This is a genomic window from uncultured Ilumatobacter sp. (assembly GCF_963980585.1).
Classification (GTDB): domain Bacteria; phylum Actinomycetota; class Acidimicrobiia; order Acidimicrobiales; family Ilumatobacteraceae; genus Ilumatobacter_A.
In genome coordinates, this window is sequence record NZ_CAXCAM010000027.1 from 1 (window position 1) to 48,059 (window position 48,059).

Annotated in this window: 42 protein-coding genes and 2 pseudogenes; 20 read left to right on the plus strand and 24 right to left on the minus strand. The window is 64.6% G+C overall.

Annotated elements, in window-relative coordinates:
* Positions 1-695 (plus strand): annotated as a pseudogene (locus ACH2DW_RS09910) (monooxygenase); the annotation flags it as partial.
* Between the two features lie 3 nt (positions 696-698).
* Here ACH2DW_RS09910 and ACH2DW_RS09915 read toward each other — a convergent pair.
* The 3 genes from ACH2DW_RS09915 to ACH2DW_RS09925 are packed head-to-tail and all read right to left on the minus strand — an operon-like array spanning position 699 to position 3,664.
* Positions 699-1,580: an alpha/beta fold hydrolase gene (locus ACH2DW_RS09915; RefSeq protein WP_394929583.1), complete on the minus strand. Its 882-nt coding sequence runs from the start codon at positions 1,578-1,580 to the stop codon at positions 699-701.
* A 38-nt stretch (positions 1,581-1,618) separates the two neighbouring features.
* Positions 1,619-2,920: a lanthionine synthetase LanC family protein gene (locus tag ACH2DW_RS09920; RefSeq protein WP_394929584.1), complete on the minus strand. Its 1,302-nt coding sequence runs from the start codon at positions 2,918-2,920 to the stop codon at positions 1,619-1,621.
* Between the two features lie 51 nt (positions 2,921-2,971).
* Entirely contained in the window at positions 2,972-3,664 is a 693-nt protein-coding gene (locus ACH2DW_RS09925) for a nitroreductase (RefSeq protein ID WP_394929585.1), read from the minus strand.
* An 81-nt stretch (positions 3,665-3,745) separates the two neighbouring features.
* Here ACH2DW_RS09925 and ACH2DW_RS09930 point away from each other — a divergent pair, with 81 nt between their 5' ends.
* Together ACH2DW_RS09930 and ACH2DW_RS09935 are read left to right on the plus strand one after the other, a co-directional pair.
* Positions 3,746-4,186 (plus strand): SRPBCC family protein, encoded by a 441-nt coding sequence (locus tag ACH2DW_RS09930; protein WP_394929586.1) that lies wholly within the window; start codon positions 3,746-3,748, stop codon positions 4,184-4,186.
* Between the two features lie 63 nt (positions 4,187-4,249).
* The gene (locus ACH2DW_RS09935; protein ID WP_394929587.1) at positions 4,250-6,517 is read left to right on the plus strand and encodes a xanthine dehydrogenase family protein molybdopterin-binding subunit; all 2,268 of its coding nucleotides are present in this window, start codon (positions 4,250-4,252) and stop codon (positions 6,515-6,517) included.
* Positions 6,518-6,520: 3 nt separating this feature from the next.
* Here ACH2DW_RS09935 and ACH2DW_RS09940 read toward each other — a convergent pair whose 3' ends face one another.
* From ACH2DW_RS09940 to ACH2DW_RS09980, 9 genes are all read right to left on the minus strand, one after another.
* On the minus strand, positions 6,521-7,264 hold the full coding sequence (locus ACH2DW_RS09940) for a hypothetical protein (RefSeq protein WP_394929588.1): 744 nt from the start codon (positions 7,262-7,264) through the stop codon (positions 6,521-6,523).
* A 95-nt stretch (positions 7,265-7,359) separates the two neighbouring features.
* Complete coding sequence (locus tag ACH2DW_RS09945) at positions 7,360-7,740, minus strand: nuclear transport factor 2 family protein (RefSeq protein ID WP_394929589.1); 381 nt, start codon at positions 7,738-7,740, stop codon at positions 7,360-7,362.
* Positions 7,737-8,876 (minus strand): MFS transporter, encoded by a 1,140-nt coding sequence (locus tag ACH2DW_RS09950; protein ID WP_394929590.1) that lies wholly within the window; start codon positions 8,874-8,876, stop codon positions 7,737-7,739. Before ACH2DW_RS09950 ends, ACH2DW_RS09945 begins: the two co-directional genes overlap by 4 nt.
* A 35-nt stretch (positions 8,877-8,911) precedes the next feature.
* Positions 8,912-9,358: a GatB/YqeY domain-containing protein gene (locus ACH2DW_RS09955; RefSeq protein ID WP_394929591.1), complete on the minus strand. Its 447-nt coding sequence runs from the start codon at positions 9,356-9,358 to the stop codon at positions 8,912-8,914.
* Between the two features lie 95 nt (positions 9,359-9,453).
* Entirely contained in the window at positions 9,454-10,293 is an 840-nt protein-coding gene (locus ACH2DW_RS09960) for a lysophospholipid acyltransferase family protein (RefSeq protein ID WP_394929592.1), read from the minus strand.
* 126 nt (positions 10,294-10,419) lie between these two features.
* Positions 10,420-11,505 carry a prenyltransferase gene (locus tag ACH2DW_RS09965; RefSeq protein WP_394929593.1) on the minus strand — a complete coding sequence of 362 codons (1,086 nt, stop codon included), beginning with the start codon at positions 11,503-11,505 and terminating at the stop codon, positions 10,420-10,422.
* Positions 11,502-12,272, minus strand: a complete 771-nt coding sequence (locus ACH2DW_RS09970) for a class I SAM-dependent methyltransferase (protein ID WP_394929594.1) — start codon at positions 12,270-12,272, stop codon at positions 11,502-11,504. Before ACH2DW_RS09970 ends, ACH2DW_RS09965 begins: the two co-directional genes overlap by 4 nt.
* A 13-nt stretch (positions 12,273-12,285) precedes the next feature.
* The gene (locus ACH2DW_RS09975) at positions 12,286-13,596 is read right to left on the minus strand and encodes a glycosyltransferase family 4 protein (protein WP_394929595.1); all 1,311 of its coding nucleotides are present in this window, start codon (positions 13,594-13,596) and stop codon (positions 12,286-12,288) included.
* 116 nt (positions 13,597-13,712) lie between these two features.
* Positions 13,713-14,579, minus strand: a complete 867-nt coding sequence (locus tag ACH2DW_RS09980; RefSeq protein ID WP_394929596.1) for an aldose epimerase — start codon at positions 14,577-14,579, stop codon at positions 13,713-13,715.
* Positions 14,580-14,612: 33 nt separating this feature from the next.
* Here ACH2DW_RS09980 and dtd point away from each other — a divergent pair, with 33 nt between their 5' ends.
* Positions 14,613-15,083, plus strand: a complete 471-nt coding sequence (gene dtd / locus ACH2DW_RS09985) for a D-aminoacyl-tRNA deacylase (protein ID WP_394929597.1) — start codon at positions 14,613-14,615, stop codon at positions 15,081-15,083.
* Between the two features lie 73 nt (positions 15,084-15,156).
* On the opposite strand, the gene ACH2DW_RS09990 is transcribed toward dtd, so the two are convergent.
* The 6 genes from ACH2DW_RS09990 to hemG all read right to left on the minus strand — a co-directional run bounded on the left by ACH2DW_RS09990 (position 15,157) and on the right by hemG (position 23,341).
* Positions 15,157-16,980: an acyl-CoA dehydrogenase gene (locus ACH2DW_RS09990; protein WP_394929598.1), complete on the minus strand. Its 1,824-nt coding sequence runs from the start codon at positions 16,978-16,980 to the stop codon at positions 15,157-15,159.
* Positions 16,981-17,047: 67 nt separating this feature from the next.
* A complete protein-coding gene (locus ACH2DW_RS09995) occupies positions 17,048-17,629 on the minus strand; it encodes a carboxymuconolactone decarboxylase family protein (protein ID WP_394929599.1) in 582 nt (193 codons plus the stop codon).
* Between the two features lie 53 nt (positions 17,630-17,682).
* The gene (locus ACH2DW_RS10000; protein ID WP_394929600.1) at positions 17,683-19,299 is read right to left on the minus strand and encodes an alpha/beta hydrolase; all 1,617 of its coding nucleotides are present in this window, start codon (positions 19,297-19,299) and stop codon (positions 17,683-17,685) included.
* A gap of 274 nt (positions 19,300-19,573) precedes the next feature.
* A complete protein-coding gene (gene lnt, locus ACH2DW_RS10005; RefSeq protein WP_394929601.1) occupies positions 19,574-21,226 on the minus strand; it encodes an apolipoprotein N-acyltransferase in 1,653 nt (550 codons plus the stop codon).
* Positions 21,223-21,960: a sortase gene (locus ACH2DW_RS10010; RefSeq protein WP_394929602.1), complete on the minus strand. Its 738-nt coding sequence runs from the start codon at positions 21,958-21,960 to the stop codon at positions 21,223-21,225. Before ACH2DW_RS10010 ends, lnt begins: the two co-directional genes overlap by 4 nt.
* A gap of 7 nt (positions 21,961-21,967) precedes the next feature.
* Positions 21,968-23,341, minus strand: a complete 1,374-nt coding sequence (gene hemG, locus ACH2DW_RS10015) for a protoporphyrinogen oxidase (RefSeq protein ID WP_394929603.1) — start codon at positions 23,339-23,341, stop codon at positions 21,968-21,970.
* Positions 23,342-23,423: 82 nt separating this feature from the next.
* On the opposite strand from hemG, the gene ACH2DW_RS10020 reads away from it, so the two are divergent.
* Both ACH2DW_RS10020 and ACH2DW_RS10025 read left to right on the plus strand, forming a co-directional pair.
* Positions 23,424-24,044: an isochorismatase family protein gene (locus ACH2DW_RS10020; protein WP_394929604.1), complete on the plus strand. Its 621-nt coding sequence runs from the start codon at positions 23,424-23,426 to the stop codon at positions 24,042-24,044.
* Between the two features lie 26 nt (positions 24,045-24,070).
* On the plus strand, positions 24,071-24,925 hold the full coding sequence (locus ACH2DW_RS10025; protein ID WP_394929605.1) for a dimethylarginine dimethylaminohydrolase family protein: 855 nt from the start codon (positions 24,071-24,073) through the stop codon (positions 24,923-24,925).
* A gap of 10 nt (positions 24,926-24,935) precedes the next feature.
* Here ACH2DW_RS10025 and hemH read toward each other — a convergent pair whose 3' ends face one another.
* Together hemH and hemE are read right to left on the minus strand one after the other, a co-directional pair.
* Positions 24,936-25,877, minus strand: a complete 942-nt coding sequence (hemH, locus tag ACH2DW_RS10030; protein ID WP_394929606.1) for a ferrochelatase — start codon at positions 25,875-25,877, stop codon at positions 24,936-24,938.
* 27 nt (positions 25,878-25,904) lie between these two features.
* The gene (gene hemE, locus ACH2DW_RS10035) at positions 25,905-26,942 is read right to left on the minus strand and encodes a uroporphyrinogen decarboxylase (RefSeq protein WP_394929607.1); all 1,038 of its coding nucleotides are present in this window, start codon (positions 26,940-26,942) and stop codon (positions 25,905-25,907) included.
* Between the two features lie 53 nt (positions 26,943-26,995).
* Here hemE and ACH2DW_RS10040 point away from each other — a divergent pair, with 53 nt between their 5' ends.
* Entirely contained in the window at positions 26,996-29,200 is a 2,205-nt protein-coding gene (locus ACH2DW_RS10040) for a HelD family protein (protein WP_394929608.1), read from the plus strand.
* A gap of 68 nt (positions 29,201-29,268) precedes the next feature.
* Here ACH2DW_RS10040 and ACH2DW_RS10045 read toward each other — a convergent pair whose 3' ends face one another.
* A complete protein-coding gene (locus tag ACH2DW_RS10045) occupies positions 29,269-30,009 on the minus strand; it encodes an enoyl-CoA hydratase-related protein (protein WP_394929609.1) in 741 nt (246 codons plus the stop codon).
* A 79-nt stretch (positions 30,010-30,088) separates the two neighbouring features.
* Between ACH2DW_RS10045 and ACH2DW_RS10050 the strand changes: the two genes are divergently transcribed.
* The 3 genes from ACH2DW_RS10050 (at position 30,089) to ACH2DW_RS10060 (ending at position 32,608) form a co-directional block, all read left to right on the plus strand.
* Positions 30,089-30,388 (plus strand): hypothetical protein, encoded by a 300-nt coding sequence (locus ACH2DW_RS10050; protein ID WP_394929610.1) that lies wholly within the window; start codon positions 30,089-30,091, stop codon positions 30,386-30,388.
* Positions 30,389-30,453: 65 nt separating this feature from the next.
* Positions 30,454-31,041 carry a TetR/AcrR family transcriptional regulator gene (locus tag ACH2DW_RS10055; RefSeq protein ID WP_394929611.1) on the plus strand — a complete coding sequence of 196 codons (588 nt, stop codon included), beginning with the start codon at positions 30,454-30,456 and terminating at the stop codon, positions 31,039-31,041.
* Between the two features lie 196 nt (positions 31,042-31,237).
* Positions 31,238-32,608 (plus strand): carotenoid oxygenase family protein, encoded by a 1,371-nt coding sequence (locus tag ACH2DW_RS10060; RefSeq protein WP_394929612.1) that lies wholly within the window; start codon positions 31,238-31,240, stop codon positions 32,606-32,608.
* A gap of 24 nt (positions 32,609-32,632) precedes the next feature.
* On the opposite strand, the gene ACH2DW_RS10065 is transcribed toward ACH2DW_RS10060, so the two are convergent.
* From ACH2DW_RS10065 to ACH2DW_RS10075, 3 genes and pseudogenes are all read right to left on the minus strand, one after another.
* The gene (locus ACH2DW_RS10065) at positions 32,633-37,204 is read right to left on the minus strand and encodes a DEAD/DEAH box helicase (RefSeq protein WP_394929613.1); all 4,572 of its coding nucleotides are present in this window, start codon (positions 37,202-37,204) and stop codon (positions 32,633-32,635) included.
* Positions 37,205-37,359: 155 nt separating this feature from the next.
* A complete protein-coding gene (locus ACH2DW_RS10070) occupies positions 37,360-38,100 on the minus strand; it encodes an ATP-binding cassette domain-containing protein (protein ID WP_394929624.1) in 741 nt (246 codons plus the stop codon).
* A 357-nt stretch (positions 38,101-38,457) separates the two neighbouring features.
* A pseudogene (locus ACH2DW_RS10075) lies at positions 38,458-39,009 on the minus strand (ATP-binding cassette domain-containing protein); the annotation flags it as partial.
* A gap of 200 nt (positions 39,010-39,209) precedes the next feature.
* On the opposite strand from ACH2DW_RS10075, the gene ACH2DW_RS10080 reads away from it, so the two are divergent.
* The 10 genes from ACH2DW_RS10080 to ACH2DW_RS10125 all read left to right on the plus strand — a co-directional run bounded on the left by ACH2DW_RS10080 (position 39,210) and on the right by ACH2DW_RS10125 (position 48,019).
* A complete protein-coding gene (locus ACH2DW_RS10080; RefSeq protein WP_394929614.1) occupies positions 39,210-40,922 on the plus strand; it encodes a DEAD/DEAH box helicase in 1,713 nt (570 codons plus the stop codon).
* A 194-nt stretch (positions 40,923-41,116) separates the two neighbouring features.
* The gene (locus tag ACH2DW_RS10085) at positions 41,117-41,779 is read left to right on the plus strand and encodes an iron dependent repressor, metal binding and dimerization domain protein (protein WP_394929615.1); all 663 of its coding nucleotides are present in this window, start codon (positions 41,117-41,119) and stop codon (positions 41,777-41,779) included.
* Positions 41,779-42,267, plus strand: coding sequence for a hypothetical protein (locus ACH2DW_RS10090; RefSeq protein WP_394929616.1), 489 nt, complete (start codon positions 41,779-41,781; stop codon positions 42,265-42,267). Before ACH2DW_RS10085 ends, ACH2DW_RS10090 begins: the two co-directional genes overlap by 1 nt.
* Positions 42,268-42,298: 31 nt before the next feature.
* Positions 42,299-43,066 carry a heme ABC exporter ATP-binding protein CcmA gene (ccmA, locus tag ACH2DW_RS10095; RefSeq protein ID WP_394929617.1) on the plus strand — a complete coding sequence of 256 codons (768 nt, stop codon included), beginning with the start codon at positions 42,299-42,301 and terminating at the stop codon, positions 43,064-43,066.
* Positions 43,063-43,758, plus strand: a complete 696-nt coding sequence (locus ACH2DW_RS10100) for a heme exporter protein CcmB (protein ID WP_394929618.1) — start codon at positions 43,063-43,065, stop codon at positions 43,756-43,758. The genes ccmA and ACH2DW_RS10100 overlap by 4 nt, the downstream gene beginning before the upstream one ends.
* Before the next feature lie 84 nt (positions 43,759-43,842).
* Positions 43,843-44,688, plus strand: coding sequence for a cytochrome c biogenesis protein CcsA (gene ccsA / locus ACH2DW_RS10105; RefSeq protein WP_394929619.1), 846 nt, complete (start codon positions 43,843-43,845; stop codon positions 44,686-44,688).
* The gene (locus ACH2DW_RS10110; RefSeq protein ID WP_394929620.1) at positions 44,688-44,822 is read left to right on the plus strand and encodes a hypothetical protein; all 135 of its coding nucleotides are present in this window, start codon (positions 44,688-44,690) and stop codon (positions 44,820-44,822) included. The genes ccsA and ACH2DW_RS10110 overlap by 1 nt, the downstream gene beginning before the upstream one ends.
* Complete coding sequence (locus tag ACH2DW_RS10115) at positions 44,822-45,349, plus strand: cytochrome c maturation protein CcmE (protein ID WP_394929621.1); 528 nt, start codon at positions 44,822-44,824, stop codon at positions 45,347-45,349. Before ACH2DW_RS10110 ends, ACH2DW_RS10115 begins: the two co-directional genes overlap by 1 nt.
* A 40-nt stretch (positions 45,350-45,389) precedes the next feature.
* Positions 45,390-47,414, plus strand: coding sequence for a heme lyase CcmF/NrfE family subunit (locus ACH2DW_RS10120; RefSeq protein ID WP_394929622.1), 2,025 nt, complete (start codon positions 45,390-45,392; stop codon positions 47,412-47,414).
* Positions 47,411-48,019, plus strand: a complete 609-nt coding sequence (locus ACH2DW_RS10125) for a TlpA family protein disulfide reductase (protein ID WP_394929623.1) — start codon at positions 47,411-47,413, stop codon at positions 48,017-48,019. Before ACH2DW_RS10120 ends, ACH2DW_RS10125 begins: the two co-directional genes overlap by 4 nt.
* Positions 48,020-48,059 lie beyond the last annotated feature (40 nt).

Here is a 48,059-nt window from a genome sequence, read left to right on the forward strand (position 1 = left end):
ATGACCCAAACGTGGCCGAGTCGCTCAAGCCGTATTACCGCCAGTTCTGCAAGCGGCCGTGCTTCCATGACGAATACCTGCCGACGTTCAATCGGCCGAACGTGCATTTGGTCGACACCGAGGGCAAGGGCGTCGACCGCTTCACCGAGACGGGGTTGGTCGCGAACGGCGAGCACTACGAACTTGACTGCATCATCTTCGCTACCGGTTTCGAAGTCGGCACGACGTATACCCGACGTTCCGGATATGACATTGTCGGGCGCGGCGGGCAGGTGCTCAGCGACAAGTGGGCTGACGGTCTGCGCACGTTGCACGGTCTCCAGACTGAGGGGTTCCCAAACGCGTTCTTCCTCGGTTTCACGCAAGGCGCGGTGACCGTCAATGTGCCGCAGACGCTCAATGAGCAGGCGGTGCACGTCACGTACTTGCTTGACCAGGTGCGGTCTCAGGGTGGGACGCAGGTCGAGGCCACGAAGGAAGGCGAAGACGCGTGGGTCGCTGAGATGCATGCCAAAGCCCGCATGGGGTCACGCTTCCGGGCGGAGTGCACGCCCGGCTACTACAACAACGAGGGCGCGGCGGAGAACCCGAATGGTTTTTTCAGTGCCAGCTACGGCGGGGGCCCGGTGAAGTTCTTCGAGATGATGACGCAGTGGCGTGAGTCCGGCGACCTCGACGGTTGCGAGATCACCTGATCTTCACTGGATGTCGGCGCGAATGGCGGTGCCGAAGATGGCGTCTGCCAGCTGCGACCAGTACACGTCGGGAATGTCGTGGCCCATTTGACCAAACACCACGAGGTCGGCGCCAGGAATGGCAGCAGCGGTTGCTTCGCCGCCCGACAGTGTGATGAGCGAATCCTCGCGGCCATGGACCACGAGGGTTGGAACCTTGACGGCTCCGAGCCGCTCGGTGCGGTCGCCGGTGGCGGCGATGGCCGCGATCTGGAACGCCGATCCGGCCGGGTGGAAGCAGCGGTCGTACGCCTCAATGGCGCGTCCTCGTGCTTCGGTCTCGTCGAAGAGGGGTCCGCAGATGATGCGCGATGTCGTGATGTTGGCCTCGATCGCTCCGTTTCGGTCGGTCGGCGGTGGAGTGAGCAATGCGCCGAGCGCCGCCGCGTCTGGTTGGCCCACATCGGAGGCACCGGTGGTTGACATGATGCTGGTCAACGACAGCACTCGCTCGGGGTGCTCGATCGCCATCATTTGCACGATCATCCCGCCCATCGATGCCCCGACGATGTGCGCCGCTGAGATGCCGAGCGCATCGAGCAGGCCGACTGCGGCGGCGGCCATTGTCGTGAGGGTGTACGGCGCTTCGACCGGCTCGCCGGCCATTGACTGCACGTAGAGCGCCATCACATCCGGGGGGTCCCCGGCAGTCTTGGTCGACAGTCCGACATCGCGGTTGTCGAACCGGATCACGCGGAAACCGCGCTCGAGCAGTTCGGAGATGAACCCCGTGCTCCACAGGGTCATCTGTGCACCGAGACCCATCACCAACAGCAACGGTGGCGCATCGTCGGGGCCGAAGCTCTCGTAACAGATGTCGATGTCGTTCACAGTGGTCGTGGGCATCGCAGGATCATGGCGCCCAGTGCGCTGAGTTACTCGGTTCAGTTCGTGAAAGGGACGTCAGGGAGGGGGATTTTCGCGACGTCGACCTCGTCGTTGGTGGCAAGGTGCAGCAGGAAGCTGCCGATGCCTGCAGCGCCCTGCATGTAGCCGGTCTGCGACTCGACGAAGTCGGGGCGGCTGCGATGCTCGGCCTGCTCCCACCAGCGCCTACTGCCATCGACGGTGCTTCTCTCGATGATGACCGCAGCGATCCGCCGGGCCACGTCGAGGTACGCAGGATTGCCGGTGGACCGGTGCAGCCACAGTGCGTAATCACCGATGCCCGCATCACCGCAGCACTGCCCGAAGTTGTTCCACAACCCCGTGCTGCGCGACTCGGGTGCGCCGGTTGCAAGCAGGCCGCGCATGTTCGTGTGCAGCCACTCAAGCCAGTGATCGTCGCCAGTGATCTCGTGCAACAGATACATCAGTCGGCCAGTGCCGGGTGGGCCATGACACACCCCGAGGTAGTACAGCCCCGGATTCTGGTCGGTATGGCACACGAGATGGCCGCCAGCATTGTCAACCGTGTGCGCTTCGACGTACCCAGCTGCAGCGATCGCCACGTCGAGATAGCGCTGCTCGCCTGTCGCACGGTGCAGATCGGCGAGGAAGTAGGCGACGCCAGCAGCACCGTGTGCGAAGTTCGGCGCGTCGAACGGGAAGGGCATGTCGGCCATCATCAGCCAGTTCGGGCCGCCCTCGCCATCGACCGACATCTCGATCAAACGGTCAGCGGTCTTGATGGCCCATTCGAGGGCATGGGGATCGAGCGCGTTGCGGTGGGCGTAGAGAAACCCGATGCCGGCGCCTGCTGCGCCGATACTGAGGTCGAGTACTTCGCGTTCGCCGGTGATGCCCGTGATGTCCGAGAACGGAATCGGCTCGATCCAACCAATGCCGGAACCGAGCTGCTGGGATTGGTCAGCCATCTTGCGAACCAGCCCGGCAGCAGCGTCTCGAAACTTGCCCTGCGCGCTTGCCTTCGCCAGCTCGTTGAGGACGAACAGGTCGCCCGGCAGACCGCTGTAGATCGCCACCGAGACGTCACCATCGTCGAGTGACGCAAGGATCTCGTTACCGCCGCTGATTGCCGTGTCGAGATAGTGCTGCTCGCCGGTGGCGCGATGGAGCTCAAGATAGAAGAGCACGACGCCTGCGCTGCCGTGATACAGCGTGTGCCGGCTGGGCCCTCCGCCGGGAACTCGCGACCAGGTTGGACCGGCCGCGCCGTCGACCTGACACGACGCAATGAATGCCTCGACTTCGAGTGCCTGCTGCAAGATGTCCTGATCGGCCATGAACGGAAACTACCGATTGGTCGTGAGGGTGCTGCCAGTGGCAGCGCTGCCTCAGTCGTCGAAGCCGACGAAGTTGACGACGTCGTCGTTTGCGGCGCGACGCGAGACCACGTCGTTTGCGACGAAGTCGGTGTTGGGGTACCCCATCGCAACGCACGTCATGATGACTTCGTCTTCCGGGATGTTGGCATGCTCGCGAACGACGCTCGACTGCATGATGCCTTGGCCGTTGATGACGCAACCGAGACCTTTTGAGGTTGCGGCGAGCACGAGCCCGTAGGTCGCGGCGCCGCAGTCAAAGTGAGCGACCGTGTCGTCGGCCAACGCGCGGTCGATCGTGACGACCACTGAAACCGGAGCGTCGAACTGGCGGAAGCCACGCATCACCCAGTCTTGGCGGCGGGCCTTGTCGTCGCGTTCGATGCCCATTGCTTCAAAGAGCTGAATCGCGATCTCGACCTGGCGATCGCGGTGCACGCCTTGGTATCCGTGATCGGCCATTTTGATCTCGCGATCCACTGCAGCTCCGGCCATCATGCGCTCGGTGTTGCCTTCCCGAATGAGTTCGAGTGGTGCACCGGTGACCGCATGAAAGTTCCACGGCTGCGTGTTCATCGATGACGGTGCCCGCTTGGCAATTTCGATGATCTCCGCCATCAGCTGCTGGGGAATCGGGTCGGGCTTGTAGCCGCGGATACTCCGTCGCGTCGCGACGAGGGTTTCAAAATCGAGGGTCTGCGTCATGCACCGATTCTGCTCGGTGCGGAGCGCTCGGAGCGATTCGACGGTTTCGACGTCCGAGGGGCGGCGGGTACCGTGGCGGCCATGGCTGAACAAATGGTGTCCGTGACCCGAGAGATCAAGGCATCTCCGGAGGTGATCTTCGACCTGCTCGCCGATCCGGCACGTCACGCTGACTTTGATGGCTCGGGCATGCTGCAGCAAGTTCGTGGCGACTCAGGCCGACTTGAACTCGACTCGAAGTTCGGGATGGACATGAAAATGGGGCCGTTGCCATATCGCATCTCAAGCAAGGTCGTCGAGTTCGACGAGGGCACGCTGATCGCATGGGCGCACAGGGGCAAGCACCGCTGGCGCTACGAGCTCGAGTCCATCGACGGTGGGGCTGCCACCAAGGTGACCGAGACGTTCGACTGGTCGACCGCAGTGATCCCGAAGGCGATCGAACTGGCGGGCTATCCCAAGAAGCATCCGGTCGCAATGGAAGCGACACTCGAACGACTCGCAGCGCTCGTCGAGAAGTAAGCCGTCGGGCCGCCCAGCCCTGGGTGAAGACAGGCGCCGCGATGGCGATTACGTTCGGTCCCTATGAGCATCCTTGGGACGCGTGTTGTCCGCAAAGAAGACCCTGATCTCCTGACGGTCGGCGGCAAGTACGTCGACGACCTTGCGCCAGGTAACGCGCTCCACGCGACCTTTGTTCGGGCGTCGGTCGCGCATGCCGAGATCGTCAACATCGACGTCAGCGACGCACTCGAACTTGATGGCGTCGTCGCGGTGTTCACTGCTGCCGATCTTGGCCTTGAGCCACAGTCGCCGGGTATGCCGATGCTCAACCAGGTGATGACTCGCACCTGGCTTGCGTCCGACCGCATGCGATATGTCGGCGAACCGCTTGCAGTCATCCTCTCCACTTCGGCATCGGTCGGCGCCGATGCAGCGGACCTTGTGGTGGTCGAGGATGAACCGCTGCCGGTCGTGGTGACCGCGCGTGATGCGGTGCGCGACGAGACGCTGCTCTTCCCTGAGGCCGGCACGAATGTCACCTTTGCGCATCCGTCGTCGTCGGGCGACGACTTCTTCGAGGGGTGCGACGTCACCGTCGATCTCACGTTCCGCAACCAACGACTGGCGCCCTGTCCGCTCGAACCGCGTGCCACCGTCGCGGTGTGGTCGACGGGCGACGATGGTCGTCCCTTCCTCACCCAGTGGGCGACCACGCAGGGGGCGCACGGCACGCGTGACACGCTTGCCGCAGCGACCGGTGTCGACGCCGATCAGGTCCGCGTGATCTGTCCCGACGTTGGTGGTGGCTTCGGCGCGAAGAATGGCGGGTACCCCGAAGACATCATCGTGTCGCTCGTCGCGCGAATGCTTGATCGGCCCGTGCGCTGGGCTGAGACACGGTGGGAGAGCATGCTCGGCCTCGTCCACGGCCGAGGCTGCGAGTTCGACGCATCGGTCGGCGGGACGCGCGATGGGCGGATCACTCACTACCGCGTCCACGAGACCCAAGACGGCGGGGCGTATCCGCTCGTCGGGGCGGTACTGCCGTTCATCACGCGGCAAATGGCGACCGGTGTCTACGACATTGCCAACGTCGACTATTCATTTCAGTCTGCGGTCACCAACACCGTGCCGATGGGCGCCTATCGCGGTGCCGGTCGCCCCGAAGCAGCGCACGCGATCGAGCGGATGGTCGACCGCTTCGCTGCCGAGATCGACATGGACCCCGCTGAGGTGCGCCGCAGAAACTTCATTGCCCCCAGCGACTTTCCCTTCACCACGCCGATGGGTGCCTCGATGGACTCGGGTGAGTACGCAACGGCACTCGACGCGGTCCTCGACGCGGCCGACTATGGCGCCCTACGCGCGGAACAACAGCGTCGGCGCACCGACCCGTCGGCACCACTCCTCGGCCTCGGCTGGGCCGCGTATGTGGAAATCGCCAATCCGATGGCCAACTCTGAATATGGCAGCGTGGAGATTCAACCCGACGGGTCAGCGATTGTGCTCACCGGATCGTCGTCGCACGGGCAAGGCCATCACACCGCATTCGCACAGCTGACCGCCGAGCTGACGGGTATCGACATCGACCGAATCGAGGTCCGTCACGGCGACACCGCCGAGGTGCCACGCGGTGGGGGCACCGGCGGTTCGAAGTCGCTCCAGGCCGGGGGGAGCGCGGTGTGGCAGGCAACCGAGGCCGTGGTTGAGCGCGCCAAAGCAATCGCTGCGGAGTTGCTTGAGGCCGACGCGGCCGACATCGTGCTCGACACCGACACCGGGTTGTTCTCGGTCGCCGGGACACCGGCCATCGGCAAGTCGTGGAGCGACATCGCAGGTCACGAAGCCGAAACGACCGACGTGATGTTGCGTGCCGAGATCGACTTCCAGCCGCCTGGTGCGACCTTTCCGTTCGGTGTCCATCTCTCGGTGGTCGAGGTCGACAAGGACACCGGGAATGTCACGATCAGCCGACACATCGCGTGCGACGATGCCGGCACCATGGTCAACCCACTGCTCGTCGAAGGACAGGTGCACGGTGGCGTCGCGTCGGGGATTGCACAGGCGCTGATGGAGGAGTTCGTCTACAACGAAGACGGCAACCCGCAGACTGCCAACCTGGCCGAGTACGCGCTCGTCTCGGCTGCCGAGCTCCCGATGTTCGAACGGATCCCGCAAGAGACGCCGACCCCGCGCAACCCGCTCGGCGCGAAGGGCATCGGTGAATCCGGCACGATCGGTGCAACACCGGCGGTGCAGAACGCTGTGATCGATGCGCTCGCCCACCTTGGTGTGCAGCACATCGACATTCCGGCCACCGCCGAGCGGGTGTGGCGCGCGATGAACTGAGCGTCAGCCCCCGACGTCCTCGGCAAGCTGCACGATGGCTTCGTGCTCGTACGTCGCGACGGGCTGGCCGTCTGCGCTGATACGAACGTCGAGGATCGCCCGCTCGCCGGCACGAGAGTCAAATCGATCGACGACGACTGCGGTTGCTTCGAGCGTTGCGCCGAATCGGGCGACCCCGTGATGTAGGAGATGACTGCGGACGTGAATCCACGAACCGGTCACGATCTGTTCGTGGAAGAACTGGTTGGCGATGCGCATCCACGTCACTGGATGGAGGATCTGGTCGTCGGAGTAGATCGGGAGATCGTCACCGGCCCGTGTCGCGTACGTTGCCCACGACTCGTCGGCGACGAACTCGATCGGGACGAGCTGCTCGCCCACGCCGGTGCAGCGCTCGGGCGGGCTGCCCACGCGAGCCACGGTGCACGCTGAGCGCGTCACTCCGTCGACCTGCGCTTCGACCGTCCCGCTGTTGCGTCCAGCGGCAGTCGGGACGTAGTTGACGAGGTCGTGGTCGAAAATGGGAGAGCGGAATCGAACGTGCGCGCCGCCTCCACGCAACCAGTCGGGGCCCCACGCTGCTGCGGGGACGTGCGTCATGTAGGCGTAGACGGTGACGCCTGCAACGAGCGCAGACGGGAAGCCGGCAGCTCGCGCTCCGGCGTCGGTGTGGATGGCATTGTCCGCATGTTCGGGCAGGTTGACAGCGGGTGCCGACCAGGCGGCGAGTTCGGTGGCATCGCTCATCCGGTCAGTATGGACCGACGCGTGTCGTCAACTCGATGCCGGGAGCGATGCGCATCAAGGAGCGGACAGCCAGCGGAGGGTCCGGTGTGGTCCAATCATCGGTTCATCACAGGCGACCCGTGGTGAGTGACGAGCTTCCACTCACCTTCGTGGTCGCGGACGAACAGGTTCGTGGCGGCGATGGTTCCGGCACCGTTGGCGTCGACGAGGTTCTCGTCGAGCGTCACCCAGGCAATGTCGCCCTTGGTCGAGATCGACTCGTTGGTCAAGATGAACTGGCTCTGGCCGGGACCCCGGAAGATGCCGACCCATGACTGCAGTACGTCGTCCCAGCCACGCAGGATCGGCCAGCCGGGATGCACACAGACGACACGATCGCTGTGCTCCCAGATCGCTGTCATGGCCTCGATATCGCGCGTCTCATGCGCGATGTAGAACGACTGATTCGCTGCGCTGACCCGATCGATGTCCGTCATGCGAGACGCGCTCCGATCACTGGCAGGGTCCGTCGATCGACATACAGCAGTGCCAGTGACGCTGTTCCCATGATTCCGGCGGCGCAGAAGCCGAGGGCAACGCTTGAACCGTGCGAAATCAAGGCACCACCGAGCAGGGGACCAAACACGCGGCCCAGTGCCATCACGGCTTGCGCGTCGCCTGCGCGCTCAGCGGGATACGCCGACCGAGATGCGAGCAGTCCGAACACCGCCGGTGTCGCCATAAAGAAGACAAACCCCCACGCCACCAGCCCAAACCCGAACAGCCACTGGTTGCGGACGCTGGCGAGCAGGATGGCCATCAGTGCTGTGCAGAAGTACCAGAAACCTGCCGGGCCTCGGTTGCCGCGCCATCTGGCCGCCGGGATGGCCACCAGTGAGTTGCAGCTGAACAGGATCGACACGGTGAACGGGTCGAGGCCGTTCAGCTCGGTGCCGATCGCCGCGGCGAAGATGAACACTGATGAGCCGCCGAGCGTGATGAAGGTGAGGGCGATCAGAATGACCCGGGCGGCGCGAGTCGGTGCATGCCGGTCACGGCGGCCTTGGCGTTCGGTGCGCGGGACGGTGCGCGGGACTTTGTGCGCGAACAGCAGGGGAGTCGCGGTCACCGCTGCCAGCACGACGAAGAGCCAATCGATCCCGATGGACTGGATCAGCGCCGACACCGCAGGAGCGGTGATGACACCGACCAGCGGGCCGATCACCGCAACATCGCCGGTCTTTTCTGCATCACCGAACGCGGCTTGCCACCCGAACCATGCGGCCAACCCCAGCGACAGGCCGCTGAGCAATCGTGCGCCCGAGAGCGCCAGCAGCGTCGGCGCAATTGCCGACAGCAGGTTTGCCGCGCAGCCGAGCAGTGCGCCGCCGATGAACACCGCTCGGATCGGTGTCAGGTAGCGGCCGCCCAGGAAGGAAGCGACGACGAACCCCAACAGCTGTGTTGTCGAGATCCAGCCAACCGTCCCGATCGATACGTCGCGCTGTTCTGCGACCCCGGCGAGGAGGAACGGCGTCGAGACGAACACGACGGTGCTCGAGGCAATGGCGACCAGGAGCGCTGGTGCAACCGAGGGTCGTAGCGCCGAGAGCAGCCTGACGGGAACCTGCATTCAGCTGGTCTCCGGCGAGCGAGCGTGTGGCGATGTCACGCGAGGCGTGACTTGACCAGGTCGGCGACGCGGCGACCATCGGCGCGCCCGGCAACCTCGGCGTTGATTGCCTTCATGGCCCGACCCATGTCGGCCTTCTCAACGAACCCGTTTGCTTGCATGACGTCGGCGACGATTGACTCGAGCTGTTCGTCGGTCATCGCTGCAGGGAGGTATCCCTCGATGATTTCCTGCTCGGACCGCTCGGCAGCAGCGCGATCAGCGGCGTTGCCGGCATCGAAGGCTTCAGCAGCATCGATACGCCGCTTGACCTGCGCCTTGAGCACCGCCATCACACCATCGTCGTCGAGTTCCTTCGCCGTGTCACCGGAGACCTGTGCTTCTTGCACCGCAGCGATGATCGAGCGCAACGTCCGCTGGCGGACCGAGTCGCGAGCCTTCGTGGCAACGTTGAGGTCGGTTCGGATCTGCTCGATCAACATGAACACCATTGTGGCCGAGCGGCGAGCGGTTCGGGTGATTGGTTGTGCGACGGGGCCGAGCTGATTGCCAGATTGACCGTCGATGAACGGCAGGCTCAGTCGCTGTCGCGTGTACTTCCGCTGCGCGCTGCGTCGGCGGCTTCAGCGGCCGCTGCCTCGGCCTCGCCGATGACTGGCGGAACGTAGCCGTGCTCGTCGCGGAGGTCCTGGCGTCCCTGCTCGATGGCGGCTCGGACCTTCTCGCGCAGCTCGGGCAGATCGTTCTCGGTCAGCCCCTCTGTTGGAATCGGTTCGAGCACGCGGACCTCCGCCCGAGCGCGTCCGAGGCGCCAGTCGCTCTTGCGCAGGCAGTCGCGGGTGCCATGCACCGCCATCGGAAGGATCGGGTGTTGCCCTTCGATCGCGAGCTTGAACGCTCCCGCCCGAAACTTGCGCATCTCGCCTGTCCGCGAGCGGGTGCCCTCAGGGAAAATCATGACCGACACGTTCGTGTCGAGGCGCTCACGTGCTTGATCGAGAGCCGCTCGCCCTGATGTGGTGTCGCCACGTTCGAGCGGGATGTCTCGTGCCAGCCGCATCATCCAGCCGAGTACTGGGATCCTCATGATCTCGGCCTTGGACAGCCACTTGAACTCTGTCGGCAGGTGCGAGATGAGCAGGATGTCGACGAAACTCTCGTGGTTCGCGACGGCCACGTAGGGGCGCCGCATGTCGTCGGGAAGCGAGCCGGACGTCGAGAACTTCCAGAGCGGACTCAACGCGGAGTGAATTGGCGTGAGCTTGCGGAACACATAGCCGGCGGCGTACGCGCCCTTGTCAAACGGCATCGTCACCAACCGGACGACGGCGACGATCGGCGTGAATATCAGCACCAGCGCTCCGAGCACCAGCCAGCTCCAGATGCTGAGCACCGATCGGACCACCTTCGATTCCATCTCGCCGAGCATAGGCAAGCCGTCGTAGATGGCCCTTGGTGGGACGTCACTCAGTGACGTCTGCTCTCCCGACCCCGCCGTTAACGGGCTCGCCGCGGTGGCTGGGCGCTGGGGCGGATTGGAGCGCTACGAGAGAAAAGGTGTGCGCTCGACGAAGAGGTCGGCGGCCTGCGTGGTCTGCGTGATTGCGTCGACGGCGAGGATCACTGCGGCAGCGGTATAGGACGTGTGTTCATCGAACGGGAACAGCACGCGGCCCTCGTCGCCGCCATGCACGATGCCGGTCCAGTACGCACCAGCGGTTGCAGCATCCGGCGTTGCGGTCAGCGGTGCGCCCGACGGCGACATGTTGCGGTGTGGCTGTGTCCATCGGAGCAGATCGGTTGCCGTCGTCATGTCGCCGAGGGTGGCGTAGGCGATCGCGCACTCGGCGGTCTCAGATGCGGTGATCCAAGGCTCGTCGTCGACGCATCGAACGCCCAGTCCCTCCATCACGAAGCGGTCCCACCCGTCGGCCATCCGGGCCTTGGCGTGTGCGCCGGTGAGGGCGCTGGTCAGCACGGGGTAATACCAGTCCATTGCCCACCGATCTTTCGGCTGGAAGGCGTGGGGCTGGGTGCGGATGACCTCGCACATCGTTGCTGCAGCTCGGCTCCAGTCAGGTCGCGGCTCGCCGAGTGCCTCGCCGATGTGTGAGCCGCAGCGCAGCGCGTGCTGGATGCTGGCCGTTCCAGTCAGTAGGGCGTAGTCCCACGGTTGTCCGTCGGGTTCAACGGCCCACAGTGGAACACCGTCATCGCGGCGCAGCGACATGACGAAGTCCAGTGCCCGAACAACGGTGGGCCACATGTTCTCTGCGAATCCGCGATCCCACGTACTGCGCCAGTGGTGCCACACGCCCGTGGCGATGTAGGCGCACACGTTCGAGTCGAGTTTGGCATCCTCGACCGACCCGTCGGGCCGGTAGTAGGCGTGCCAGCTGCCGTCGTCGCGTTGGATTTCAGCAAGCCACTCGTAGGCATGCTCCGCCTCTTTGTGCAGACCGGCCACGTCGAGTGCCATTGCGGATTCGATGTGGTTCCATGGATCGCTGTGGCCGCCGGGAAACCACTGGATCATGCCAGACGGCAGCTGGAGCGATGCCAGGTGTTCGGCCGTTGCGCGGATCTCGTCGGCGGTCGCGACACCGTCGAGGAAGGGAGTGGCACTCATCTCGCCACCTCCACCGGATCAGGCTTGGGGTCTGTCCCGATGGGTGATGTCGCGGGCTTGTGTCCGTAGAGGACGATGCTCTTGCCGAGTGCTGGTGAGAGGACTTTCTCGGCGATCTTCGTCGACCTGGGCTGCGTCATGATGTCCCACTCGAGAAATTCGCGGTACTTCGTCACGAGCGGATGATCGTCGTTTGTCGGCCCGACCGCGCACTTCAACCACCAGTACGGCGAATGCAGCGCATGTGCACGGTGCTGTCCCCGCGGGTCGAGGCCGGCGGTGACGAGCTTGGCTTTCAACTCGGTCGCAGAGTAGATCCGCACATGCCCGCCGACGCTGATCGGTGCGTGGTACTCATCGCTGAGCATCCAGTTGATCTTCTCTGGCAGCCAAGCAGGCACGGTGGCCGCGAACATGCCGCCGGGTTTGAGGACGCGCACCATCTCGGAGATGGCCGCAACATCGTCTTGGATGTGTTCGAGAACTTCTGAAGTGATGACGACGTCGAACGCTCCGTCGTCGAACGGCAGCTTGGTCGCGTCTCCACGAAGAACACCCTTGAACCGCTCGACGTCGATGTCACCGGCGGCGACCATGGCGCCGAGGGTCGCCCGTGTTTGGACGACCTCGTCTTCGGCGTAGTCCAGCGCGACCACGTCAGCGCCGCGCCGAGCGCACTCGAAGACGTGGCGGCCGAAGCCGGCCCCGACATCGAGGACTCTGTCACCGGGCGCGAGGCCGAGTTTGTCGAACTTGATCGTCAGCATGTCGCAGTGCGTCCTATTTGATTCGCCCGTTGCGCTTCAGCTTGGCGATGTTGTCGGGCATGGCGAGTACCTCGCGGTACTGCTCGACGGTCTGCTCGGCGCACAGCCGCCAGGTCCACCGGTCGAGAACTCGTTGGCGGCCGGCCGCGCCGATCCGCGCCCGGGCCTCGGGATTGTCGAGGCCGCGCTTGAGCGCATCGACAAGGCTGCCCACGTCGCCGGCCTTGCAACCGAACACGGTCTCGCCGTCGGTCCCCGTGACTTCGGGAAGTGCGCCGCCGTCGGTCGCGACGAGTGGCGTACCAGAGCACATTGCTTCAATCGCCGGCAGCGAGAAGCCTTCGTAGAGCGACGGGACGACGGCCAACTCGGCTTCGGAGTACAGCTCGACGATGCGTTCGTCGGTCACGCCGGAAACGAACTCGATATGCGGTTTCAGACCGAGCGAGTCGATGAGATCCATCGAGTGGCCCGGACGCGGCTTGCCGATGATCGTCAGCGTGACATCGCGCTCAGTGCGCAGCTTGGCCATTGCTTCGAGCAGGTATGACAGGCCCTTCAGTGCCACGTCGGCCGATGCCGTGGTGATGAGGTGTTCTGGACGGCGCTGCACATGGTCGAGTGGCTTGAAGAGGTCGGGGTCGACGCCGACCGGCACCAGACGCATCCGATCTTTCGAGACGCCCATGTCGGTGTGGATGTCGTCGATCGAGTTCTGGCTGACGACGACGATGCGCGGCAACTTCGACGCGACGTTGCCCTGCATCTTGACGAATGAATACCAGCGTCCGACCGACCACCGCTTGTACCGGTTCTTCGCGTGCTCCATTTCGAGCTTGCGGTCCTTGGTGATTGGGTGGTGGAGCGTGACGATGGTGGGAATTTGCTCTTCGATCTTCAGGATCCCGTAGCCAAGACACTGGTTGTCGTGGACGAGATCGAATTCCGTCGCGCGAGGAAGCAGATTGCGCTTGGCCCGCGAACTGAATGCCATCGGCTCGGGAAAGACGCCGGTGAGGTACTGCGCCATCTCGAGCAGGTCGTCACGGTTCTTGATCTCCCAGAAGCCAGGAACACGACCGGGGTAGTGGTCGTTGAAGGTGTCGAGGCTGGGAAGCTTGGTCAGCGGAACCCGTTCGTCGAGCACGGGGTACGGCTGCCCGCCGAGGACTTCGATCGTGTGTCCGAGGTCCGCCAACGCCTTCGTCAGGTGGCGGGTGTAGACGCCCTGCCCGCCGACGTGGGGCTTGCCGCGATAGGTCAGATATGCGAGCTTCAGGGGCTCACTGGGGTCCAGGAGCCGGTGGTATCCCGCCGATGACATTCGGAATACGATATCGGCGCCTTGTTACCGTCTGGTAACGGAGCGGCACGGAGTGACAAGCGGCAAACGTCGCCCGGTTGCCTGCCGCGTGAGGTTCTCAACCGGTGCTTCCGACGTCACCAACCGACGGTCATCGTTCGTCGGAGGGGGTGCGTCGTGGTGACGATCTGCGGCCGCACATTGAACGCATCTGGAGGCCCCGACTGCGGTTCGACGCAGGTGGCGTGCAGCGGATGGTCGTAGACAACCCAGTGGTCACAGTCCGAGCTGAGCGTCACGTGGGTCACCTCTGGACGGTCGTAGTGCAGCGTGACTGGTGCGGTGTTGACGAAGCAATCATCCCACGGCGGGTTGGACGGGGCGACGAGTCGGCCCGTGGGGAGCCCGACCCCGTCGCGTTCGTACATCGCATCAGGATGGAAGCTGAGAGAGTCGGGCTTGCGCCACCACGGGTGCCAGCCGATCTCGGCGGGAAATGGAGGAGCGTGATCGCTGTGGGGGGCGACGGTGACGGAGAGATCGCACCGGAGCTGATGGTCAAGCACCTCGATCCGTTGATGCGCGACGCCACCGAAGGTCCATCCGCTGCCTGGCTGGTCGAGTGGACAACTGATCGCCACCGTCGACTCGGTCTGTTCGTCGACGGTCCACGCAGCGTTGTGCACCGTGCCGTGCATTGCATGCTGGCGGTCAGCAGCGCCGACGCCGCTGTCGTCCTGATTGAGTCGCACGTGGTGGTCGGTGTCGAACCAGCGAAAGGTGCCACCCCGCAACCGGCCTGCCCACGGCGCCATGGGGTACGAACCCCAACCGATGTTGTCGACGTCGCGATTCGACGGGTCGGGCACATCGGCCAGCAACGGCACGTCACCGACCGTGATCTGAGCAAGGCGACCGCCGTGCGTCAGGTCGACGTCAACCGTCACCGTTGGGCCCGTTGTGTCGGGGGAAGAACTGGACACGAGTCGCACCGTTGAACTCATGGTCCCGAATCTACGACCTGGCAGGCTGTGCGGATGCGAGCTTTGGTGCAACGGGTGATTCGGGCCGAGGTGAAGAGCCGAGCGGCGGACAGCAGCGAGTGGTCTGTCGCAGGTGCAATTGGACCCGGACTGTGTGTCTTCGTCGGTGCGACGCACGATGACACGGCGGCGCAGGCCGACAAGTTGGCGGGCAAGATCTGGGGGCTTCGGATCCTCGACGACAGTGAGTGCGTCATGAATCGTTCGCTCAGCGACGTCCACGAGACGGGTGGCCCGGCGGCGGTACTCATTGTCAGCCAGTTCACGCTCTACGGCGACACACGAAAGGGCCGTCGACCGAGTTGGATTGACGCCGCCCGTCCAGAGCACGCGGAGCCGCTGGTCGACCGCGTGGCCGACCAGTTGCGATCACTCGGCGCCACGGTTGCGACCGGTGTCTTCCGCACCGAGATGAACGTCGACTTGACCAACGATGGTCCTGTCACCCTGATGCTCGAAGTGTGAGTGTCGCCTCCTGTGAGAGGCACCGGATGGAGTGATCAGACGGTTTCGGCCTCGGCGAGGTATTGCCCGAGCGTCAGAACTGGTCGGCGGTCATCGCGAAGAGGTCGTCAGCTCCGGCCATGACGGTGGCGGCGAGTCCGGAGGTGGTCGGGAGAATCTGTTCGCCGAAGAATCGAGCGCTGACGATTTTGCTGTCGTAGAACGATCGATCGGTATCGCTCACGTCGCCGCTGTCGAGCTGCGCTTGGGCTGCCAGCGCTGCCTTGCCGGCCAACGCACCACACAGCGCGGTACCGAGGAGCCGGGTGTATGGGCTGGCGCCGCCGAGCTTGTCGAGGACATCGTCGTTGGCGTTGAGCCAGTCACTGGATCGCCGAGCGTCATCGAAGCTTGCGGTGAGTTGTCGTGCGAACTTCTCCATTGTCGGGTCGTTGGCAAGCGCGGCAATCGTGTCGTCAAAGCTCGCGAGGAACTCGTTGACCGTGCTGCCCTCGTCGCCTCCGAGCTTGCGCATCACAAGGTCCTGTCCTTGGATGCCGTTGGTGCCCTCGTAGATGGCGGCGATACGAATGTCGCGCAAGTACTGGGCCGCGCCGGTCTCTTCGACGTAGCCCATGCCACCAAAGATCTGGAGTGCGATCGAGGTGAGTTCATTGCCGATATCGGCGCCGATCGACTTCGACATCGGGATCAGCAACGCAGCGAGGCGCGTCGACCATTCAGCCACGGCAGGATCTGACGATCGCGACCTGTCGAGCGTCGCGCCGTTGAAGTACATGAGGTAGCGCATGGCGTCGATCCATGCCCGCTGGGTCATCAACATTCGGCGGACATCGGGATGCTCGATAATCGGGCTCTGGACGCCACGCTCAGCGCCGGGGGCGGTGCCCTGCAACCGTTCGTGGGCGTACGCCAGGCTGTGCTGGTAGGCCATTTCCGCGAGTGAGAGACCTTGCAGCCCGACGGAGAGTCGGGCGTTGTTCATCATCGTGAACATGTTGGCCATGCCGGTGAACTCGTCGCCGACGAGCCAGCCGATCGCGCCGTCCTGTTTCTCACCGAAGCTGAGGACGCAGGTGGGCGAGCCGTGGATGCCGAGCTTGTGCTCGATGGAGACGACCTCAACGTCGTTGCGATCACCGAGGGACCCGTCTTCGTTCGGTATGAACTTGGGAACGAGGAACATTGAGATACCGCGGGTGCCCGGCTTGGCATCGGGTGTGCGCGCCAACACGAGGTGGATGATGTTCTCGGTGAGGTCTTGCTCGCCGTGCGTGATCCAGATCTTCGTGCCGGTGATGGCATAGGAGCCATCACCGCGGTCGGTTGGTACGGCCTTGGTCGCGACAGCGCCGACGTCTGAACCGGCCTGCGGCTCAGACAGGTTCATCGTCCCGGACCATTCGCCGGTGAGCATCTTCGGGAGGTATGTCGCCTGCTGCTCATTGGAGCCGTGATGTTGCAGGGCGTCGATCGCGCCCTGGGTCAGCAGGTTGCACAACGACAGCGACATGTTGGCTGAGGTGAACATCTCCTGCACGGCGAGTGCCACCAGCCAGGGAAAGCCGCCGCCGCCGAAATCGGGCTCAAACGGAATGGCATTGAAGCCTGAATCGACGAGCTTGGCGTAGGCGCTCCGGAACGACTCGGGGGTACTGACTGCCGCCCAGCCATCATCGGTATCAGCACCAGCGATCCATTGTGCGCCGATCTGGTCGCCGTCGACGTTGGTGGGTGCGATGACCTCGGCGGCGAAACGGCCGACTTCGTCAAGCACCGCGAACACCATGTCGGTCTCGACGTGGTCGAATTCGTCAAGCTTGAGCAGGCCGGGCAAGTCGCAGACTTCGTCGAAAGCGAATCTGATGTCCCGCAGTGGCGGGGCGTATTCCGTCATGTCTCCATTCGACCAGAAATGTGAGGCAATGGCTACCGGTGCCGAACATCGCGGACCTTGGGAGGCGTCAGTCTGGGAACCCGGGGACGCCCTCGTCGAGCTGCACGCCTGCGCTGTTCAGGAAGCCGGATACCAGCCGATAGAAACCGGCGACGACGAGCAGTTCGACGAGCTCGGCCTCAGACCACCGGGTGACAAGACGTTCCCATGTCGCATCGGTGACGCAGTCGTCGTCGCTGAGCTCGTCGGACATGGCGATGAGCGCCGCGTCATCGGCGGACCAGGGGTGGCCGTCGGGTGCTTTGGTGAGTGCGGAAATTTCCTCGTCGGTCACGCCGGCTTGTCGGCCGATGATCGTGTGCTGGCCGAACTCGTAGACCGCTTTGGCGTTCCAGCCGATCCGCAGGATCACTAGCTCGCGTTCACGCGCTGGCAGCAACCCCTTGTTGAGGAGGTACCCGCCCAGCAGGTTGAAGCGCTTCAGCAGCTTGGGATGTCGAGCAAGGGCGCCGAAGATGTTGAGTGGCGTGCCGTCGTGAGTGAGTGCGCCAGACAGGATCTCTGCGAGTTCGGGGTCGACCGAGTCGGGAGACCGATCGGCGGCGAGATCGACGGGCGTGATGCGGGGCTCGGTGGGGCGCTCGGTCATCGCCTTACCGTACGAAGTCGGTCCGCTGCGCGCCGAGGCGCGCCGCTGACGTGTCAGCCGGCGGCTTCTTTCTTGGCGGAGCGTTCTTCGGCGCGCTGGTCGATCAGGTCGCGGAGTGCCGCCGTGTCGTCGGCTGTCCAGCCGTCTGGGGATTCGAGCTGCACCCATCCATCGACGACATTTGATCCATAGCGGTGACCGTGGCCGGCAGGGACGTCCATCGAAAAGGCCATGTCGGCGGCAACTTGGAAGAACGACACCGCAGGAATCCACACCATGTCCGGGTTGATGTCCGGGCCGCGTTCACCTTCGAGCCACGATGGCTTGCTCCAGAGGAGTGCCGGGTTGAAATAGGTGATCGGGTCAGATGAATTCTGGAGGTACACAACGCGGGGCTGCGGCCAGTCGTCGGGATCATCCAACAACTCCGGGTCGGTCAGATCAGATGGCTCGACCGCGAATCGGAACGACTCGCCGCCGTTGACGATCGGTCGCCAGCTCGGAGACCCCTCATCACGTTCGTCGACGAGCAGGGTGTGGAGTGGATTGACGAACGTGGGACCGACGAGCAGTGCCCCGTCGACGTTGGCGAGCAGGTTCTCCGGGCTGGTGAAGGCCGACTCCGTGCCGAACGAACCGAGGCTTTCGCCGAAGACAAGCAGTGTTGGGCGTTCCTCGGGGGTCATCGACGAAATGCGGTCGTCAATGGCGGTGATCATCTGTTCTCCCGCCTCGGCCGCCTTGGACCGGTCGACGAGAAACGACACCCAGCTGGGGAGGTACGAATACTGCATCGCGACCTGGGCGGTGTCACCGCCGTGAAGGAATTCGATGCTGTCGACAACATTCTCATCGACCCACCCGGTCCCCGTCGTGGTGTTGACCACGAGCACTGACCGGTCGAACGCATTGGTGCGTTCGAGTTCAGCCATCGCCAGGGCAACACGGTCACGTGTGTCGTCTGCAGATTCGAGGCCGACGTAGACCCGAATCGGCTCCATCGCTTCGGCGCCGGTGAACGTCTCGATGTCGGCGGCCGTTGGGCCGCCGCCGTCACCGGCGAAATCGCGACCCTTCGTTCCCATCGAGTCCCAGTCGACCAGCGAGTTCTCGCCACCGCTGCGCATCTCGGAGTCGGGTTGGGTGATCCATGGGCTTGTCCCGCGATCGGTGAGCGAGTAGGCGCTGTTGATCGATGAGATCATGCCGTCGAAGAGGACACCTTGCGCGAACCCGGCGACCAAGAGGGCCATCGTGACGACGCTCACGTTCACGGTCACGTGGTGCGGAAAGAATCGGTCTCCAAACCGGATGAGTGCTCGAGTCCCGCCTCTGATAAATCGGGCGATCATCAAGAAGAAGGCAGAGACAGACACGGTGAGCACGACGATGAGGAACCATTCGGTGGCGCGGAGGCCGTCCATCTCCATCGCAGCTCGCACGTCGTCTTGCCAGGCCGCCCCGTAGTAGAGAAACAGGCCGCCCATGACGAGGGTCGAGCCGGCCAATGTCCACCATGCCCGATGCTTGAATGTGGCCGATGGCTCCCGCCGTATGAGCTTGCGGACGATTGAGGACAGCAGGCTTCCGAACCCGTAGCCGATCGCCACAGCAACGCCGCTGACGACCCCTTGCATCAGCGCCGCTCGCGGGAGCAGCGATGGGGTCATCGACAGGCAGAAAAAACCAGACCGCCGGCGAGACCGCCGAAGCACAGGCGTCGCGTGAAGACCCACCGCATCCGCCACAGCCGGCGCCGGCTCGGTGCATCGCCCGCGTCGGTCAAGTCAGAAGCCGACTCGCCGACCGTGAGGTCATCTTGGACTTCGTCGCTCAGTGCACTGTCCACCAGGACGATTCAACCAGACGAAGCCGGGCGGCGGGGGCCCGACGGGGTGAATGGGTCTTGAGTCCCATTTTTGCGTCGAGCCGGAAGCGCCGTCGTTAGGGCTCGGTGATGTGTGGCTCGCCGCTGACGCCGGTGGCTTGGTCGCGGCGTGCGAGCAGGATGGATGCAGCGAGCACGACGACGAGTAACCAGATGAACGGGCCGTCGCCGAGTTGGGTGTACCACGTGTTGCCGGTGCGCATCTCGACGTCGGCATACAGCACGCGCTGCTCGCTCACCGATGTGCGCTGGAGCACATCGCCGTCACTGTTGATGACTGCGCTGAACCCGGTCGGGGCTGCCTGGACGACCCATCGACCCGTCTCAATGGCACGGAGTCTGCTCGATGCCACCTGCTGGCTCTGCACGATGGTGCCCGTATAGCTCGCACCATTGGTCGGGTTGATGATGATCGTGGCGCCGTCGGTGACACCCTCGCGGGCTCTGCCACCGAAGAACACTTCCCACGAGATCACCGTGGCGAGTTGCACCGGTTCGGCCTGGCTCTCGACATCGAACGTGAGGACGGCTCGCTCGGTGCCTGGCACTGCCTCGCCGACCTGGTCGACCGCGCTCGTGATCTTTTCGAGCACACCTCGGAGCGGTACGTACTCGCCGAACGGTACGCGACGGACTTTGTCGTATCGGCCGGCGAGCTCGCCGTCGGGCATCACCACGACCTGGGCGTTGGTGTACCGACGCGCGGTTGGGTCATCAGCGCGGGCGTCCTCGGTGATTCCGACAACAATGGGAGCGCCCAGCCTGTTCGCCTCTGCGGCGACGAGGTCGCGAATGGGCGAGTTTGAGAAGTCCTCAAATTCGGGAGTGCTTCGGAGGTCGTTCACGTCGATCGTGTTCTCGGGCCACAGCACGAAGTCGAGGTCGCGGTCGGCATCGATCGTCGCCGTTGCTTCGAGGTGGCGTTCCGTGACCAGCGACGAGGGAACCTCGAGTGCGCTCGTCCCCTGCTTGCCGCCGCCCTGAACAACAGCAACCGACAGCGTGCCGCCCGTCGCAGCGCCGCTCGGAGCGACGAACGACAACAAGATGACCAAGGCAACCGCAATGCGTCCGATGAAGTTGGGGAGCACGGTGCGGTCGCCGTCGCGGAGCTGGCGGATCGCTGCCCACACGCCAGGTTGGGTGTCGGCGAGGACGAATCCGATCTGGAACACAACCCAGGTCAGCAGAATCACGCCGCCGACACTCGCGAGCGGAGCAAGCGGACCGCCGACTTGGGAGACACCCATCGTGGCCAGAGGTACGCCACCGAACGGCAGCGAGAGCCGTATGGCTTCGACCAGGGTGTGCGCCGCCGGGCGCCCAATCACGCCCCAGCGACCAGCCGGAGCGACCCCTGCCGCAACGGCGTGATACGTCGTGAAGATCAGGCCGGCGGCGACATAGCCAGGTGGCGTCAACTGCACCATCCAGCCCATGCCGAGATACATCCAGCCGGCACCGAAGAGTGCGCCGATGCGGACTCGTTCCCATCTGGTCTGCGCTGTGCGGAGACAGACTTCGAACAGCATGACGCCGATGATTGCCAGCGGCCAGAAGCCCCAGGGTGGAAGCGAGAGTGCGGTCAGCGCGCCTGCGCCGAGCGCGAGAGCCGGACGTGCGACGCGTTGGTGTCGCGGGCGAGGCGGGCGCGGATCGACTGCGGTGTCGACGTCAGGCCCGGCAGTGGAACCGGTGTCGATGCTCAACTCAGCTCAAGGTTGACGACGATGCGCTGTCGGGTCGACCCAGGTGGGTGGCAGGCGAACAGCGTGGCAGTGGGGGTATCGGTCGGATCGACAATCCAGATCGCGTCGGGATCGACGATCTGTGTGCCCGTGACCGTGTATTCGATGAGGCCTGCCGCGGTGGTGAACTCGACGACGTCACCTGCGACGAGTTGGTCGAGGTCTCGGAACGGGGCGTCGTGGCTGGTCCGATGGCCGGCGACGACGACGTTGCCGACCTCGCCGGGCATCGCACTGCCTGGCCAGTGACCAGGGCCGTTGTCGAGTGTGGTGAGCCGGATGCCCTCGAGCAGCGGCGTATCAATGCCGAGCTTCGGAATGGCGATGCCGCCGATCTCAACATGGTCCTCGTGGCCGCGGGGATCGAGAGGCGGATCGATCGGCTGCTTGAGCGGTGCTTCGAGCACTGTCGCCGCCGGGGCAACCGTGGTCGTCGGCATGAATGTCGTCGGTGTGACGGTGGTGGGCGTGATTGATGATGCTGGTGTGTTCGTGGCGTTGGCGTCGATGAACACCGGTGACGTGGTGGCCGTGGTCTGCTCGTTGTCGATCGAGGTCGTGTCGGGGTCGCCGCCGAGGCCCATCAAGAACACGGTGCCGACGATCAGCACGGGGACAGCTCCGAGCGCGGTAATCATCCCGGTGCGCCGCGCCGCATTTTCGGGCGCTGTGTCGTCGGGCGTCATCGAACTCATTGGCCAATCAGTCTGGCAGAGAACGGAGGTTCTGTGCAGCTCGTTGCCCGATCGCTGCGCCGTGTCGGATGCATGCGGGGATCCCGATGCCACGGTATGCCGCGCCAGCAACGAACAAGCCGGATGGCAGGGCTGCCTCGACGGCATCGACCCAGCGTGCGTGGTGTGGGCGGTACTGGGCAAACGCACCGGGCCAGCGGCTGATTCGTATTTCCCGGGGCGTGAATCGGACGCCAAGATGGAGGCTGAGGTCGTCGAGGACTCGTTCGACGACCTCGTCGTCGGAGAACTGGAGCGCGGGCTGGCCATCTCGGCCGAGCGACACGCGCAGGATCTGCCCTCCGTCCGGCGGCTGCCAGTGGCCCCACTTCTGGGAGCCGAACGAGGCGGCGGTCACCGACCGTTGCACAGGCTTGGGGACGAGATACCCACTTCGTCCCGCGAACCGGTAGGGCCATTCGCCTGCATCGACATGCAGAGTGACCATGATGACGTCGGCCGTTTCGGCAGCGCCGAGCGCGGCCGATGCCTCGGGAGCTACCGCGGCCAACAGCGAGGATGCGACCGGAGCAGGTGTGGCCAGGATCACCGCACCGAAGTGCTGATCGTCGACGTCCCAGCCAGCTCCAGCTGCGGTGATCGACCCGACCGCGTGGCCCAGCTGAAGCGTGCCGCCAGCTGCAACCACGGCGTCTGCAGTCGCGCGAGTCAGATCGGCGACACCACGGCTTGGTGCTGCGAAAATCGGTGCGGATGCAGCGGTGGCTGTGCCGGCAGCCTGTCGTGACGCTCTGGCGCCGAGGAGCAGGCTGCGGTTCGCCCGCGCCAGCGCGTCGAGTTGTGGGACCTCGGCCAAGCTGAAACGGTCGGTGTCGGTGGCGTAGATGCTGCCGACGAGCGCGTCGACGAGGCGTTCATGAACCTCGTTGCCGAAACGGGCCCTGACGAACTCGCCGATCGAGTCGGAGTCGAGTGACGTGCGAGGTAGGAGTGGTTCCAACGCTGCGCGGAGCTTGCCCCGCCAGGTGAGCAGTCCGGTCGTGGCCATCGGGCCGATCTTGCCCGGCACACCGAGCAGGAGGCCGTCGGGAATCGGGTGGAGAGCCTGGTGCCAGACGGCAGCACCAACGGGTTCGGGGTGGACGAGTGCTTTGCCAAGGCCCACATCGGCGGCCAGGGCAATGCCTTCAGGAACGCGAGCAAGGAATGCATCAGCGCCTTCGTCGATTTCGGGAACCCCGGCGAATGGTGAACTACGAATCCGTCCACCGACCCGGTCGCCGCGCTCGAAGATCGTCACGTCCACCCCATCGGTGGCGAGTCGGTGTGCTGCCGCCAATCCGGCGATGCCGCCGCCGACGACGGCGATTCTGTCAGTCATCGGTATCGAGGGTAGAGCTGAATCAACCGACTCTGACCGCGCGAGGTCCCAACCGGGGTGGCGGTGGCGTACCTTGGCGCCGATGATCCCCGCGTTTGGTGCCGACACCGCTCTGCTCTTGATCGACGTCCAGCTTGGCGTCGACGTCCTCGAGCATTGGGGCGGGCCAACGGGACGGCGGAACAACCCTGATGCGGAGTCGGTGATGCTCGACGTGCTCGCAGCCTGGCGCGAAGCCGACCGCCAGGTCGCGTTCACGAGACACGATTCACGCGAAGCGGCGTCGCCGCTCAAGTTCGCGTTGCCCACGGGCGCCCAGAAACCGGGGTTCGAAACGGCGGCCGGCGACATTGTTGTGGCCAAGGATGTCAACAGTGGGTTCGTCGGGACTTCGCTCGAAGTCGACCTCCGGCGACGGGGCGTCAACCGGCTGGTCATCGCCGGGTTCTTCACCAACTTCTGTGTCGAGACCACGACTCGTATGGCTGGGAACCTCGGGTTTGACACCTATCTGGTCCACGACGGATGCGCGGCGACTAATCGGATCGGCCCCGATGGCGTCGATCACGACGCCGAACTCGTCCACCAGATGAGCGTGGCCAACCTCCACGGTGAGTTCTGCACGGCAATCACCGGTGCCGAAGCCGCGTCGCTGCTTACCGGCGATGCCCACCACCTCGACCGAGCGCAAGGAAATGAGTGAAGCACGTGAATGACATGAACGTTGGAGTGAGTTCGACCTCGGCGACATTGCGGCGCGTCGCGATGCGCCGGCCCGGGGCGCTGCTCAGCGCCGATCATGAGCGTTGGCATTACGTCAAACCCGTCAACGCCGACGCGCTGTCGAAGCAGTACGACCGGTTTGTCGAGTTGGTCGAAGCAACGGGAACGGAGATTGTCTGGTTCCGCGACACCGACGACGATCTCGCCGACTCGGTGTTCACCTACGACCCGTCGTTCGTCGTGCCCGGTGGCGCCGTCGTCCTGCGGCCGGGCAAGCCGCTGCGGGCTGGCGAGGCAGATCTCCACGCTGCGTTCTATGCGGCGGAGGGAATCCCCGTGTTGGGACGGATCGAGGCGCCGGGAACGTTCGAAGGCGGCGACAGTTTCTGGCTCGACGACACGACCCTTGCTGTCGGACGCGGATTTCGAACCAACCAATCCGGTATTGACCAAATGGCCGCCATTGTCGAACCGCTCGGCGTCTCGCTTGAGGTCTACGACCTGCCGTATCACCTTGGTCCCGACGCGTGCCTCCACCTGATGTCGGTCGTGAGCGCGCTCGATGCTGACCTGGCCTTGGTCCATCTGCCGCTGATGCCGACAGCGCTGTACCAGCGGATGATCGGGATGGGCTACACGCTGCTCGAAGCGCCCGCGGAAGAGTTCGACGCCAGCCTGGGTCTGAACCTCAACGTGCTGGCGACGGGACCGCGCGAGGTGATCGCGATCGAAGGTTTCCCGATCACGCTGCAGCTGATGCGCGACGCCGGCTGCGCGGTATCGACCTTCTTTGCCGACGAACTCTGCATCCCCTGCGAAGGCGGTCCCACCTGCCTGACGCGGCCCCTGCTACGCGTCTAACGGTCAGAGCTCAGGCGAGGTCGGCAACGCGGCGGGCAAGGGCGGCCATGATCGACGGCTCATCATTGACGCACGCCGTGCGGTCGAATGCCAGGCCGACTTGCTCGGCTCGCTGGGAGGCCTCAATGTCGAGATCGAACAAGACTTCGAGGTGATCGGCGACGAAACCGACCGCGCTCACGATGACGCCTCCGTGTTGGCCGCCATCTCCGAGTTCGTCGATCACTTCGAGGATGTCGGGTCCAATCCACGGCTCCGGTGTTCGGCCGGCTGACTGCCAGGCAATCGTCCAGTCGTCGCCTTCGGCCAGACCGAGCCGTGCTGCCACCGCTTCGGCAGTCGACCGGAGCTCGTCGGGATACGGGTCGCCGGCGTCGATAATCCGCTGGGGCAGGGAGTGGGCGGTGAACAGCACGCGCACGGGGTGTTCGGTTGATGCGCGCATCGTGGCGAGGCGTTCGCCGAGGTCGGCAGCGATGAAGTCGACGAAGGCTGGCTCGACAGCCCAGCTCTCGACACCTGCGACGGGTGTTGTCGCCTCAGCGTCAACCACGCCCTGGCGGGTGCGGTCGAGGTACTGGCCGATCGAGTACGAGGAATAGTGCGGGGCGAGCACGAGGCCGATCAGCTTGGAGAATCCTGCTGCGGCGAGTTCAGCGCTGGCGACCTCGACTTTCGGGTCAGCGTGCTTCAGGCCGAGTGTCACGTGGTAGGTGTCGGGCTCGATTTCGTCGAGGGCCGCCTGCAGCCCATCGCGTTGATCTTCGGTCAGCTTGGCGAGCGGCGAGATCCCGCCGATTGCGTCGTAGCGCGCCACGAGATCAGCGAGCGCCTCGGGGGTGGGCGGGCGACCGCGGCGGATGTCGGTGTAGTACGGCTCGATCTCTTCAGGGGAGCGAGGCGTTCCATACGCCATCAGCACCACGCCGACGCGGCCTGCATTGTCAGTCATTGACACCAGCATGCCCGCCGTTTGTGATTATTGCGCGGTGCGTTCGTGGACGAGATCGACGACGGCTTGGAGCACGCTCGGGTCGCTGTGCTGGTGAACGCCGTGGCCGAGGTTGAAGATGTGGCCGGGATGTCCAGCGTTGTCAGCGAGCACAGCCTCAGCGCCGGCGACTGCAGGCTTGGTGCCGGCGAGTACGAGAGACGGATCAAGGTTGCCTTGCACGACGAGGTCGTCGCCAAGTCGACGGCGCGCGTCGGTGATGGTGGTTCGCCAGTCGAGTCCGAGCACGCGGTTGCCGACCGTGTTCATCGACTCGAGAAGATGGTCGCAGCCGATGCCGAAGTGAATGCCGGGCACGCCGGGATGTCGTTCGGACAACTCATTGAAAACCCGCTTCGAGTGCGGAAGCACGAAGTGTTCGTAGTCGGCTCGGCTCAGTGAGCCCGCCCACGAATCGAACAGTTGAAATGCCCGGGCGCCGTGCTGGAGTTGCGCATCGATGAAGGTGACCGCGCTGGTGGCGAGCCGTTCCATCACGTCGCCAAACAGCACCGGGTCGGTGTGCATCATTGCCTTGGTGTAGCGGTAGTCCTTCGACGGCCGTCCCTCGATCAGGTAGCTGCCCACGGTGAAAGGTGCACCGGCGAACGCAAGCAGCGGCACGTCGGATGAGAGTTCAGCGACGAGCAGATCGACGGTGTCGATGACGTAGCTGATGTCGTCCCAGTCGAGCGGTCGCAAGCGATCAAGGTCAGCGCGGCTACGGAACGGCTGCTCGGCGACCGGTCCGGTGCCGGGTTGTACGTCGATGCCGAAACCGACGGCATGAGGTGGCACCACGATGTCGCTGTAGAGCACAGCAGCATCGACGCCGTATCGACGCACCGGTTGCAGGGTGATCTCTGTGGAGACGTCGGGCTGCTTGATGGCATGCAGGATCGAACCTTCGCCGCGGACCTCATGGTATTCAGGGAGCGAACGTCCGGCTTGGCGCATGAACCAGACCGGCGTGTGCCGAGCCGTCTCGCCGTTTGCCGCAGCAATGAAGGGTGCCGTGTCAGTCATGCGGTGGCGAGGGTATCCAGTTGTGCGCCCGACAGAGCCCCACTGTGACACTCATGTCACGCAACCAGAATCTGATCCTGGGCCAGATGTCGGTAGCATTTGACGACCTCATTATGACGCAGCAGCACCCGGACCTCGCTGACGAGCAGGCGTACATCGACCACGCCTACGACTGTCTCGAAACCAGCCGCAAGGCGGCGTTTCGCGTCCGTGGGCTCAACGAGGCGAGCATGGGAGGAACGTTCCAGGCGCGCTTTGAGCGCAACGCGTTCGACGGCCAACTCGTTCGGCGCCTCGAAGAGCTTGAACTCGGTGATGCGTCGCTCGTCTTCGGTCGGATCGACCGCTACGCAGAGTCGCCTGACCAGCTCGAGGCGTTCCATATCGGCCGGCTCGCCGTTGCCGACGAAGATCGTGAACCGGTCGTCGTCGACTGGCGTGCGCCCGTGGCCGAACCGTTCTACCGAGCAACGGGACGCGACTCGATGGGCCTGGCGCGACGTCGTCACTTCATCGTCGAAAGCCGGAACCTGCTCGGCATCGAAGACGAATTCTTTGGCGAAGGTCATCTCGGTCTCGGACACGACGAGGGGCTCGGCGGCGAGCCCGGCGTCGTGACCGCCGACTCAGGCCTGCGCGGCTACTCCACACTGCTCGCTGCCCTCGAGCGTGGTCGTACCGGAACGCTCGGCGACATTGTTGCCACCATTCAGGGCGAACAGGACGAGATCATTCGCTCGCCACAAAGCGGCGTGCTGGCCGTGCAGGGCGGTCCGGGGACCGGCAAGACCGTGGTGGCGCTGCACCGGGCGGCCTACCTGCTCTACACGCACCGCTTCCCGCTCGAAGACCAAGGCGTGCTTGTCATCGGCCCGAACCGAGTGTTCCTCCGCTACATCGAGCGCGTGCTGCCGTCACTTGGTGAGGCCGGTGTCAAGCAGGCGGTGCTCGCCGATCTGATCCCCGGCGTGCAGTTCCGGCGGCCTGATGAGCCGGGCGACTCGCCCGAAGCGGTCAAGATCAAGGGCGAGGAGCGGATGTCGGACATGGTCGACAATGCGATCGCCGACCGCAAGCGTCCGCTGCGCAGCGACTTTGAGATGCCGTTCCGGGCTGGATACGTGCGGCTGCGAGCTGCAGAGTCGGCGCGCATCGTCAAGAATGCCAAGCGCCGCTTCAAGCGTCACAACTCGGGTCGGCGTGCGGTCGAAGGTGAATTTTGGTCGGCGCTTGCGGACTCATACCACGACCCGGAGATTGGTCCGCGCGATGTGAAAGACACGTTGCGGCACACGCCAGAAGCGCGCGCTGCGCTCGACACGATGTGGCCGCTGCTGACACCGGCGCAACTGTTGCACGATCTCTTCGGATCGCGGGCGCTCCTCAAGTTGGCAGCACGTGGCGTGATGTCCGAGTCCGAGGCGCTTGCTTTGTATCGCGAGCGATCCGCGACGGTCGACGATGTGCGCTGGGCATTGTCTGACGTTGCATTACTGGATGACGTCCGCGATGTGCTCGGCCCGCGACCGGGCAAGGGCGGCAAGATCGATGAGCTCGACGAGATCCGCACCTACGGCCACATCGTCATCGATGAGGTGCAAGACCTCACACCGATGCAGTTGAAGATGGCGACGCGCCGCTCACTCAGCGGAGCGATGACCATCGTCGGCGACCTTGCCCAAGCGACCGGCCCGCTGGCACCCAACGAGTGGGACGATGTGCTCGCTCACCTGCCCGACCGAAAGCCGGCGCGCGTCATTGGACTGTCGGTCGGCTATCGGATTCCGGGTCAGATCATGGAGCTCGCCAACAAGGTGATGGCGGTGGCGACCCCTTCGCTGCGTGCACCGGACTCGGTCCGCGTTGGTGATGTGTCGCCGACAATCGTGCGGGCGCCCTCGACCGAGCTGCTCGGCAAGACGGTCGCCGACGAGGTCTTGGCGCTTGCGGGAGCAATCCCCGGGGCGAGCCTCGGCATCGTCGCCCCTGATCAGATGATTGACGACCTTTCGGTCGCGCTGACCGAAGCGGGTGTCGACCACGGCACCGCAACGCGCACCGGACTCGATGCCGGCGTGACGCTGGTGCCGGTGAGCGTGGTGAAGGGCCTCGAACTCGACGGGGTCGTCGTGGTTGAGCCGTCGGTCATCGTTGACAGCATTGAGCACGGCATGCGGGCGTTGTACGTCGCTCTGACACGGAGTACCCAACGCCTGACGGTCGTCCACGCTGACGAACTCCCTGCACCGCTGCGCTGACCGTCTGTTTCGGCCGCAAGCCACCCCGATCGTGGCTGGGCGATGGCCGGTGGCCTCGAACGTGCAGGTCAGGATGCGGTGAAGTTCGCTGCTCGCTTCTCGAGGAACGCTGTACGGCCCTCGTCGGCATCGGTGCTCGCCCACGCAGCCGATCGTGCGGCCTCGAAGGCGTCGACTGTCGGGGCGTCGAAGTCCGCCGTCTCGAGTCCGAGTTTGTGCGCGACAACGGTGAGCGGCGCAAACTGCGCGAGCCGTTGCGCCCACTCTCGAGCATCGCTGAGATCGCCGAGCCGATGAATGCCGCCAAGTGCGTGTAGCCGTTCGGCGGAGTAATTCTCAGTGCCGACGAGCATCGCCCGGGCAACCGGCGCCGTGAACTCGTCGCGAAGGCGCCGGATTGTCCAATGGTCGACCGAGATGCCCAGCCGTGCAGCTGGAATGCCCAGCGGGCTGTCGGGGGTGGCGATGCGCAGATCTGCTGCAATGGCCAGCTGTGTCCCCGCACCGAGCGCGGGGCCGTCGATTGCGGCGATCACCGGGACGGGGAGCGAACCGAATCCAACGAGGACGCGGCGCAGGCCCGTCGCGAACTGGCCTGCCTCGACGCCGTTCAAGTCGGCGCCTGCACTGAACGCTGGAGCAGCACCCGTGAGGACCACGACGCGCGTCTCGGTGGGGGAGCGCGCCGCGATGTCGGCTTGCACGTCGAGCAACTCGAGCAACGTGGGATGATCGATGGCGTTGCGCCGTTCCGGTCGATCAAGGGTGATGATCGTGACCCGACCGTCGCGTTCGACGCGAACGGTCACTGTGGAACGCCCGTCGCTGCATCAGATGTGGTGGTCCAGACTGACTCGGTCGTCGCGGCTCGTAGCATGTCTGGACAGTATGTCGAACACTCCCTCAGGCTCCCAAGCGACCAGCCCGAACGATCCTGCCCTCGACCCGGTGCGGGTCAAACGAGCCAAGATCGCGAAGTGGACGCTCCTGGCCAATCGCGTCGGATATCTCTTTGTCGCGCTGGCCATGGCCCTGTTCTTCATGGCTTTTTTGTTCGGTTTCACTTCTGTCATGGCAACGCTCGTCATCGTGGCTCTGGTCATCGGCTGTGTGCTGCTCGCGCCGTCGATCATCCTCGGCTACGCCGTCAAGGCAGCCGACCGTGACGACCGTGAACGCGGCCTGTGAGTCCCGCGCTGAAGTGGTTGCCTTTCCAGTCGCCCGCTGACCCGGTTACCATCGGGTAACTCTTTATGTCGCAACGCCTCTCAGCCCCCGCTCGTCGCGAGCAAATTCTCGATGTCGCGCTCGACGTCTTCGCCAATTCCGGCTTCCACGGTGCGTCGATGAACGGTATCGCGGAGGCTGCTGGCGTCACCAAGCCGGTGCTCTACCAACACTTCGATTCGAAGCGCGATTTGTATCAAGCGTTGATCGAAGAGGTCGGCAATCGGCTGCGGACGAACATCGACAAGGCCACTGCCGAGGCAACGAACGGAAAAAGCCAGACCGAACTTGGCTTCCGTGCTTACTTCCGCTGGGTCGCCGACGACCACGACGGCTTCCGCCTGCTGTTTGGTTCGGGCTCACGACGTGACGACGAGTTCAACGAAGCCATTCGCAAGATCACCGCTGAGTCCGCCCGAGCGGTTGCACCGTTGATTGCCGTCGACATCGACGAGTCGCATCGCGAAACGTTGGCGCACGCTCTGGTCGGTCTGGCCGAGGGCGCAAGCCGTCGCCTGGTCGGCCTCGGCCAAGACTTCGATCCTGACGCGATCGCCGCTGAAGTCAGCGCGCTGGCCTGGGCCGGCCTGCGCGCCGTCACTCCCAAAGACTGAGTCGCCGGACCGGTTGTCAGCGCACACCAACGACGTTTGCGTCGGGATATGTGCGGAGGGGTCCTCAAGAATCCCGACACAAACGGACAGGACGAGACGGCGTGAACCGCCATCCTGCGTTTGGCGGTTGCTGCAAGGCGTAGGTTGACAGGAATCCACATTTCGTGGTCCCGCGCACGAGACCTCAGGAGCCACCATGACCGACACCGCTGAAACGGCCGCACTGCCGCTGCGCCGCCCACACGACAACCAGTACCTCGCCGGCAACTACGCCGCGGTCGAATCCGAAGTCACCGCCCACGACCTGCCCGTCGTCGGCGAGATTCCTGTCGAGCTCGAGGGCCGCTGGCTCCGCAACGGGCCGAACCCTGAGTCCGTCGACGACCCGGCTCTGCACCACTGGTTCCTCGGGACCGGCATGGTGCACGGCGTGCGGCTGCGAGGCGGCAAGGCCGAGTGGTACAAGAACCGCTTCGTCCTCAACGCCGCGGACCGCGCCGCTGGCCTCTTCGGCTCGAACACGAACGTCGGCGGTTTCGCCGGCACGACCTGGGCGATGGTGGAAGGTGGCCAACCACCCGTCGAGCTCGACTACGAACTCAACTCGCTCGGCATCAACCGATTCCATGACACGCTCGACGGTCCGTTCACCGCCCACCCGAAGTACGACGTTTCGACCGGCGAGCTCCATTCAGTTAACTATCACTGGCCCGACTTGATCGACCACGTCAACTACACCGTTGTTGGCGGTGATGGACGCGTGACGAAGAACGTCGCAATCCCCGTTGCTGACATGCCAATGATGCACGACATGTCGCTGACGGAGAAGTACGTCGTCGTCTACGACCTGCCCGTCACCGTCAACATGGACGTGCTTGTTGCTGGTTACGCCTTCCCGTTCAAGTGGAACAACGATCGCGCCGCACGCGTTGGTTTGCTGCCTCGGAATGGCGCCGCCGACGACATCATCTGGTGCGACGTTGACCCCTGTTACGTGTTCCACCCCCTCAACGCCTACGACGCGGCCGACGGAACGGTTGTCGTTGATCTCTGTCGATACGACAACCTCATGGTCGATGATCGGCAGGGTCCCTTCGCCGAGGCACCACCGACACTCGACCGGTGGGTCATTGACCCGTCGACGCGTCGGGTCTCTGAGACTCGGATCAGTGACCGCCCGCAAGAATTCCCGCGGCACAATCCGCGATTCGGACTCAAGGAACACCGTTACGGGTACACCTCCGAGATCAAGCCGGGTCAAGTCGCGAACCTTCACGGATCCACTCTGAAGACCGATTTTTCGACCGGTGCCGTTGACGAGCACGACTACGGACATGGCCGCGGTGGGGCTGAACCGGTCTTCGTTCCGAAGATCGACGGCACGAACGAGGACGACGGCTGGCTCCTTACTGTTGTCTATGACGCGACGACCGACGGCAGCGAACTCTGTGTGCTGGATGCGGCGGACCTCGGACGCGGCGAAGTCGCACGTATCAGCCTCCCCCAACGGGTCCCGTTCGGCTTCCACGGCAACTGGGTGCCCGACAGCTCGGTTGCGCCCAGCTAAAGGTTTCTGCCGGTTGTCGGCTGGCTATCCGCGGAAGGTCATGCCGCGGTAGCCGTCAGCGAACCCGGCAGCACGGAGTAACTCGACGAACCCCTCGGGAGCGTCGGCACCGGTCAGGGTGTCGCCGTTGACCTTGCGAATCTCGAGCGACTTCAGTCGTCCGTCTCGCACCAGCATTTGCAGCGCCTGAGTCCAACTCGTGTCGATGAGTGCGTTGGGGAAGGTGACGAGATGGTGCCCGCGCTTGTCGAACCACACCAGCGGCTCGCCGGCACGAAGCACGGTCAGCGAGGACACATTCCGAGCGGGCCGACCCGGCGTGTCGGGCCAATCGAGCGCGCCGCCATACGGCTGTGCCGGGTCGGTGGTGGCCAACACGATCGGATCGGGCACATCCTCAGGGTGCAGCAGCGGATCAGGTGTTTCGCGAGCAGCGCGCAGCCGGTCGACGGCACCGGGCACAGCAAACTGAGCAGCACCCAGCCCGTCAACGAAGTAGCCGCGCCGGACTTGCCCGCGCTCTTCAAGCACCTTCAGAACGCCGTACACGCTGGTGAAGCCGCCGGCGATACCTTCGGCCAACACTGCCTCGCGGGTGACGACGCCATATCGCTCGACCATCTGCAACGCTTGTGCGTGCGATGCCTCGGTGGGGTGCGCGGCAGGGGCGAGGAGCGGAGCAACCAGGCTCCATCTGCCTTGGCCTGCGGGCGGCCCGATCCGATTCAACCGGCCCGGCCGGGGGCGCGACGTGCGCCGTGACGTAGCGGACTTCGACGCGACCTTCGCGCCGCCGAGCACGGCACGCAGCGGAGCGAGCGAATCATTGGTGACCTCGCCGGCCCAGACCAGGTCCCACAGTGCTGTGAGAATCTCAGGGTCCTGTGAACCGGGAGCGGCGCCGCGCAGCTGACTCCAGAAGCTGGCGCCCCGCTCAGCAAGCAGCTCGCGGAGCGCGTCGTGCAGCACGCCTTCGGGCCGATCACGTGGTTCCCAGCCTGGTGACAGCAGCGCAAGCTGATCGACGAAACACAACCGGATCCGTCCGTCGCGCGCTCCCACCGCGCCCGCACCGATCCAGACCAGCTCACCGGCGGTGAGCAACTCGTCCAACATCGTGGGACGGAATGCCCGCACTCGTGCCGGCAACACGTCGGCCTCAATGGTGGACGCGACGAGGGCCGCGCCGGACAACATTCCCAAGGACTCGACCAAAGCCTCCGCGCCGCGACGGTCGGCGGGGATGTTGTGCCACGCCGGCAAGAAGCGCGCAAACGCCTGCTGTTCGACCGGCTCGACTTCGCGACGGAGCGCGGCCAGTGACCGCCGCCGCAGCTGACGCAGCACGTCGACTTCGCAGAACTCACGTGACACGCCCTCGGGGCGAAACTCGCCGATGACGACGCGCTCCTCGCCTTCCAACGCGGCGAGCGCGCCGGCAACGCGTTCGACCGGAGCACCGAAGCGGCGGGCCACGTCGACCGCAACAAACGGGCCGTGCGTACGGGCATATCTACCGACCAGATCTTCGAGCGGCCGTGCGACTGGCTCGGTGAATGCCATGGGTAAACCCAACGGAATCGCACACCCCAAGCCGTCGCGGTAGCGCGCGGCATCTTCTGCTGCGGCGTACCGGGTCTCCCCGCCGACCGAGATCTCGATCGCACGTTTCTCGCCCAAGAGCTGCGCCAACCATTCTGCTGCCTGCTCGTTACCGGCCCGTGTGCGATCGACGTCGGAATCGTCTGCTCGCGGTTGGTCCGGCATCCCGATGGGCGCGTCGAGCTGGGTGCCGTCGGGCGCTGGGTCCGCCTCGCTGGCTTGCAGCGCTGCGGCCTCGTCGGCGGCCGACCGACAGCGGAGATCGATGTCAGCGGCGGACAAGTCGCCGACCTTGCGCAGCACGTCGTGCAGCTCATCGGCCGAACGCGCCCGCCAACCCGCCGTCAGGCACTGCAGTTGCAACTCGACATCGGCGAGCACCTCGGGATCGAGCAGATCGCGCAGCTCTTCGGCACCGAGGAGGTCCCGCAACAGATCGCGGTCGAGCGCCAACGCCGCTGCGCGTCGCTCGGCAAGCGGAGCATCGCCCTCGTACATGTACGCGGCGATCCAGTTGAACAACAGGCTGGACGCCATCGGGCTGGCCTTGCCGGTATCGACGCTGACGACACGCACCTTGCGCGAGCGCAGATCACCGAGCACTTCGCGCAGCGCCGGCACGTCAAAGACGTCTTGGAGACACTCCCGGGTCGCCTCGAGCAGGATGGGGAACGTCGGGAACTTGGAGGCGACGGCCAGGAGGTCGGCTGCCTTTTGACGTTGCTGCCACAACGGTGTGCGCTTGTCGGGTCGGCGCCGGGGAAGCAGCAGCGCTCGGCCCGCGCATTCGCGGAAGCGTGCGGAGAACAGCGCCGTCTGAGGGAGTGTTTCGACGACAAGCTCGTCGATGTCTTCGGGGTCGATGAGGATCGCTTCGAGGGGGAGTTCGTCAGCCGATTCGGGCAGCCGCAGCACCATTCCGTCATCGCCCCACATCGTTTCGACAGGGATGTCGTACTGATCGATGAGTCGACGTTCGATTGCCATGGCCCACGGCGCATGCACCGGTGTGCCGAATGGACTGAGGATGCAGATGCGCCAGTCGCCGATCTCATCCCGGAACCGCTCAACGATGATGGTGCGATCGTCGGGGACTGCACCTGTTGCCTCGACCTGCTCGGCGACGTACTGCGTGAGGTTGCTGGCAGCAAACGCGTCGAGCTGGTAGTGCTCCATCAACCGTTGCTGCGCGGACTTGTCGTCGAGTTCGTGAATCTCGCGGACGAAGGCACCGAGTGCTCGGCCAAGTTCGAGCGGACGTCCCGGACGGTCGCCGTGCCAGAACGGCATCTTGCCTGGCTGACCCGGCGCAGGGGTGACGGTGACGCGTTCAAACGTGATGTCTTCGATCCGCCACGTGGAGGCCCCGAGCACGAAGGTCTCGCCGGGCCGCGATTCATAGACCATCTCCTCGTCGAGTTCGCCGACCCGTGTCCCGTCGGGGAGGAACACCCCGAAGAGTCCGCGATCGGGAATCGTGCCGCCCGATGTGACCGCGAGGCGTTTGGAACCGTCGCGTGCCCGCAGTGTGTTGTTGACGCGATCCCACACGATGCGCGGGCGCAGCTCGGAGAACTCTTCACTCGGATACCGCCCCGACAGCAGGTCGAGAACGTTGCTCATCAGGTCGTCGGAGATCTCGGCGAAGTTCGCGCATCGGCGAACCAGATCAGTGACCTCGCCCACCGAACATTCCTCGACCGCGGCGAGGTGCGCCACGATCTGCTGTGCGAGCACGTCGAGCGGGTTGCGGAGGTACTGCGTGGTCTCGATCGCTCCGTCGATCATGCGCCGTGTCACTACCGCGGCTTCGAGCAGGTCGCCGCGGTGCTTCGGAAAGATCGATCCACGCGACGGTTCGCCGACCTGGTGCCCGGCGCGGCCAATGCGCTGCAATCCACGACTCACCGCGCCGGGGGACTCGACCTGGATGACCAAGTCGACAGCGCCCATGTCGATGCCGAGTTCGAGCGACGAGGTGGCCACGATGGCTCGAAGGTCGCCGCGCTTCAATTGGTCTTCGATGACCACGCGTTGCTCACGCGCGAGTGACCCGTGGTGCGCCTTGACGAGCTCCTCGACCATCAACCCGGACTCGGCATCAACGATGCCGGGCACCCCCTCTTCGACCGCAAGTTCGTTGAGTTTGGCCGCAAGTCGTTCCGCAGCACGGCGGGCATTGCAGAAAATGATCGTGGTGCGATTGGCCAGGATGCGCTTGAGGATCTCGGGATAAATCGACGGCCAGATCGAGCTGCGCGAGTCGCCCATGCCGGAGCCCGCGACGCTTGAAGGAGTCTCGTTGGTCGGCCGGCCCAGTCCCGACATGTCTTCGACCGGGATGACGACTTCGACTTCGAGGGTCTTGCGAATACCGGCGTCGACGATCTGTACCGGCCGCTTGACACCGGGTTCACTGAAACCGCCGAGGAACTCTGCAACCTCTTCAAGCGGCCGTTGCGTGGCCGACAGGCCGATCCGTTGCGGCGGCTTCTCGGTGATCTCTTCGAGACGCTCAAGCGTGAGCATCAGGTGCGCACCACGCTTGGTGGCGGCCATGGCGTGGATCTCGTCGATGATGACCGTCTCGACTCCGACCAGCGTTTCGCGTGCCGCGGAGGTGCACATCAGATACAGCGACTCAGGCGTGGTGATCAACAGGTCGGGCGGTCGGCGGATCAGCTTCTGGCGATCGTTCGCCGGAGTGTCGCCGGTGCGCATGCCGACCTCGGGCACCACGAACGGTTCGCCGAGACGCTCAGCGGCGAACTCGATGCCCTTCAACGGTGCCCGCAGGTTCTTCTCGATGTCGAACGCCAGCGCGCGCAGCGGCGAGATGTAGAGGACGCGAGTGCGATGTGAGCGCTCCTCCGGCCGCGAGTTGGTGGTGAGTGAGTCGATTGACGACAGGAATGACGTGAGCGTCTTGCCGGACCCGGTCGGCGCACAGATCAGCGTGTGCTCGCCATTGCGAATGTGCGGCCAACCCTGCACTTGCGGCTGCGTCGGCTCGGGAAACGATCCCGCGAACCACTCACGGACTGCCGGCGAGAACGCATCGAGAGCCGAGTGGTGAGCGATGAGCCCACGCTACCGATCCACCGTCACAAGGTTCCGAGGCCGTCGCTCTTGTCGGGTTTCGCCGGCAGTCAGCGCTCGGTGACCTGTCCGTCGGCAACGACCATCGTGCGGGTCAGACGGACGCGTTCGATCAGGGCCCGATCGTGGGTGACCAGCACAACGGTGCCACCGAACGTGTCGAGCGCCTGCTCAAGTTGTTCGATCGCTTCGATGTCGAGATGGTTGGTCGGCTCGTCGAGCACGAGCAGGTTCGCCCCGGTGCGCATCAGCAGTGCCAACGAGGCTCGGGTTCTCTCGCCGGGCGACAACGTGTCGACGCGTCGATGCACGTGCTCCGCGCCGAGACCAAACTTCGCGAGCAGTGTTCGAGTGTCGCCCACCGTGTCCACAAATCCGTGATCGGCTGCTGCTGCCATGAACGACTCGACCAGGGTCGAGTCGCCGAGCAGATGGCGACGCGCCTGTTCGATTTCTCCGACAACGACGCTGCGACCGAGATGGACCGACCCTGCAGTTGGCGTCAATCGTCCCAGGATGAGTTCGATCAACGTGGTCTTGCCGGCGCCATTCGCTCCGACCAGCGCCACTCGTTCGCCGTACTGAATTGTCAGGTCCAGTGGGCCGAGCACGAAGCTCCCGCGATCGACGACCGCCTGCTGGCACGACGCCACGATGTCGCCGCTCCGGGCCACGGTGGGGATTGTGAGTTGCAGCTGCCACTGCTCGTGTGGTTCCTCAACCACGTCGAGTCGGTCGACGGCCTTCTGCGTCCGAGCTGCCTTACCGGCCAACTGTTCGGTCTGATCCATTTTGAAGTGTTTGATGTGCTTGTCGCTCTCACCTGATTTGCGGACCTTGGCCTGGCCCTGGGTTGCCCACTCCCGTTCGCGTTGCGCCCGATCAAGCAGGCTGCGCCGCTTGCCGTCGAACTCCTCGAAGGCCTCGCGAGCATGCTGCTTGGCGAGCTCACGTTCGGCGAGGAACGCTGCCCATCCGCCGGAGAACCAGGTGGCGCGGTGTGTGTGGTGATCGATCTCGACCACGTCGGTCACGGTGCGTTCGAGGAAGGTCCGGTCATGGCTCACCACCAGCACGGGTGCGGCGAGGCCGAGCACCCATTGCTCGAGGCGCTCGAGTCCATTGTGGTCGAGATCGTTGGTTGGTTCGTCGAGGAGCACGACGTCGAATCGAGAGAGCAGCAGCGAAGCGAGCGACGAGCGGGCAGCCTCGCCACCGGACAATGTCGCAGTCGGCTGGTCGAGGAGCCGGGCGCCGAGCCCGAGCGATGCCCACACCTCGTCGACACGAGGATCGAAGTCGGCAGCACCGAGCGCCAGCCACCGGTCAAGCGCGTCGGCGTAGCGATCGTCGGCGCCCGCTGCGCCGTCGGCCAGGCCCTGGGTGGTGACGTCGAGTTCATGTTGAGCTGCCGCAACGCCGGTACGTCTCGCCAAGAATTGCCGGACTGTCTCATCTGATGAGCGTCCTGGTTCCTGCGGCAAGAGACCGACGTTGGCCGACGGCGGGGTGAGCGCGACCGACCCGCTGTCGGTTGCGACCGTGCCGGCCAGCGTGGAGAGCAGCGTCGATTTGCCGACGCCGTTGGGCCCGATCAGCCCCACGCAGCGGCTAGGGGCCAACGTGAGGTCGACGGAATCGAGCACGATGAGCGGGCCTCGCGAGACGGAGACGGATCGAGCGATGAGTGAAGCAGCCATGAGGCGCCTTTCGGGAGAGCGAACGGACGGTGGGCTCAGCTCAGTTCATTCATCACCGACCACCGTACCCGAGTGACGTCAGGCCCGGAGCAGGAGTTAGGTCGGGGTCGGGAGCGCGTCACTGAAGCGCACATCGTTCCTGAATCTGACCGGTTGCGCGTTGTGCCCCATCGCCTCGGTCGCCAGACTCGAAACCGCTCATGTCGACCGTCACCCTCCGCCCGTGGCAGCGCGCTGCGTTTGATCTCTTTCGCGCCACCACCGGTCCGGACTATCTGGCGGTGGCCACGCCTGGTGCCGGCAAGACGACGTTTGCGCTTGCCTGTGCCCGCGCTGCGCTGGCCGACGAGAACCGGCCGCTGATCGTCGTCGCTCCGACCAGCCACCTCAAGATCCAGTGGTCCCGTGCTGCGCATCGAATGGGCCTGCAGCTCGATCCGGATTGGTCGCCCGGCGACGGCTTGGCTCGCGACGTGCACGGCCTGGTCACGACGTACCAACAGCTGGCAATGGGCAACGCTGCGAAGAAGCTGGCCGGGCTCTCGGCAGAAGGATTCATCATCCTCGATGAGATCCACCACGCGGGCCACGAAAAGGCCTGGGGTGACGGCGTCCGCAAGTCGTTCGGCCACGCGCACAAGCGGCTCTCGCTGTCGGGTACACCGTTCCGCAGCGACGCTGCCCAGATTCCGTTCGTCCGCTACGACAACACCGCAGAGGGCGAACTGGCCCACGCGGACTACACGTACGGCTACGCCGACGCGCTACGCGACGGCGGCGTGGTGCGCCCGGTCTACTTCCCGCGCGTCGACGGGGAGATGGAGTGGACATCGGCGTCGGGTGACACGGTGTCGGCCAACTTCCAGGACGAGCTGACCAAGGACCAATCCTCGATGCGCCTGCGCACCGCACTCAGCCTCGAAGGCGAGTGGATGCCGGCCGTCCTGAAGAAGGCCAACGACCAGCTCCGCAACATCCGCTCCGAACAGCGCGACGCGGGTGGCCTGGTCATCGCCACCGACCAGGACCACGCGCAGCAGATCGCGATCTTGCTGCGTGACCGTTTCGGTGTGCCGGCTGACGTGGTCGTCAGTGACGATCCCGGCGCATCAAAGAAGATCGCCGAGTTCAGCGAGAACGACAGGCCGTGGCTCGTCTCGGTCCGGATGGTGTCCGAGGGGGTCGACATTCCTCGACTGCGAGTGGGGGTGTTCGCCACCACCACGTCGACTGAACTGTTCTTCCGCCAGGCGGTTGGACGTTTCGTGCGCTGGCAAGCGGGCCGGTCGAGCCAGAAGGCGTACGTCTATATCCCCGACGATCCGCGTCTGCGGGCTCACGCGTTCACCATCGCTGAGGCGCGGCGCCACGTGCTGCGGCCGCCCGGCACCGGCGACGACGACGATTTCCAGCCCGACGGCGGCCTTGAGAATCAGGTCCACGAGGACGACATGGAGCAGATGTCTCTCTTCTCTGTTGTCGCCTCAACGGTGACCGACATCACGATGCACACCGTTGGCGAGGACGGCAAGCACCTTGACGGCATTGACTTCGAGATGAACTTCTCGCCCGAGGACCTTGGGATGGTCGCCTACGACGACGAGCCCGACCCGCCTGACCCGTTCTTCTCCGACGATCCCGCACTCGGTCTCGACTTGCCGGAGATTCCGACGGCAGCCGGGCTGATTCCGCATGGTTCGATGAGCGTTGCCGAGATCAAGGACGATCTGCGTACCCGCAATGCCCATGTCGCCAAGCGGCTCGTCGATATCACCGGATGGAATCACGCCAAGGTGCAGGGCGAGATGAACCGTCTGGCTGGCGTGAACCGAGTGGCGAGTGCCACGAACGAACAACTCAACCGGCGCCTGCGCTACGCCGAGAGCTGGCTTCGCCGCCTCCAGCGCACCTGACGCACCCCACACCCTCCAGCCCACGCCGCACGGCACCCCACCACGCCACACCACACCGAACCACACCGAAAAATGTTGGGCGGGCGTCGACAGGCGACGATTTTCCTGCACATTTTGGGCACGGGGAGCGCGCAGCGGGGTGCGAGATGCGAGGACGAGGCGACCAGGCGATGGGGGACAGGTAGGTTGGTGAGATGCCGAACCCGGGTGAGCACCATCCAGCGTTCGAGGAGTACTGCGAGTGCATCTTCGAACTGCAGGAGGACGATGTCGACGTCATCCAGGCGCGCATTGCCGAACGTCTCCAGGTGAGCCGGCCAGCCGTGTCGGAAATGATGAAGCGGCTCGAGGCCGAAGGACTCATCACCGGCGACAAAGCAATCGCGCTCACCGCCGCTGGCGAGCGACTTGCCGAGCAGGTCGTGCGGCGCCACCGGCTGGCTGAACGGTTCCTCACCGACGTGTTGAAGCTCTCGTGGGCCGAGGCTCACCACGAGGCCGGCCGCTGGGAGCACGTCATCAGCGATTCAGTCGAGCAGGCCATGGTCGAGTTGCTCGGTGACCCGACCACGTGTCCGCACGGCAATCCGATCCCTGGATCTGGATACGAGGCCCGGCCCGATTCGGGCCCGTTGTCGAAAATTGCCGTCGGGGATGCCTTCACGGTTCGTCGCATCACCGAAGAACTCGAATTCGAACCCGGCCTCCTCGAATTTCTTGAAGCGTCAGCTATCCAGCCGGGCAATGTCGGCACAGTCACGGCGCTGTCACCTGATGGCACCCTGACCGTCGAGATCGAGGGACACCACGTCGGAGTCGGCTCGTTTGCCAGCGAACGGATTCTGGTCACTGCCTGATGTTCCGCAAACTGATGGTGGCGGGATGTTCGCTGTTGCTCGGTGCCTGCGCAACGACGGTCAACGAACCAGATGCGGAGACGCCGTCGACGGTCGACGTAACCGACGTGCCCGAAGGCGCCGAACCCGCACTCGAAAGCGGGGAGCTGATCGACGGTGGTGTCATCGTCGACGGCGACGCTCCGTCGACAACGATTGCGCTGACCGGCTCGGCGACGGACCTGCTTCCCGAAATGTCGATTGAGATGAGTCGTCTTGGATCACAGGTGGCCGAGGGCGGCGACGACAATGCGACACTTGCTCGAATCGAGCAGATCTGGGAGCGCATCCGACCAGAGATCGAGCGGGACCGGCCCGAACTCCTCAATGGTCTCGGCGCCACCATCGTCATGGCCCGCACGGCGGTCGAGCGCACGCGCCCCGCCGATGCCGATAAGGCATTCAGCCTGCTCACCGATCTCGTCGACCAGTTCACCGGCGACGGCTGACGCGGATCGACTGGTCGATAACCTCCCGCCGGTGGACGCTGATTCAACAGATCCCACCGCACTGACGGATGACTCGGGCGAGGTCGCCGCGCAATTACCGGTCGCTCCGACGTTCGGCCCGGACAATGCAGAGCCGGACGTGGTCATCGCCCTCGAGGACGTGGTCGCGGTGCTCGGCAACTTCCCGGCGCTCGCCGGGGTGTCGCTCACGGTGCAGCGTGGCGAGATTGTGTTGCTCAAGGGCCCCAACGGAGCGGGCAAGACGACTCTCCTGCGGCTGTGTGCCGGGTTACTGCCCGTCGAACGCGGCGCTGCGTCCATCCTCGGGTTCGACTTGGTCACGCAGCGGCAGCTCGTTCGGCCGCACGTGGGCCTGCTCGGCCACCAGAACGGCCTCTACCTTGACCTCAGCGTGCGGGAAAACGTCGAGTTTTGGGGACGCACAGTTGGTGCGTCTGCACAAGAAATCGCCAGCGCGATGTCTCGGATGGGCGTTGCGGAGCGGTTGGCCGATGTCCCGGTTCGCAAACTGTCAGCGGGACAGAAGCGCCGCACCTCGTTGGCTTGTCTCGTTGCGCGTCGCGCGCAGGTGTGGCTCCTCGACGAACCCCATGCCGGGCTCGACGCCGCAGGCCGTGACGAACTCGATGCCACGCTTGGGCAGGCTGCCCGTTCAGGCGCAACGATCCTCGTCGCCAGCCACGAACTCGAACGTGCCGGGGGACTGGCCACCCGTTCAGTCGAGGTCGTCGCCGGGCAGGTCGTCACCGACACGAATGAACCGCGAGGTTCCGAATGAACACGGTCGCCGTCGCCCGCCTCATCGCAGCAAAAGACTTGCGCGTCGAACGACGGAGCAAGATTGTCACCAATCAGGTGTTGCCGTTCGCCGGCATCACCATGGTCAGCTTTGCGTTTGCGCTCGACAAGCAGAACGTGCTCGACACGGTGGCGCCGGGCCTGGTGTGGTTGGCGACCATGTTCAGCCTGCTCATCATCGTTCAGCGCACCTTCGCCATCGAGACCGATGACGGTGCCCTTGACGCGATGAGAGTCGCAGGTGTCGACCCGCGCGCAATCTTCATGGGCAAGGCCATGGCGCTCGGCGTCCAGCTCCTGGTGCTCGAAGCGATGTTGTTCGGCGCAGCAGTCATCTTCTACGGCGAGTCGATCCCGTCAGAGCACGCGGTTGCCAGTGTTGTGCTCCTCGTCACCACCATGCTCTCCGCGACGTGCGGCCTCGCCGCGGTGGGTACCCTGTACGGAGGCCTCGCCGCGGGGTTCAAAGGCAGCGAAACACTCCTTCCGCTGCTCACGCTTCCTGCGGTGGCGCCCGTCCTGATCGGAGCAACCAAAGCAGTCGAATCAGCGGTTGGCACGTCGGGTGCAGTGGTGTCAGAAGGCTGGCAATGGGTCGGCCTGCTGACGGTGTTCGCTGTGGCCGCCGTCGTCGGCGGAGCGCTGGCATTCGGCCCCCTCATCGACGACTAGACGACCAACCGCATCACCCAATCGCACAACTGAGCCACACACCGGCCACCGCATCTCCCACGCCCCCAAGACCACGGAAGCACGATGACCACGATCGATCCAGCGAGAGCCGAACACGAAACCGAACGGCAGCCCGCCTCACCCCCGCGACGCTCCACGGCAACTCGCGGCACGCGGATCATCGGCATCGGCGCGATCGTGGCGCTCGGCTGGCTCATCGCCTTCGGCCTCGGTTTCTCGCCCGCCGATCGTGACCAACTCGAATCCGTGCGCATTCTGTACGTGCACGTGCCCACGATCTGGCTCGCCTACCTCGCCTTCATCGTCACCGCGGTGTCCTCTGCGATGTACCTGTTCTCCAAGAAAAAGTCCTTGGGCTGGGACCGGGCCGCGGGCGCCAGCGCTGAAATCGGCGTCACCTTCGTCGCGGTCACCCTGGCGGTCGGCGCCATGTGGGGCCGCCTCACCTGGGGAGTCTTCTGGCAGTGGGATGCACGCCTCACCACCACAGCGCTCCTCTTCGTCACCTACATCGGCTATTTGGCCGTCCGTCGTCTCGGTGGCAGCCATGAGCAGCGCGCCAAACGGAGCGCCGTGCTCGGCATGATTGCGGTCGTGGAGATCCCGCTGGTCCACTTCAGCGTCAAGATGTGGCGCAGCCTCCACCAGGAAGCGACGGTCGCAAACCTCGATGGCGACACGAAGATGGATGGCCTGATGCTCTTCAGCCTGTTCGTGGGCGTCATTGCGTTCACCCTGCTGTACGTGTGGCTGATGCTGCACCGAACACGGGCGATGGCGATGGAAGACTTGCTCGAAGAGCGCGGCCTTGACGATGCGCTCGTCGCTCGGCGGGCCGAAGCTGCTGCAACAACGCCGCCACCAACATCAACGACGACATCAACGACGACGACAGGGAGTGATTCCTGATGGAAGACGCCGGATTCATCCTCGGGAGCTACTTCTTGACCTTCGCGACGGTTGCGCTCTTTGCATGGCGCACGGTTCGGTCGGGACGCAAGCTTGGCCAGCAGGTTCCTGACGACGAGAAGTACTGGCTCTGATGACTGACGCCGATCTTCCCCCGTCGGACGACTCAATCGCCGACGACCTTGATCTCACACCGCGCACCAACGTCGATGGCACGGCGGTCGCAAGCCAGCGCAAGCGCAACTGGCTGCCGATCCTCGTCCTGGCACTGGTCGTTGTCTCCGGCGGCGTCATCGTGACCCAGTTCCTCACATCTGCCGTCGACTACTACTGCAACGTTGACGAGATCAACGTGCGCGAGGGGTGCGACGACGACCGACGGATCCGGCTGCAAGGCACCGTCGACGAAGGCTCGGTCGTGCGCTCTGACGGCGTCACCGTCTTTACGATCTCGTTCAACGGAGCTTCGTTGCCCGTCCGGTACGCGGGCGAGCCCGGAGGCATCTTCAAAGAGTGCATCCCGGTCGTGGTGCACGGCGTCATCGAAGAAGGTGCATTGCAGGGCGATCGCGTCGAAGTGAAGCACTCCGACGAGTACGTGTCAGTCAACGATGAGCGAGTGGTCGATGCGCAGGACCTTGGATGCGACGCCACGGCGTGAGCGCGGTCACCTTGTGCCAGGCACAACGTGACCGGATGACATGATCGCCGCGTCGCTGAACGGCGCGTTCGGGCGCGCCGGGGTGATGTTGATGCTTGGCGCATCGGTGTTCGGCGCCCTGGCCGTGCTCTACGGCATCCGCAAGGGTGACACCAAGCTGCTCAAACAGAGCCCCCGATACGCGTGGCTCGCGTTCGGTGGCATCTTGCTTGCGTGCGTGATGATGCAGCGTGCGTTGATCACTCGCGACTTCTCGCTCGCGTACGTCCAGCAGGTCGGCTCAGCCGACACGCCGGCGCTCTACAACTTCGCAGCGATGTGGTCGGCGCTCGAAGGCTCGATCTTGCTGTGGGCACTCGTGCTCGCGGGTTTCACCGCCGCAGTCGCCTGGCGGTTCCGAAAGAACACCGACGACCCGTTGGTCGGCTGGGCGCTCATTGTGATGTTTGTGATCACCGCGTTCTTCGCCATGATCAGCCTCGGCCCAGCTGATCCGTTCGCCAACGGAGCGGTCGGCGTGACAAGCGGGCCGGGTCCAAACCCGCTGCTGCAAAACCACATCCTCGTGCTGTTCCACCCGCCGATCCTGTATCTCGGTTTCGTCGGGTTCACCGTGCCCTTCGCTTTTGCGATTGCGGCGTTGGTCACTGGCCGCCTCGGCGAGGGATGGCTGCTCGAGACGCGGCGCTGGGCGCTGTTCTCCTGGGCGTTCCTCACGATCGGTATTCTGCTCGGCGGCTGGTGGAGCTACGAGGTGCTCGGCTGGGGCGGCGTCTGGGCGTGGGACCCGGTCGAGAACGCTTCGCTGCTCCCGTGGCTGACAGGAACTGCCTACATCCACTCCGTGCTGGTGCAGGAGCGTCGGGGCATGTTGCGTGTCTGGAATCTGAGCCTGCTGGTCGCAACATTTTCGCTGACCATCCTCGGCACATTCCTCACCCGTTCAGGAGTGATTGAGTCGGTGCATGCGTTTGGTGACGGGCCGGTCGGAGCATGGTTCCTTGCCTTCTTCGGTCTGATCGTGGTGGTGTCGCTCGGCCTCATTGCGTGGCGCGGCGATCGCTTGCGTTCACCCGGCGCGATCGATTCCCCGTTGTCTCGAGAAGGCGCGTTCCTCGCCAACAACGTCCTGTTCACCGTGTTCGCCTTCGTCGTCTTACTGGGCACGATCTTTCCGTTGCTTGTCGAGGCCCTCGATGATCGACGCACCATCGTTGGCGCGCCGTATTTCGACAGATTGACGATGCCCATCGGGCTTGTGCTGCTCTTCCTGATGGGCGTTGCACCAGTGCTGCCGTGGCGCAAGGCAAGCCAAGAATTGCTGCGCAAACGACTGTTCTGGCCGGCCTGGATCGGGGCCGCATCACTCGTTCTCGCGGTCATGGTCGGTGCGACGGGTTGGGCCCCTCTGGTGGCGTTTGGCATGGCCGGATTCGCTGCTGGAGCTGCGCTGCGTCAGCTCGCGCTCGCCACCCGCCGGCAAGGCTGGCGCGGGTTCGTTGGTCGAGCAAATGGCGGGATGGTCGTCCACCTCGGCGTCATCATGATCGCCGTCGCGCTGGCTTCGTCGAACAGCTTCACGCATGCGACCCGACTCCAGCTCGAACAGGGCGTGGAACAGGAGTGGCAAGGCCACACCTTCCGCCTGGAATCAGTACGCGAAAACGTCAACGACGCCGGAAGCGAAAGTGCATTGGAAGCTCGGGTGCTGCTCGACAACTCGAAGGTCATCGTTCCAGCGATCACCACGTACCTGAACATGGGTATCGACGTGCCGACGCCAGGCGTCCGGACGGGCTTGACCAACGATGTGTACCTGACGCTCGAACAAGGGGCGCAGCCTGGCGATACATCAGTCTCAATTCAGGCGTTCATCCGACCGATGATCCTCTGGCTGTGGATTGGCGGGTTGGTGATGGCGCTCGGCACGCTGTTGTCGGCCTTCCCCGGATCCAAGCGTCGGCGGGCAACCGATCCGGTGTCGGCACCGATTCCGACGGGAGCCGCTGTTGCAGCGGCTTCCGATGGCGAGCCGGAACCTGAACCGGCTGGGGCATCGGCATGACCGACGCTGTCGATGTCGTGGAACCTGCTGGTGGCAACGAGTCCGCAGACGGCGATCACCCCCGCCCGGTGGCGCCTTGGATCGCCCTCGCCATCGCGGTGGTGATGATCGGACTGTTCGTCCTGCTGGTCGGCGCCGACACCGGCGGTGGAGAGGACGCAGAATCTCCGCTGCTCGGCCGACCGGCACCCGAGGCGGTCGGCACGCTGCTCGACGGCACCAATTTCGATCTGTCGCAGCGCAAAGGGAGTTGGGTGGTCATCAACTTCTTCCGCGCCGACTGCGCCCCCTGCATCGCCGAGCATCCCGATCTGGTCGCGTTTGTTGACGACCAGGACGCACTGGGCACCGAGGGCGCAGAGTTCTACTCGATCGTGGTCAATGACAGTCGGGAAGACGTCGAGGAGTTCTTTGCCGAACGCGGCGGCGATTGGCCGGTCGTGCTCGAACACGAGCAGATCGACGTGGCCTTCGGCGTGGCGCTCGTTCCCGAGACCTGGATCATCGACCCCAGTGGTGTCGTGCAGGTGCGGATCATTTCGCGAGTGTCCGAAGAACGATTGAACGTGACGATGCAGCAGCTGCGCGAGGCCTACGCCGCATGAGTTTCAACAGGGCCTACGCCGCATGAGTTTCAACAGGGCC

What these genes read in the sequence shown, in the direction of transcription:
- ACH2DW_RS09930 (WP_394929586.1), top strand. Translation starts at nt 3,746, where the DNA reads ATGGCTGAACAAATGGTGTCCGTGACCCGAGAGATCAAGGCATCTCCG.
- ACH2DW_RS10020 (WP_394929604.1), top strand. Translation starts at nt 23,424, where the DNA reads ATGATCCCCGCGTTTGGTGCCGACACCGCTCTGCTCTTGATCGACGTC.
- ACH2DW_RS10010 (WP_394929602.1), bottom strand. Translation starts at nt 21,960, where the DNA reads ATGAGTTCGATGACGCCCGACGACACAGCGCCCGAAAATGCGGCGCGG.
- ACH2DW_RS09965 (WP_394929593.1), bottom strand. Translation starts at nt 11,505, where the DNA reads ATGAGTGCCACTCCCTTCCTCGACGGTGTCGCGACCGCCGACGAGATC.
- ACH2DW_RS09935 (WP_394929587.1), top strand. Translation starts at nt 4,250, where the DNA reads ATGAGCATCCTTGGGACGCGTGTTGTCCGCAAAGAAGACCCTGATCTC.
- ACH2DW_RS10085 (WP_394929615.1), top strand. Translation starts at nt 41,117, where the DNA reads ATGCCGAACCCGGGTGAGCACCATCCAGCGTTCGAGGAGTACTGCGAG.
- ACH2DW_RS10110 (WP_394929620.1), top strand. Translation starts at nt 44,688, where the DNA reads ATGGAAGACGCCGGATTCATCCTCGGGAGCTACTTCTTGACCTTCGCG.
- ACH2DW_RS10060 (WP_394929612.1), top strand. Translation starts at nt 31,238, where the DNA reads ATGACCGACACCGCTGAAACGGCCGCACTGCCGCTGCGCCGCCCACAC.
- ACH2DW_RS09920 (WP_394929584.1), bottom strand. Translation starts at nt 2,920, where the DNA reads ATGGCCGATCAGGACATCTTGCAGCAGGCACTCGAAGTCGAGGCATTC.
- ACH2DW_RS10125 (WP_394929623.1), top strand. Translation starts at nt 47,411, where the DNA reads ATGACCGACGCTGTCGATGTCGTGGAACCTGCTGGTGGCAACGAGTCC.
- ACH2DW_RS09980 (WP_394929596.1), bottom strand. Translation starts at nt 14,579, where the DNA reads ATGAGTTCAACGGTGCGACTCGTGTCCAGTTCTTCCCCCGACACAACG.
- ACH2DW_RS10100 (WP_394929618.1), top strand. Translation starts at nt 43,063, where the DNA reads ATGAACACGGTCGCCGTCGCCCGCCTCATCGCAGCAAAAGACTTGCGC.
- ACH2DW_RS09915 (WP_394929583.1), bottom strand. Translation starts at nt 1,580, where the DNA reads ATGCCCACGACCACTGTGAACGACATCGACATCTGTTACGAGAGCTTC.
- ccsA (WP_394929619.1), top strand. Translation starts at nt 43,843, where the DNA reads ATGACCACGATCGATCCAGCGAGAGCCGAACACGAAACCGAACGGCAG.
- dtd (WP_394929597.1), top strand. Translation starts at nt 14,613, where the DNA reads ATGCGAGCTTTGGTGCAACGGGTGATTCGGGCCGAGGTGAAGAGCCGA.
- ACH2DW_RS09995 (WP_394929599.1), bottom strand. Translation starts at nt 17,629, where the DNA reads ATGACCGAGCGCCCCACCGAGCCCCGCATCACGCCCGTCGATCTCGCC.
- ACH2DW_RS10120 (WP_394929622.1), top strand. Translation starts at nt 45,390, where the DNA reads ATGATCGCCGCGTCGCTGAACGGCGCGTTCGGGCGCGCCGGGGTGATG.
- ACH2DW_RS09925 (WP_394929585.1), bottom strand. Translation starts at nt 3,664, where the DNA reads ATGACGCAGACCCTCGATTTTGAAACCCTCGTCGCGACGCGACGGAGT.
- ACH2DW_RS09960 (WP_394929592.1), bottom strand. Translation starts at nt 10,293, where the DNA reads ATGGAATCGAAGGTGGTCCGATCGGTGCTCAGCATCTGGAGCTGGCTG.
- ACH2DW_RS10070 (WP_394929624.1), bottom strand. Translation starts at nt 38,100, where the DNA reads ATGGATCAGACCGAACAGTTGGCCGGTAAGGCAGCTCGGACGCAGAAG.
- ACH2DW_RS09950 (WP_394929590.1), bottom strand. Translation starts at nt 8,876, where the DNA reads ATGCAGGTTCCCGTCAGGCTGCTCTCGGCGCTACGACCCTCGGTTGCA.
- ACH2DW_RS10055 (WP_394929611.1), top strand. Translation starts at nt 30,454, where the DNA reads ATGTCGCAACGCCTCTCAGCCCCCGCTCGTCGCGAGCAAATTCTCGAT.
- ACH2DW_RS09940 (WP_394929588.1), bottom strand. Translation starts at nt 7,264, where the DNA reads ATGAGCGATGCCACCGAACTCGCCGCCTGGTCGGCACCCGCTGTCAAC.
- hemE (WP_394929607.1), bottom strand. Translation starts at nt 26,942, where the DNA reads ATGACTGACACGGCACCCTTCATTGCTGCGGCAAACGGCGAGACGGCT.
- ACH2DW_RS09970 (WP_394929594.1), bottom strand. Translation starts at nt 12,272, where the DNA reads ATGCTGACGATCAAGTTCGACAAACTCGGCCTCGCGCCCGGTGACAGA.
- hemH (WP_394929606.1), bottom strand. Translation starts at nt 25,877, where the DNA reads ATGACTGACAATGCAGGCCGCGTCGGCGTGGTGCTGATGGCGTATGGA.
- ACH2DW_RS09990 (WP_394929598.1), bottom strand. Translation starts at nt 16,980, where the DNA reads ATGACGGAATACGCCCCGCCACTGCGGGACATCAGATTCGCTTTCGAC.
- ACH2DW_RS09955 (WP_394929591.1), bottom strand. Translation starts at nt 9,358, where the DNA reads ATGTTGATCGAGCAGATCCGAACCGACCTCAACGTTGCCACGAAGGCT.
- ACH2DW_RS10040 (WP_394929608.1), top strand. Translation starts at nt 26,996, where the DNA reads ATGTCACGCAACCAGAATCTGATCCTGGGCCAGATGTCGGTAGCATTT.
- ACH2DW_RS10000 (WP_394929600.1), bottom strand. Translation starts at nt 19,299, where the DNA reads ATGACCCCATCGCTGCTCCCGCGAGCGGCGCTGATGCAAGGGGTCGTC.
- hemG (WP_394929603.1), bottom strand. Translation starts at nt 23,341, where the DNA reads ATGACTGACAGAATCGCCGTCGTCGGCGGCGGCATCGCCGGATTGGCG.
- ACH2DW_RS10050 (WP_394929610.1), top strand. Translation starts at nt 30,089, where the DNA reads ATGTCGAACACTCCCTCAGGCTCCCAAGCGACCAGCCCGAACGATCCT.
- ACH2DW_RS10115 (WP_394929621.1), top strand. Translation starts at nt 44,822, where the DNA reads ATGACTGACGCCGATCTTCCCCCGTCGGACGACTCAATCGCCGACGAC.
- ACH2DW_RS09945 (WP_394929589.1), bottom strand. Translation starts at nt 7,740, where the DNA reads ATGACGGACATCGATCGGGTCAGCGCAGCGAATCAGTCGTTCTACATC.
- ACH2DW_RS10090 (WP_394929616.1), top strand. Translation starts at nt 41,779, where the DNA reads ATGTTCCGCAAACTGATGGTGGCGGGATGTTCGCTGTTGCTCGGTGCC.
- ACH2DW_RS09975 (WP_394929595.1), bottom strand. Translation starts at nt 13,596, where the DNA reads ATGTCATCGGCGGGATACCACCGGCTCCTGGACCCCAGTGAGCCCCTG.
- ACH2DW_RS10080 (WP_394929614.1), top strand. Translation starts at nt 39,210, where the DNA reads ATGTCGACCGTCACCCTCCGCCCGTGGCAGCGCGCTGCGTTTGATCTC.